Genomic DNA, 57,671 nt, shown 5'->3' on the forward strand with positions numbered 1-57,671 from the left:
GCGGCTCGATCCCACCCGGGCCGGTGTCAGCAGTTGCATGGGCGACATAGGCGTGCACGCGGCGAATCTGGCGGAGTATGTTTCGGGTTTGCAGATCGAGGATATCTGCGCTGACCTCACTGCGTTCGTGGAAGGGCGCACCCTGGATGACGACGGCTCTATTATGCTGCGCTTCGGCGGCGGTGCCAAAGGCCTGCTACATGCCAGCCAGGTGTGCGTGGGCGAGGAGAATGCATTGCGCATCCGTGTATACGGCACGCTGGGCGGCCTCGAGTGGTCGCAACAGGAGCCGAATACCCTGTGGCTCAAATGGCCCGACCGACCCACCCAGATGCTGCGCACCGGGGGAGGCTACCTGGGCGCCATGGCGGCGGCGAATACCCGCACGCCCATGGGGCATCCCGAAGGTTATCTGGAAGCCTTCGCCAATCTCTATGTCGCTTTTGCAGGCCAGATAAACGCCGTTGAGCAGGGCGTTGCTCCGGATGCGCGCAGCGCCGACTGCCCCGGCATCGCCGAAGCCGTGCGTGGCATGGCCTTTATCGAACTCGCTGTGCGGGCCGGAAGCAGTGACATCAAATGGCATCGTCTCGAACACCTTTAACCGAAGGAAACGATCATGAAAGGACCCGCGATTTTTCTCGCCCAGTTTATCGATAGCAAGGCGCCCTTCGACTCGCTGGAAAACATTACCCGATGGGCCGGTGACCTCGGCTATCGGGGCGTCCAGGTGCCGACTTGGGAGTCCAGCCTCATCGATCTCGAAAAGGCTGCCGACAGCAAGGACTACTGTCAGGAGTTGCAGGGTATTTGCCGTGAAAACGGCGTCGAGATCACCGAATTGTCCACGCACCTGCAGGGACAGTTGGTGGCGGTTCACCCGGCCTACGATGAGTTGTTCGATGGCTTTGCCCCTGAAGCCGTGCGCGGCAACGCCAGTGCGCGTCAGGAGTGGGCCGTACAGCAATTGCGCCTTGCCGCCAAAGCCAGCGCGAATCTCGGAATCAATGCCCATGCGACCTTCTCAGGTGCCTTGCTATGGCACACCATGTATCCCTGGCCGCAGCGTCCCGCGGGGTTGGTGGAGACCGGTTTTGCCGAGCTGGGTAAACGCTGGACACCCATTCTCAATGCCTTTGATGAGGCCGGGGTGGACCTGTGCTATGAAATTCACCCGGGCGAAGACCTGCACGACGGCATTACCTTCGAGATGTTCCTGGACGCGACTAACCAACATCCTCGAGCACACATTCTTTACGATCCCAGCCACTTTCTGCTGCAGCAGCTGGATTACCTGCAGTTCATCGAATTTTACCGAGAGCGAATCAAGATGTTTCACGTCAAGGATGCGGAATTCAACCCGAATGGTCGCAGCGGCGTGTATGGCGGCTACCAGGGTTGGAAAGATCGTCCCGGTCGGTTCCGCTCTCTGGGCGATGGCCAGGTAGACTTTTCCGGTATTTTCAGCCAGTTTGCCAAGTACGGTTTCGACGGCTGGGCCGTACTGGAGTGGGAGTGCTGTCTGAAACACCCCGAAGACGGGGCGGCGGAGGGTGTTGAGTTTATCCAGCGCCATATGATTCGCACGACAGATAAAGCCTTCGATGACTTTGCCGGCGCAGGCACCGACGATGCCGCCAATCGGCGTATACTCGGCATCGAATAAACCAGACTAACAATAACAATAGTGGAACATGTGATGACCAATACCGAGATCAACCGCAAGCGTCTCTATTACGTGGGCAATCTATCCATATTCATGATTGGCCTGGGGTTCGCGGTCCGTGCCAATATCGCGCCCAACTTGCAGGCAGACATATACGACCAGATCGACCTGGCCAATTCTGCCGCCATGGTCGGCGAAGCACTCGGGATTACTTTTACCGGCTTTGCATTGACACTGCTGTTTGGTAGCGCCCTGGTCGATCTGGTGGGCATGAAGCGCATGCTACTGCTGTCGGCGCTGGGCTATATTGCCGGCGCACTGGGTCTGCTCGCGGCCACCGTGATGCCGGTAGGCCTAACGGTGGAGATGGTTGTGCTGGCAAGTCTGTTGTTAACCGGGCTGGGCTGGGGCGCAGTGGAGGCAGCCTCAAACCCTATGGTTGCAGCACTGTTCCCTGAGGAAAAAACCCATCGCTTAAACATCCTGCACGCCTGGTGGCCAGCAGGTATTGTTGTTGGCGGGCTGCTGGGCGTGGCGATTAGCGCCGTCGGCATTCCCTGGGAGATCAATATGTTCGTACTGCTAATCCCGGCGGTCGTGCTGACCTGGATGGTGGCCAGCTCACAGTTTCCGGAAACCGAGCGTGTTGCCGCCGGTGTGAGCTATGGCGACATGTTTGCAGAATTGCTCAAGCGCCCACTGTTTTGGGTGTTCTGGGCCTGTATGTTCCTTACCGCAGCAGCTGAGCTTGCTCCTGGGCAGTGGGTCAATATTGCACTGTCCAACATTGTCGGCATGCGGGGCATTCTGTTACTGGTGTATGTGAGCGCACTGATGTTCGTGATGCGCCACTTTGCGGGACCCATTGTCGAGCGTATTTCATCGGTAGGCCTGATGTTTGTGAGCTGCCTTGCCGCCGGCATCGGGCTTTACCTGCTCAGCCTGGCCAACACCCCGGCGCTTGCCTTTGCCGCGGCGACCGTGTGGGGCATTGGTGTGTGCTACATGTGGCCGACCATGCTTGGCATTGTCGGCGAGCGTTTCCCCCGCGGAGGCGCCATGGCGATGGGCCTCATGGGCTTTGCCGGCGGTATGTCGATCCAGTTCGTGTTGCCGCGGATGGGCGGCATTTTCGATGCGGCCAAGGCCGAAGCCGCCGGTGGCGCCGACCAACTCGCCACGCTGTCACCTGAGGCCATGGAAACCGCTGTGAGATACGCTTCGGTAGAATCCTTCCAATCAGTCGCCTGGATTCCGCTGCTGTTACTGCCGGTATTCGGGGTTATCTGGCTCTATGACCGGCAGCGCGGCGGTGATGGTGCCGAGTCCATTCACGGGCAGGGTGACACACATTGAACGTCAAAATAGGAATGAACATGCTGCTCTGGGGTGTGGAGACCACCCCGGCCAGTATTCCCGTTTTTGAGGGCCTGGCCGCAGCGGGCTACGACGGTGTAGAAATACCCATGAGTGGCCACAGCGCAGCGGACCTGAAAACGCTGGCCAGTGCTTGTGATGATCTTAACCTGGCGCGCACCGCATCGGCCTTTGTCGGGCCCGAGACCAACCCCATCTCCCCGGATGCTGCCATTCGAGCAGCGGCGCTGGAAAACATCAAAGCGGCCATTGACGATGCGGCGACCATAGGCGCGGAGATCCTCATCGGCGGCATATACCAGGCCCACAAGTACTTCACGGGACGTGGCGCCACCGAGCAGGAGTGGGACTGGTCGGCAGACTACCTGTGTGCAGCAGGCGAGTACGCCGCTGGCGTCGACCTCAAGCTCGGCCTGGAAGTACTCAATCGCTTTGAGGTTTACCTGATCAATACGGCGGCGGATGGCCACCGCATGGTAGAGCAGGTGGGCCGTGCCAATGTTGGCGTGCACTACGATACCCACCACGCAAACATCGAAGACCCGATACCTTCTGTTGCGCTCAAGTCGATTCAGCATAGCATTAACCATGTTCACCTGAGCGAAAGCCACCGCGGCACGCTGGGTACTGGACAAGTGGATTGGGCCGGGACCTTTGCCGCACTAGAGGATATTCATTATTCAGGGTGGCTGGTGATCGAAGCCTTCGGCACCTCAGACCCTGGCCTGGCAGAGGCTGCAAACGTGTGGCGCAATGCCTATGATAGCCCGGAGCAACTCTATCGGGATGGCATTGCTTTTATTCGCAGGCATCTGGGGTAGGCGCATATGTGGAATCCGAAGCGTTGGGCCATCGCGATTTTGATCGGCCTGTATCTTTACTCGCTGCTGCCGGCCACGGCCGTTCTTTTCTACGAGCTCTATCACCTCACCGGAATCGAACCGGTTTATTGGGGTTACAGTGCTTTCAAGGCAGGCGGTTATTATTTTGGTATCTGGGAGTACCGCGGCCTGGCGTGCCTGGTCGTTACCCTATTGATAGGCCTGTTGCCCGGGATTTTTGCGCGGAGTAAAACAGCATGAATCGACGAGAATTTCTACAATGTGCGGCGGTAATGGTCAGCGGCATGACAGCCAGCCAACTCGGATTGGCACTGTCGGATGCACAGCGCGCTCATCTGGCCACGGCGCCAAATTACAACGCTGGCAAGGCCAGTTACCTGTCAGCGGCGCAGCGGCGGATTCTCGCGGCGGCCTGCGAAACGATCATCCCACGCAGTGACACGCCTGGCGCTATCGACGCGGGTGTGCCCAACTTCATCGAACTGATGGTCTCCGACTGGTTTAACGCGACCGAACGGGCCATCTTCGACGTCGGCATGATTGATCTCGAAACGCGCATTCCACAGCAATACGGCATGGCCTTTGACCAACTCACAGCCCCAGCCCAACGCGACATACTCGAGGCATTGGAGTCAGCTGCCAGCGACCACCCCTGGTATGAATTCGGCAACGTGCAGCGCGACTTCATCAGCGATGCGCCATTTATCTGTCAGTTAAAGGAGCTCACTATCTGGGGTTTCTTTACCTCCGAGCGCGGCGCCAAGGAAGTATTACGCTATAACCCAATGCCCATGCAGTTCGACGGCCATCTCCCGCTGTCACCGAACGACAGTACCTGGGCGGGAGTGGTTGAATCATGAGTGACACCATTAACAGTACGCAATACGACTTTGACGCTATTGTGGTGGGCTCCGGAATTTCAGGTGGCTGGGCCGCCAAGGAACTCACCGAAAAAGGCTTGCGAGTGTTGGTGCTGGACCGCGGCAAGCCAATCAGACACAGTGTCGATTATGTTGGCGAGCACGCGCCGAGCTGGAAATTTCCCTATCAGGCCAAAAAACCCCGGGAGCTTTACGCAGAAGAGTATCCGGTGCAGAGCAGGGTGACGCACTCCTTTAACGAGGCGACCCGCCATTTTTGGAACAACGATAAACAGAACCCCTATGACGACGATCCCGACAAGCCCTTTATGTGGGCCAGGGCAGATGTTGTCGGCGGACGCTCACTGATCTGGGGACGGCAAACGTATCGCTTCAGCTCGCAGGACTTCAAAGCCAATGCCAGCGACGGGCATGGCATACCCTGGCCGGTGGACTACGAGGAGATGGCGCCCTGGTACAGTCATGTCGAGAAGTTCATTGGCGTCAATGGTCGCAAGGAAGGCCTGGCTCAGCTGCCCGATGGCGAATTTCAAAAGCCCATGCCCTGGTACGCGCTGGAGGAAACCATTGGCGAACGGCTGAAGAAGAAAGCACCTGACGTCACGCTCACCAATAGCCGCGTCGCTATTCTGACCGAAGACTTGCCAGGCCGCAGTGCCTGTCACTATTGCGGCCCCTGTCCGCGCGGCTGTTCCACCGGAAGTTACTTCAGTTCCCAAAGTTCGACACTGCCGGCGGCGAAAGCCACAGGTCGGCTCACCGTTATCGCCAATGCCGTCGTGGAACGACTTATCCACGATCCGGCGACGGGCAAAATCAGTGATGTGCAGGTCATCGACACCCAGACCGGCGAGCGCGCAAGCTACAGCGCTCGCCTGTTTTTCCTGTGTGCGTCGACGATAGGGTCTACCCAGATTCTCATGAACTCCAAAAGCGACGCGTTCCCTAATGGCCTCGCCAACAGCAGCGGTGCCCTGGGCAAGTACATGATGGACCACGCCCTGGGTACATCGAGCATGGGCGTCTTTCTCGACAACATGGACAGTTACTACAGTGGTAACCGTCCTACAGGTTTATACATCCCGCGCTTTCGCAACCTTGAGGGTCAGGACGAAGACGCTGATTTTATCCGCGGCTACGGCTACCAGACCTACACGGTGCGCATGGACTGGAGCACCAGTTTCAATCGCAAAGGCTTCGGCGCAGACCTGAAGGATTCGCTGCGCAAGCCCGGCCAGTGGCTGTGGGTACTCTCGTATTTCTCCGAGTGCCTGCCCAGGGAAAGTAACCGCATGTTCCTCAGCCCGAACAAAGTCGATCGATTTGGTATTCCCCAGGTGGCCTTTGACTTCACCTGGAGCGACAACGAGATCAATATGCAGGCCGATGCCGGACGCCAGGCAGATCGCCTGATGAAAGCGGCCGGGGCCGTGCTCACACTACCAGGCGGCACGGACATGAGCATACCCGGCGAGGGCATCCATGAAATGGGCACTGCACGCATGGGCAATGATCCTGCCCAGGCCGTGCTGAACAAATACAATCAGGCACACGACGTACCCAACCTGTTCGTCACCGATGGTTCGTTCATGACCTCGTCGTCTTGCGTGAATCCGTCGCTCACCTACATGGCGTTCACCGCGCGAGCCGCGGATTACGCCGCCCGGCAACTGGCTGAAGGCCTGATCTAACAGGAGAATGCGCATGGCAAAACTGATGAGTTTGAAGGTGCTGCTAGTGCTGGTTTGCCTGCTGGCGCTGGCCGCCTACGGCTTCGGGCGCTACACCGGCATGATCCAGCGCAATGTCTATGAATACGAGCCGCCAGAGTTGCCAGAATACACCCGTCCGGCGGTATTGGTCCTCACCAAGGCCAACGGCTTTGTCCACCGGGACGCCATGCCTGCCGGTGAAAACATGCTACGGGATATCGCGCGCGCACAGGGTTGGGACATTACCCTGACCGACAATGCCGCCACGCACAATGCGCAGGACCTGGCGCGTTTCAAGGCAGTGGTATGGAACAATGTATCCGGCGATGTACTCACCCCGGATCAACGTGCGGCTTTAAAGAGTTACATCGAACACGGCGGCGGCTGGGTAGGCATTCACGCCGCTGGCGGCGACCCTAAGTACAAATGGCAGTGGTACGTGGACACTCTCATTGGCGCTCAGTTCGCAGGACATACCATGCACCCGCAATTTCAGGATGCGGACGTGCTGCGCAGCGAACTGGAAACAGGCATGACTGCACATTTGCCCGACCGTTGGCGGATCGCGCAGGAAGAGTGGTATGCCTTTGACCAGAATCCACGGAATAAGGGCTACGACATTCTGCTGACACTCGACGAAGACTCCTACAGCCAGAAAGGCGAAAGCATCTTCGGCACTGATACCATGCCGGGCGAACATCCCATTACCTGGCGACATTCGGTGGGGCAGGGTAGAGTGTTCTATACGGCGATTGGTCATCAGGCTGTGACCTACCAGATACCTGAATTCCAGGCGCTGATTACCGAAGCCATTCGCTGGGCCGGAACCATGCCCTGAATCAGTCAGAGCTGCGCAGATCAATATTTTAATAACAACCGGAAATTCTATGACGCGTCAATGCCTGCTCATATTGAGCCTGATCTTTCTACTTGCTGCCTGCAGTGATCCGCATATCGCTATCAACGATTGTCAGACAACGGGCGATACGCGCGTGTACTGTGACATTGGTACGCCTGAGGATATTGCCGCGCTGCCTGATGAGCGCCATCTGCTGCTCGCACACTTTGGCCATATGGGAAAAGACTCGGGCGGCATCTCGCTGTTTGATACGGATTCCGAGCGTCTCACACCGCTCATCACTGCAGACACGCACATTAATAACGCGCTACATCGCTGGGGAGACAGCGCATGTCCCGTGCTGGATGCGGCCTCGTTAAGCCCGCACGGCACCCACCTGCACCGCCTGGACAATAACCGCTGGCGCTATCTGGTGGTTAACCATGCCCCCTCGGGTGAGCGAATTGAGCTGTTTGAAGTGCTGGGCAGCGGTGATGCCACCCAGTTGCGCTGGCGCGGCTGCGTACTGCCCCACGCGGAAACATTTGTGAACGATGTAGTAGGCCTTAACACTGGCGATGTCATTTACACGCGCATGTTCAAGACCAGCATGAATATGGCCACCGCCAAAGGCCTGGTGGGCATGAATACTGGCGATCTCTGGCACTGGCGCCCGGAAACAGGCCCGGTCATTATTGCAGGCACCGAAGCTGCACAACCCAACGGAATTGAAATAGCCGCAGATAACCGCCATGTATTCGCCAATATGTACCTAACCGGCGAGGTGTGGAAGGTTGATATCGACACAGGCGAGGTAGTCGACAAAGCGCCGGTTGCCAATGGCGACAACAGCACCTGGGGCCCGGATGGGCGCCTGTGGGTTGCCACCCATACCGACAAACTGTTCAACTTACTGCCATGCTTCCAGCAGCCTTATCAATCCTGTGGCCTGGCCTACACAATTGTGTCGATTAACCCGGATGACATGGCCGACATAAAACCTGTGTACTCGGGCAAAGGCAGTCCCATGGGGGCAGCCACGGTTGCTGTGGCCCAGGCGGGCAGAGTGTATATGGGGTCGTTTGCCGGCGACAGAATGATCTCAGTTCCCCTCAGTGAATTCCGGTGAGCCCGGCGCCCGGTAGCGGTTCAGCGGGCTGCGCAGGGCATCGCTGCCATAGTAGTGGCCACTACCTCTGGGGCTGGCGAACAGTAGTTCGATAATCACTTTTGCACCTGCGGCGGGCGGTTTCATACCGGCTTCCTGCGGGGTGCGAGCACCGAGAAATTCCTTGCCGAGATCTGTCTCAATAAAGCCGGGCGTACAGGCATTGATCACCAGCTCCGGGTGCTGGGTTGCCAACCACAGGGTATAGCTGTTGGCACACGCCTTGGAGAAACCGTAAGGCGAATCACTGCCAAAGCCCATGCGCTGGACCACGTCAGGCTCGAGTTCGCCACACTCCTGGATAAACGCCTGTAGCGACGACCAATCAATCGTCTTGTCAGTGAAAAACGCCTGACGATCCGCCGAGCAGTGGGCAACAAAGTTGGGGCCTGACGCCGAAGTGACATTAACAATTCGACCCTCGGGGCCAAGCAGAGGAGCGAAGGCCTCGCAGACGCGGTGCACGCCATACACGTTAACATCCACAGTTTGGGCGACCGTACCCTGGCCCAGCCCGGCATTGTTGACGATGCCATAAAGCCCCACATCGAGGCGCTGCTGCATCCAGCTATCCCGGGCGCGCTGCACTGATTGATCACCACAGACGTCAAGTTCCAGCAGCGTTATCCGATCTGCCCAGGTGGCGTCCTGCGCCACTAGTGACGCAACCGCTATATGGCCCCGTGCCATATCACGCGACCCGAGCACGACGTATGTATCTACTGCGGCGCGCAAAATTTCGCTGGCCACAGCCAGACCAATGCCCTTGTTGGCACCGGTCACAAGAATGTTTTTCATGCGTGGCGTCCGATATAAAACCAATACCTTAGCATGGCGCAGGCCCACGGGGTTGAATTGTCACCGACACACATTCACACTTTCGCCCCTGATAACTGCGCGCAACATGCGCACCCGGATCACGGAATAAAGCTGCTTATGAACCTCATCGAACAACTGCAACAAATCGTCGGCGCCAATGGCGTACTGGCGGGNGACGATGTGCGCAGCCGCCCTAATCACAGTTGGGGGAGGGGGGAGTGCCCGGCAATGGCGATTGCGCGCCCACGTACAACCGAAGAGGTTTCCCGGGTCATGGCGTTATGCCATGAACAGGATCAACGAGTCGTACCCTGGGGCGGATTAACCGGCCTGGTGGATGGTATTACCTGCGAGGCGGGCGATCTGGTGCTGTCCATGGAACGCATGCAGAGCATCGAACACTGCGACCCTGATGCGGGCACACTGCGCGTGCAGGCCGGTGCCGTATTGGAGTCTGTACAGGATGCCGCAGCCGAGGCCGGCTGGCAGTTTGCCGTCGATCTGGGCGGGCGCGGCTCAGCTCAAGTTGGCGGATTGATTGCCACTAACGCGGGGGGCAATGCCGTGGTGCGCTACGGCATGATGCGCGAGCAGGTATTGGGGCTGGAGGTGGTATTGCCAGACGGCAGAGTCATGAGTTCCCTCAACGAGGTGCTCAAGAACAATGCAGGCTATGACATGAAGCAGTTATTTATCGGCAGCGAGGGCACGCTGGGCATCGTCACTCGCGCGGTGCTACGTCTGCGGCCAGCGGCCAACGCTCGTCAAACTGCCTTCCTGGGCATGAATAGCTTTGACGACGTGGCAGCACTACTCAGGCACCTGCAAAGTCATTTGGAAGGAAAACTCAGTAGTTTCGAAGTGATGTGGGCCAATCACTACCGCTTTATGGTTGAAGAACTGGCCACCCACCAAACGTTTCTACCCATCGATTACCCATATTACGTTCTGGTGGAATCCGAGGGTCAGTTCCAAGATCGCGAGGAGGCGTTGTTTACCTCGGTATTGGGTGAACTGATGGAGGAGGGGACTATCGCCGACGCCGTGATCGCCCAGTCCGGGCAACAGGCAGAGCAATTGTGGGCCATGCGCGACGATGTCGCGTCCTTGATTGAGGCCATGGCGCCGATGGCGGCGTTTGATATCAGTCTACCGCTGCGGGACATGCAGACCTATGTAGCTGCCATGGAGCAGGCGTTAGCCGAGCGGTTACCCGAGACCCGCGTCGTTGTGTTTGGCCATCTTGGCGACGGCAACATCCACTTGGTCGTGGGCAATATCCCCGATCACAAGACGGTGGAAGAGGTTGTCTACGGTGAACTGCGCAACCTGGGCGGCAGTATTTCAGCCGAGCACGGTATCGGTCTGGAGAAACGCGACTACCTAGCGTATTCCAAAGGCGAGATCGAAATCGACCTGATGCGCACTCTAAAACACGCGCTCGATCCCAAGGGCATTCTTAATCCCGGCAAGGTTATTTCAGCGTAAGCTGCCAAGCAGAGATACAGTGGTGCTACGTTTATTTAACATAATAACGTTATTTAGTGCGCATTCGTATCCGGGAGAGTGATTGCAACTACTTGCATGCCAGGCGGTACCAAGCCTCATGACCCATCGGATCGATTGGATCGGGCGTACCACCCGAAAGCACCGGTCACCCATGCGCACCTGATCCACCCAGGCGCCGCCCATATAGGTGCTATCGCCTGACTTGGCATCCTGAGTCGCTGCAACGCGCCGGGGCGCGCCATTCAGGTGTGCGGCCAGCGCAGTATCCATTGCCACGGCACCCGTGTCTGTCAGTTTCTCATTGACCACGTAGTCAGCCTCAATACTGCGGACGATGTCTGCAATCACATCCTGATCAAGATCCAGCGCTACAGATGGCGATTTATCCAAGGGCTGTTTTTGGCCTGAAATCGCATTGGTGGAGGCTGTTGGCGGTACCAGGTCAATTCTAGCGCTTGTGAGATCTATCAGTTCAGAGGGTTCTGTGGGTTCAGCGGGCGCTGGCAGCAGTTCGGGTTGCAGGGTCTGAGTATCAGCAACGCTTGTTTCGAACTGTACTGCCGGTCGCGTTGACGGAGAACGCGGTGGCTCTTTGTTGATGTCTCGTTGAAGCCACCAACCAACCAGCGAACCATGTAACGCCAGCGACAGCAGCAATGCACCGGTAATCAATGGAGTACGGGTAGCAGTGGCTATGACGTGAGTGGCTCGCGCATAGTTAATCGACTAACAGTCGCGGCCGAAGTTCCGCGGGAGCATTCATCCGGATAGCCAATGAACGCCAAAATCGCGCCTCAAACACTTGAATAGCAGTCTCTGTGTATTTCCGCCCATTTATCCACATGTGCGTATAATATATATTATGTTAAATGAAGTATTTGGGCACAAGTCTGTCCACAGCAACGTGTGAAACAGCACTAATTATGAGACTGGTCGCACTTGTGAGATTGGAACGTGGTTAGCTACCCCACTGCTCCTAAGGGATATTCGAGGCAGAATTTCGAGGCTGTGGTAATAGGTCTACCTGACCTGCCTTTGATCAGGTCAAGATTGGATTTGAATTTGGATTTTGACTGATCAGCAGATCGCGTTTGGATCTATGTGGGTCGTAGTTTTGAAGGTTGAACCCAAATCAAATTCTTTGGGGTGTAGCAGCTATAGCCAGATTGATGACGGAATCGGCGGACAGCATTCATTGTCCGTACTAGAGTACTTACAACCGGTGCCTCCCAGTTTACCTCTCGCCGACTTCCGGGTTGAGCACTCGAAGATTAATGTCTAAGCCCCTATTTCTTGGGCCAAGTCCCCTCTCCTGTACCTTCGCATGGATTTTGAAACTTCCGCACGAAACTTGGAAGATTGGGCTCTACGCCTTGGGGGGTTCGGCCAGCGTCTGCTTTCGCCTAAAAATGTGCACTCATTGCCGTGAGTCAAATGTCCGCTTTGGGGCCAGGAGCGGACTTCGCTATCTCATCATTGCTATTGGAGAAAAAAGCTAGAGCGCTGCGACACCTGGCCACTACCATCGCGCGGGGTGAGTCTCGATGTTCTCCGTATAGCCGTCCAGGCATTCAGGATGCTTTTCCAAGTATCCCCTGACCCACGGTTGTAGGACGAAATCAGTGCCTTCTAACCACGATCCAATCTGGCTAGCCCGAACGAGAAATGATTTGTGTACAAGACTCCCCTTTATTCCATCTTCCTCGCAGAACTTACGCGATGTAACTTGATCTTTGATATACGGAAGGAGATAGGCTTTTTCGTCAGGCGTTAGGTTCCGCAGTCTCTCTTGCAGTCTCTTCTCATTTCGCCACCAGACGAAACGCTGACGAACAAAGCCGCAGGAAGCAAAAATCAAGCGAGTCGCCACGGTACACCCGCTAAATAGAAATGCACCGCCCAACAGGCTACGGTACTCGTTCCTAAACTCAGAAATGCCCATTGCCGTAATCCACTGCTCTGGAGAAAAAAGGGCAATGCCACAAGCGAGGGCGATAGCAAACAACGCAGGAGTGGCCTGTTTCGCATAGGTTCCAATTGCAGTAAAAAATTGCTCCATCCATGGGCTCCAGCTGTCGGCATGGTTATGTATGTGATTTAGCTCCCATCATAAAACAAACGAGCGATCAGCTTTCATTTACTCGGGTTTATTTATTGGCGTAAAGCGAGGGGTTCGAGCACTCATCTAGCGCTTCTACTTGTCGGCGAAAGCGGACGTTGGCTGAATCTCCCAACACGGGAGATTTGACCCCATAACACGCTATATCACTGTTTTATTGTCCTTTTCTTTTTCTAGAAGTAGCTTCTTGCAGTTTTGCACGATTGATCCGGAGGGCCTTGCACGGTCCTATCATGCTTAGGTTTCACCACCTGGCGATTGGTAAGGTCTGGTCGTAGGCGAAGCGGCCACGTCCGCCCTCACCTCTCAGGCGACCTCGACACCGAGTTAAGGGGCGAAGACGCCGAGGATCAAAATGTGACTCACATTTTGACCGTAGGCGCTTCGTCCGAACGAGCGTAGCGACTGAATTCAACTGCATGTTATGTGATGCACGAGTCATCCCGGAGTACTAGCTTATCGATAGATATGCAGCTATCGTTTGTTTAGCGTACATTGAAAAATTTCAGTTTCAGACATTTAGGTATATGATCATCCGATGCGACGTCAGTACCTACGACATTTCACCCGAGCACTCAAACCACGCGTTTCGAGATCAACTCATCGCGGGTCATCGCAAAACGTGAGCGACTCTGCAAATAAGCTCATTTCAGAGAACTCAACCTTAGTTTCAAGTCCTACAGAACGATTCCATCTCGAATTGGCCTGCTTGGTACTTGCATCGCACTCATACCTGGTGACACTCTCGCTTCCAGCTGATGAGATCAGAGCAGTTCTTTTGGAAGCGTTGTTACTCCCCAATCAGAAAGCCATCCGATGGGGCACTAAGATCATGCTGGCTCTTTCCCGGGACCCGATGAATTCGCTCGTTAACTACTCATCAAAGAAGATACCTGCAATGTATGGTCGAGTGTTTGCTTTCGAAGAACAACGCATTGGGGAGAATACCTACACGATGCGCGTGACGAAGTGTTTCTATCATGAGTTCTTCAAGGCTCAAGGAGAACCGCACCTAACTCAGTTGTTTTGTGAGTGGGACAGGAATTGGATTGAGCCGATCTCAGTGAGAAAGCACCGCGTTCGATTCACTAGGTTGGAGACAATTGCTTCCGGTGGATCATGCTGTCCTTTCACTTTTCATCGCGTAACCTGAGGAGTTGCTGTGGGTTGTTCCCAGGCGCTTGGAGCCACATGACAGCGAAGTATAGAGACCGGTCTATATAACACCCAGGCCCCGTATCTAGTTCTGGTAAATTGGGAAAGCTCCTTCTAATCAACCTCCTGTGAATTTACTCGGCGTATAGGGCGGTAGCAGATTAATTTAAGCCGGTGCTCAGGTTGGGTCTTTGGGCGATTTCGATTGAACGTAGTCGCGCCCCTCCTCTTCCAGCTTCTTTCTCAGCGCGGCGCGTAGCAGTGCCTTTCCTTCGGCGCTAAGTGCACGAAACATGCGCTCCCACTCCTGTTCAAAATTGGGGTGCTCCAAGGTTTGTGCCGCTGTAATTTGCAGCGTGAAACTAACTGTTTTGCTCTGTGTACCCATGACCATTCCTCACATTAACTTCTTAATGGGGGGCCTCATATAGGGTTAGAAACTTTGAAGCACATAACCCTCTGTATTTAAAAGGGTTGTGGAGGCTAGGGTCTCTTTCGACTAATAACCATATCCATATGAATATATTAGTTTTCAATTTCTTTATAAATCTTTATACCCCCATAAATACCCCCTAATAACGGCGATTGCCCTGGCTTACGGAGGCATAAGGCAGTCGGAATAAATAGAGGCGTAATTGACTAGGAATACACCGGGACTGGTCCTTATCAGTGAGCTAATCGCGAAAGGCATGCTGCGCCGATAACAGCCTGGCACCCCAATATGCAGCACAATCTCGCCCGCACTAAGGTAGTGCCCGGTTCACTACCAATAGTTAATGCAATCTAGATCGCAAACTGCGAAACCAAAACCAAACTCCCCTACCGATAGGAATAAGGTGGCCTTAAACCACTGTTTAATAGGAGTAATTTGAAGCCGGCACCAATCTTGCTCCACTCCGTAGGCATTACAAACTGTGAGGGCCGCGACGTTTTGGCGAGCGGATACCCCGACGTCACACTAATCATTGGCGTTATTCGGTATGGGTGCGCATTTCTGCGCATTAGACCACGTGTTAGGCAGGCTACCTTTCAACCGAGATCGGAAAGGAGACACCATGAAGAGCAAAAACTTAATCCTCTGGATGGCTGCATTGATACTGTCCATCGCGTCCCGAGTCACGGACGCAGCTGGAACTGAAATTGATAGAACTCGATTACCAATACCACAACCTGCGCCTGCACCGGTGACAGCACTACTGCCCGAAGACGTAGAGCTGCCTACACCCTGGGAGGTGCGGGCACCCGAAGGAGCACCGAATGTTGTGATCATTTTGCTTGACGACATCGGCTTTGGAGCGCCCTCACCTTTCGGTGGACCTGTCTCGATGCCGACGCTGCAGCAATTGGCGGATACCGGAATCAGCTACAACCGTTTTCATACGATAGCACTTTGCGCGCCCACTCGGGCTGCGCTGAAATCAGGGCGCAACCACCATAGGGTGAATATGGGCTCGATTCCTGAGATAGCTACCGGTTATGCGGGCAACACTACGGTCGTACCGAACAACGCTGCTCCCATTGCGGAAATTCTGCGACAAAACGGCTATAACACTGGCGCATTCGGAAAGTGGCATGAAACACCAGGGCGTGAAACTACCGCTGCGGGCCCTCAAACACGGTGGCCTACACGTCAGGGTTTTGAAAAATTTTATGGCTTTATTGGCGCTGAAGAGAACATGTATGAGCCCTCTCTGCACGACGGCGTTACGGTCATCGACTTTCCCGACAAGCCCGGGTATCACTTGCTCGAGGACATGACCGATCAAGCGATAAGCTGGGTTCGGCAACAACAGGGTTTACGCCCCGACAAGCCATTCTTTATTTACTACTCATCTGCGGGGTCTCACTCACCTCACCAAGTCGCGTCTGAATGGATTGAGAGATACCGGGGTAAGTTCGATCAGGGATGGGATGTGACTCGTGAGAAGACCCATCGTGACCAGATAGCGCTGGGAGTGGTTCCGAAAGGTACACAGCTTCCTCCCAAGCCGGCTAGCGTGCCTGACTGGAATGATCTCTCTGACGACCAGCGGCAGATATTTGCACGCCAGGCTGAGGTGTTTGCCGCTTTCACTGAGTACGCCGATTATCAAGCGGGGCGATTGCTCGAAGCGATTGATGACCTAGGTGAGCTCGACAATACACTCGTGTTCTACATAAGCGGTGACAATGGAACGAGCTCAGAGGGAAACCAAACTGGTCATTGGAACTGGGGCCACTTTCTCAATGGAGTACCTGAAACCACAGAGGAGCAGTTGGAGTACTTGGATGAATGGGGAGGCCCAACCACGTATGCACACATGGCGGTTGGATGGGCCATCGCTTTCGACGCACCGTTTGCCTTTACAAAGCAGGTAGCAGGTGACTTTGGAGGAACACGAAACGGCACAGTGGTCCACTGGCCCTCTGGAATCAAAGCGAAAGGCGAATTGCGCGAACAATTCACACACGTTATCGATGTTGTGCCCACGATCTTAGAAGCAACCGGTATCCCCGAGCCAGAAATGGTGGATGGAGTGACGCAGATACCCATACAGGGTACCAGCATGATGTATAGCTTCGACAACGCGAATGCTCCCGAAAGGCATACTACGCAATACTTCGAGGTGGTGGGTAACCGAGGGCTTTATCAGGACGGCTGGCTAGCTCGTACCACTGTAAAGCTGCCTTGGGAGTCAGAAAAAATGAACAGCGTGGCTGCCGACGATGGCTGGGAGCTCTACAATACGCTTGCCGACTTCAGCTTGACTAATAACCTCGCGGATGAATATCCGGAAAGATTGGTGAGCATGAAGGCAACTTTCATGAAGGAGGCCGTGGCCAATCAGGTATTGCCTTTAGATGACCGATTGCTAGAGCGCCTGCTACCGTCTGTAGCTGGTAGACCGACGATGATGGGTGAGCGCACTGAACTCGATCTTTACCCGGGTTCATGGGACCTTGTTGAAGATTCAATACTCAGCTTCAAGAATGTTTCTAGTTCGGTGATAGCCGATTTGAGCGTGAGCAAAGATTTGAAGGCAGATGGCGTCATTATCGCGCAGGGTAGTCGATTCGGTGGTTGGTCGTTTTATATCGAGGACGGCTACCCATGCTATACCTACAACAATCTAGGAGACCTGGTTACGGTAAAAAGCAAGCGTCGACTGCCTCCGGGTGACTCTGAGATGCGGCTGGACATCGATTATGATGGCGGCGGCGCCGGCAAGGGCGCATTGATGAAACTATCTGTAAACGGCAAGGTTATGGCAACGGAGCGGCTGGAGAGCACCGTGGCTTCTAGGTTTTCTATTGATGAAGGGACGGACGTTGGTATGGACCGAGGATCACCGGTCATTCAGCGCCAGTTGAATGACCGTCGTTTCAGTGCGTTCAATGGCACCATTAATAAGGTGACGCTGGCAATCTACCCCGATTAGTATGTTACTGAAAGACTCATATTGATTTAACAAATCGCATACATGTGGCGAGGATGTTTAGTTTGCTGTCCATTGACTGATGTATAAGCAATGTCATACAGAATGCTACCCCGGCAGGCGGGGTAGCATGTAAACTCGCAAACCGAGCCCGCGTATGAGTAGATCCTTGCATTCAGATGGTATCTGGAGGTGCTAGCTGAAAACCGATCTTTTTTCCGAGGGGTTAGACAAAATCGAGGCCGGGAAATGCCGCGCAAGTGGAATGAGCTAACAACTCGAGCAGTTGTCCTTTGATGAACTAGAGCTTCATTGGCCAACTGCCTTTGCCTTAATGCAGGCAGCTATAAATCAAACTTTTCGGACCATCAACCTCCGCGCAATTGCCTGTGATCTGCTAGAAGCGAGTGGAATACTCAACGCTATTGAATATAGTCGATCAGGTATACACCTCTTTGCGATGCTGCTCAGGCGCTTTCTTGCAAATCGAGAACCACCACACACTTCTTACCAAAAAGCTCTAGCAAGCGAGTTTATTTGGATCCGAGCTCGGTAGACAGCGGTCCCACGCTGATGGGTTTATCGTGCACTTCTAACCGCTTCTATGAAAACGCTCAATTGGAACTAGCTAACAGACAACCTAGCTCAGAAGCAACATCATAGGTCCCGCAACCATAAGCAGAACGTTACCAAACGCATAGGTTCCAGCATAACCAATGGCAGGAACCGCGCTTTTCGCTTGCGCGGTGACGACACTAAGTGAGGCACCGCTAGTCATCGCGCCGGTTAAGGCACCCATCAGGATGGCAGGATTCAATTTTAGCAGGTGCTTCCCTATGAAGAAGGCTGTGATCACCGGAACAACCGTGATTGTAATACCCGCTACAACCAGCACAGGGCCGGACGACATCAAGGTGTCTATGAAACTCCCCCCTGCCTGCAGCCCTACCCCGGCCATGAACAACAAGAGCCCAAACTCCATAAGCCACCAACTCGTCGCCTCAGGCAAGCGTCCGAAAGTTGGCCTCACACTGCGAACATAGCCGATGATAAGGCCCGATGTGAGCAGCCCTCCTGCGTTGCCTAGACCTATTCCAAGGCCTCCCAGATGAATGGAGAGCATTCCAATAAACACGCCTGCTGAGATCCCAACCGCGAAGGTAAGCATATCGGTTTCATGCACGTCGCTTTCAACATGACCCATAAAAGTTCCGGCCTTCACAAGATTCTTTTTACTTCCGACTACATGTAAAACGTCTCCTTTTTTTAGCTCCAGCGAAGGATTGTGAGGAAGTTCGACGCCTTGCCTAAAAATTTTGCGGACAACTACCCTGAAGGTTTTCGGTATATCCAGTTCAGATAGGTTTTTGCCATAAGCGTCCGCATTGGTCACGACTACAATTCGAGACTCTTGCTCTTCGACGATATCCCACTCCAGTGGCAGTTCCGGCCCGATCTCATGCGCTTTTGTCGCGAATAACTCTCTGGGCCCGGTCAGTTCTACGAGGTCACCAATTTGGAGGCTATCTTTACTATCCATCACGACAATCTCGCCGTCTCTAATCACGGTAGCTACTGGGGTGCGCTCACTGAACCTTTCACGAAGTTGACCTACGCTGAGTTGAGTGAAGTCCTCATTCTCCACTCGATAGCGTCTGGTCGTGATGTTCACTGGTTTTGCAGATACTTTAGTAACTTCATCGAAACGACGGCACTCTAGCTCGAGGTCTATATGCAGGACTCTTGGGAGATACCGGATAATTGTTATTAGCGCGGTCAGGCCGAAGATATAGGTGATTGCATAGGCACTGGCGATATTTTCGACCATACGATCGACAGAATAGCCACTGGGTAAAGCGACACTGCCGTCACGCACAGCATCCTGCGCTGCGGCAAGAGTGGGTGAGCTGGTAAGGCCTCCGGCCAGAAGCCCCGCAGAGACTCCTGGCTCCAGGTGTAACAATCTCGACGCAGTGAGAGCGACGAACGCTGAAGTAATGGCTACTATCAGTGCCAAACAAAAGTACTTCAGCCCGTCTGCTCTCAATGCACTAAAAAAGCGCGGCCCTGCCTGGTATCCCACAGAAAAAATGAAAAGCGCAAAACCCAGTGCCTGAGCATCACCGGACAACCGCAGGCCTTCATGTCCGAATAGGATACCCGCAAACAGCACACCAGCCACTGGACCAAGGGAAAACCCTTTAAAGCTCAATCGGCCAATGACATAACCAATCGCCAGCAAAGAGAACAACAACAGCACGTGCTGCGCTTCCAGTATTTTGATCAGCCAATCAAGCACTCCGATTGCTTCATTCATCCCAAGTCCTCCTGTCGCTTCACTTTTATTGGAGGATAGTATGGTTCTAAACGCTGAGAGAGCAAGGTTCCAGGCGCTGCCCGGCATTATGACAGCGACATGCGCGCGATAGTTAGAGGTGCCCCACATCGCCTTTGCCTTAAGCCCAAGCAATGTAGAAATCGAACCAGAATCTCATTTATGGGCTAGACTCATGAGGACGGTATATGCAAAGGTTATTCCGCCCGATGGGCAACAAGACTTATTAGTCTTTTAATGGATTGCAACGCTACACTGAATTCGGTGTGCCTTGAGTTGTAAGGAGACACGCGAGGAGGCATTGTTATGATGGCGCTACTTTTTGCTCTATTTTTTACATCCGGCATACTCGCCATAAAAGGACGGAGCAAACAGTCACTCACACTCGCCTATCTATCACTTCTAGTGACGGCAGCGTGGTTTTTACACCATGCGCAGGACGAGTTGGCGATTTTACTATGATCAACGCTGTGACTAGCCATAAAATTCGCCAGCTCAATGCTCTGGGGCTGATCGCAATAGGGCTGACCCTTGTTTATGCTTTTTCCGATCAATTGCTGCATGGCGAGCTGCCCTGCCCTCTGTGCCTTCTGCAACGAGTCGCGTTCGCAGCAGTCTGTATAGGCCTTATGCTGAACGTCATAGTCGGACCTAAACCCGCACATTATGGCTTTTCAATTATTGCAGCCGTTGCTGGTGCAGCTTTTGCTTTGCGACAGATCAGTCTTCATGTGATACCCGGCACACCGGGGTACGGGGCACCATTTCTGGGACTTCATTTTTACACCTGGGCATTCGTCCTTTTTACTATCATTGTGATCGGGCTTGCATTATTAAGCAGCCTTCCGGCGCAATATGAAGACTCGCAAGGCCCACTTTCCTGGAAGGAGCTACCTGCTATTTCCAAAACCGCTGTTGCGGCGACACTGCTTCTAATTGCATTAAACGCGATGGCAGCCTTTGCACTATGTGGTCCAGGTGTTTGTCCCGACGATCCTGCCAGCTACTGGTTGGGCGGGGCTGAATAGTAGACCCAAGAAATCAGTAACCGCACGCATCTTGCACCGATCGAGCACATCACTGTGCTCGAGTCGTCATTGAACAACCCTTTTCGAGGCTATAGGTTGTCTTTGGTTCGGAGAGATGGGCCGAGAACTGCTTTGCAGCCTGCGATGAACTCAGCATAGTCCAGCCACATGAATAACAGGACCCTGACTACTAGGAGAGGGTTCGCGTTATTGTTTTCCGAGGATTTTACTGGAAGTAAAGAATGACGATGGTTAAGCAAAAGCCTGCCAGCAAGAACATACCGCATCTGCTTGCAATCTACCTAGGCGCCATGTTTTGGTGTGTCTCTGCCTAATTGGCTAGCGCTGCTCCGGCGCTATCTATTACCAAAGACGCTTCGTCGAACATTGTTACAACTGGATCTCAACTAATCTACCTCCTTGAAATTGCGAACACAGGCACCTCTGCTGCTATCGATGTTGTTGTGCAGGATACTCTCGGCCCAGAAGTTGATTTTGTTGCAGCAACAGGCGATGGCACCTCTGTGACTGACGCTTTTAACAACACCCTCGTAGAGTGGAGCTTTCCCTTCGGACCGGGCCAGACTCTTTCGCTGAGTATCATTACTACGGTTGTAGCACCATTGTTGGCGAATTGGGATAATTCGGCCAATGTCCAAGGACAAGGTATTGGCCCGATCAACTCTTAAACTGTCTCTATCATTAATCTTCAAGCCCCTGACCTTGAAATAAGTAAAGCCGTTAACAGGAGCAATGCCAATGTTGGTGATAGGTTGATCTACACTTTGACCTATAACAACGCTGGTCCGACCCCCGCAACGAATGTTACGTTGATCGATAGCCTCCCCACCGACTTCGAGCCATCATCAATCACTGCAACCGGTGGCGTTACGGTGTCAGGCAGTAAGGTCGAATGGTCGCTGCCAGACCTCGCCCCTGGCCAATCGGGAGCAGTTAGCATTTCTGCGACGGTTGGCCTTGTTCCGGACGGGACAGAGATACAAAATCAAGCTCAACTGAATAGTCAGGAAAGTGTCCAAGCTAGTCTGAGTAATGTTGTTGTAACTACAGTCAGGAGCAATACATCACTTGTCGCGGATGCTTCTTCTCTGCCCAATACCCGCGGCCTGGTGATATAGTGTAATTTACTACCGAAATCGTTAATCAGACGTCCACAGCGGCTGAGAGTGTTGTGATCAGGGCGGACGTACCACAAAACACAAGCTACGTGTCGAACCTCGGTGGAGGTACATTAAGCGCAAACTCCGTGACATGGAATATTGGAACACTGGGCCCTCAACAATCCACCTCTGTGGTGCTTTCGGTAGAGCTTAGCAATAGCCTGAGCAATGGAGACTCGGTCGAGTTTGAAGCAAGCTTTGATTTTAGCAAGGGGCCAGAGGGCGGCGCGGGTCTCATCATATTTGTCTCAGAACAACCGGAATTAAATCTCACAAAAACCGCTTCGAGAAGTTTGGTTGCCGCGGCTGCCGGACAAGAAATTGTCTACACCTTGGATTACTCCAATACAGGCAGCGAGGAGCCCGACGCTCAGCTGATAGACTACCTACCAACACAAACGCAATTAGTCTCAGCAACTGGTAACTACATCTAGACTGGCAACAGAGTTAGCTGGAACCTCGGTAGCCTGCCGTCCAATGTCAATGGATCGGAATCCTTGACTGTTCTAGTACCAAGCCCTGCGAGCGGCAGTATTTTGAAGAACGTGGCAGAACTGGACGCCCAGCTTGGGTTGCCGGTAACTGCCTCTGCAAATGTCACCGTATCAAACCTGCCTCAGCTTAGAGTTGTGAAAACAGCCGATGTCGCTGTTGTTGAGCCAGTTGGTGAGATCACCTATTCAATCGACTTCGAGAATACTGGCGCGCTTCCGGCAGATGGCGTCGTTGTCGCGGACATCCTTCCCACTGGCACACGATTTAGTCTCTGTAGTGATAATTGTGTTCACGGAAAGGGGGCGCAAGTCTGGCAGGTAGGCAGGCTCCCCCCGGGACAGGCTGCGTCAGTTACCGTCAGCGTTGTGGCTGACCCGGGGGCTGCCAACGGTACCGTTATATCCAACAACGCCTCTATTAAGAGCGACAGTTCACCCACTGCATTGTCACCACTTGTAGAAACTGTTGTCCTCATCGATGGAGAAAATCCACGTCCGGCGCGCGTAGACACTCTTGCTTCAGTCTTCATGTTGCTATTGATGGTTTGCACCGGATTCATCGGGGCCCGGGCTGCGAAGCACTCTAACAGCGGAGTCAGGTAGCTCTATTGATAGTTGTCAGCTCGCCCAATATCTCTACTGTTGCAAGCAATGCCGGACTCCGCCAACAACGACATAGTGCAGACTTCAGACGCATGAAAAGGCACTGTTAAGCCGCGCTTCTCGGCTTAATTCATAACCCGTGGGCTAAGGGATCGCACAGGCGGGGTTTTCGCCACTGCGAGTTAGTTTTTGTGGGCTTGAAAGCAACCCCTCAGCCTTTAGGCCCTATCAATGTAACCAGTTGATGGTGAAACACTTATGCACGACGGTGGTGTTGGTTGTCATCCTCTAGCCCCTTGCCTATCTCTTAAACGTCGCCATCTTGCCTGAGCTCATACGCTGCCGCGCCTGCATGTGACGATCCATGTGTGCATGGTTGAAAGTTGCAGCCTGGTGCCCGCCCCCCTGGCTCTGTGGAAATGCCTTAGGTTGTGGTTTAGGCGCAGGTCTTGCAGTCGGCTTCACAGGCGGCATGATATGGTGCCCGTTGCCAGGTTTTACCGCCGGTCGGACGTGATGCCCCGTCTCTGGGTGTACCGCCGGCCTTGTGTGGTGATTGCCATTCGGAAGTGCGGCTGGGCGTGACTGCGGATTCACCAGCTTGTCAGGCAAGGGAGCCCTTCCATTGTCAGGCTTGATGGGCTTATTGCCGTCGACAGGTCTCCATTTATTATTATCGCGCAAATGCCACTGATTCCCATCATGACGCGCAACGCGGCCATTGGGATCAGCATAGAGATTGTTCTTCTTGTTCACCGACTGCCGTGTCTGCTTTAGGTCCTTATGTATTGAGGCCTGATCAACAATCCTGCGCTTATTCGCGTCATTACGGTATAGATTGGTCTTGTGATACGGCTTCGTCTTTTCGGCTTGTGCCAGAGTATGTCGACCAATACTAGTTGTCCGCCCTATATGGATATCACCTGTATTGATAGTGATGTCGTTGTGTCTGTAGCCGCCACCATAGAAACCGCCGCAACAACGGCCGGGGTGATACCCCCGCCCCCAGCCGCCATGCCACATAACGCCCGCGCGGTAAAAGGGCGCGCCCCAACTCACGCCATAGTTCCAGCCAAGCCAGGGGTTGTAGCCAACGTGGAAGCCCCAGGTAGGAGTACGCGGATAATAGACACGCCCGATATACGGCGGGTAATACCAGCCGGTGCCATACACCGGTACGCCGTAATAATTAAAGGACCATAGATACCCCGGGGTATATCCGACGTATACCACCGAAGGTGTCGACTGGTAGATATGTACATGTGTTGTGTTATACACCGGTGCAGATGGCGGAATAGAGGCAATATCCTCGTCAGGCACACTGTCGGCCACCTGCCACGGCCCCCGCGCATCCTTCGCAAAAAACCAAACTCCATTATCGACGGCATAGTAAGTGTCGTTAATACGCAGCACCTGCGCGTCTGTATTCAGTGCATAGGCTACTGACGTGCCTTTAATCGCCTTGAAGTCTGGTCTGCCATCGTAGCTAACGGTCAGAAACGCTTCACTTCGATCAATTGCTGCGGTCTGTGGAATTTGTGCATCTGCGACCGCCTCTTCGGCCTCCGGCGTACCGGCAACTGAGCTGCGCACACCACCAATATCTGACGCCGGCGGGATACGGGCGAAACTATCGGGCAGCTTATCGCCCCGGACGAATACCCAGGGGCCTTTTTCACTAGCTGCCCGGTACCAGCGGCCGGACAGCTGTACGTATACATTGCCTGTATTCAGGTCACGTATCCACGGCGTTTCCGTATTCTGCACGTAGAGCAACTGTCCGCCATCTAGACTGGTCCAACTCGGCGGTCCCGTGCTGACAATAAGTTCGGTCGGTTCGATGGCTGTAACGATGGCAGGCGCGTCCGCCACGCTATTGGTCTCTTCCTGATCTGCATCCTCAATCATCTGAACAAGGTCGCGCGGCGGATTGTCAGTAACCGTCCATGGGCCAAGCGGGTCAATGGACTTATACCAGGCCGAGCCATTAGTCAGGTAGAGGCGCTGGTTTTGGGTATCCCTAACGACCACCATTGCGGTATTCAAAGCGCGCTCATATCGCGTCTTTTCAACCGCTGAAAATCGTGGTTGGCCATCGAACAGCAGCAGAACGGCAAGTTCTTCGCGGAAGATAACCCGGGGGGGCGTATTATCGATCTCATTGAGGCTATCGTGCGCCTTCTGGTTGGCCGCCAGGCTGGCCGTCAGATCTGACAGCTTCATATGCATGGCGGTATCAGAAAACGCTCGTTCAATTGCCTGCGATAAACTTTGTTCCTGAAGGTCCTGGGCGTCTGGCCAGGATGCGCGATCTATATGAATATCGGTGAATGTAGCCTGGTCGAGCGCTCTGTCAGTCGTTACTCTAGCTGTAAACCAGGCCACGCCAAACACAGGCTCGTCAGCGTCGTGAAATTGGATAGATAGAGCTGACCGAGCGATAATAGAATCACGCTCTATCGCCTCTGGCTGCGGCTGATAGATAGTTATCTCACCATCGCGATAATCCACTTCCTGTGGCCACTCGTACGCATGTCCCGCGGCGCACCACAGGAAAAACGACAGCGCGCGGATATAGTTCTTGAGCAAATGGGCAGTTTGGAACAACGGCTTCATCAATATCCTTACCTCGTAAGCTCTTGGCACGCCTCGAAACTATAGTGCAATCTCTTCTAAAAGCGAGTGACACCTGGATGATTAAAGCACATCCAAAAATTTCACTCGGAGGCTACTCTGAGTTCCTGGGTTTCTGATCCTGGTAGTCAACTCATGCATTCCACGAGGAACGATTTAATCTCTCACCTAGAAAATCCCAGCAAGACTTCTCGCATTCAAAATGCTCGACCAAAGACAACCTAGACGACCTTTAAACGCCTTCGTAGCGGGACTATGCTATTAGACGCATGCACGGGCAAACTGGCAACGGTGTTCTATCTTCTTGAGTTATAGTGAAGCGCCCCCCTGTGCACGACAGCCTTCACTTCGACGTCCTTCAAACGCATCGAATCAACATTAAGTGGGTTTTCAGCCAAAATGGTGAAATTAGCCACCTTACCGGTCTCGAGAGAGCCGATCTCAGCTTCCAGATTAAGGGCTCGCGCGGCGTCGATGGTGATCGCGCGCAGTGCATCATATACCGAAATCCGTTGATCCTGAGACATCTTGGTACCCTGCGATGTCGTACGGTTGACTGCGGTCCAGGCAAGTGTCAAGGGTTCTACGGGCGCCATGGAAAAGTCCGAATGAAAAGACAATGGAATTTCTCGTTCCACCAGTAGTTTAAGTGCCACGAGATTCTCTGCGCGCTTATTTCCCAAACCGTGTTCGGCATATTTGTCAGCCAAAGCCCACAAATAGTAGGGGTTCACTGATGCCTCCATACCAATAGCGGCCATCTGATCCGCCATTGCTGCCGTAAAGTAGCCCATATGGTGTAGAGTAAAGCGGTGGTCTGCACGAGGGTTGTCTTTCTGTAGGCGCGAGACATTGTAAATAACCATCTGCTGGCCCAGGTCACCATTTGCATGCACATGAATCTTGTAGCCGTTGTCCCAATACATTTTCACCTGCTCGGCGAACAGCGGAAGCGGGGTCATCCACTCACCCTCGTGGCCGTCGGTATAGCCATCTACCATCTGCATTAACTGAGAATATATAGCCCCATCGGCAAATAGCTTCACCTGCTTAGGAAGGAATCGGATGTTTTTCGTGCGAAAGTCGTCACTGATCGCGAGGCCTTCGATGAACGCCATTGCTTCCTTGTTGCCGCCCTTCATGGCGTACAACTGCGTTCCGCTCGGGATCAGATACACATCATAAGGTGGTTCATTCTCCATCTCTGATTTCAGCAGGGCAAACTCAAGTTCAAAGTTTGAGCTCGGAAAACCCGGCTCTGCGATCGTCGTAATGCCGTTCTTTTGCAGTATCTGAGACATTACCGCCAGTCCCTGAAGATACTTCTCTGGCTGCAACATAGCTGGAGCCATAGTTGGCACCAACGCAAGCCAACCGCCTTCATAGAAATGCCCTTTCTCCCAGTTGACCTGTGGATTGGCAGCAAAGTCCTCCTCTATGATCCCAAGTTGTCCTATCGCAGCGTCGTTCAGGTAGATTTCGTGAAACGATCGATGGATAACTCCGACGGGCTGATCTCCTGCAATTTGATTAAGAGCCTCTCTGGATAACGAGCCATGCCATAACTGGTGAAAACCCCATATGAAGTATATTTCATCAGGCTGGGCATTTTCCGCGATAGATTCTGTAATTCGACGGCGAAAGCCCTCTTGGCCTGTCACCCCTCTTTTAACGCCGGATGGGAGCTTCCAGTCGTAGGGGGCGATGATCTCATTCTGGAGCATTACGGCGGCTAGAGATGGATGTAAATGGGGCTCAATGAAACCGGGCATAAGTGTTGCGCCCGCGAGATCAACGTAAGCCGCATCACTGCCAGCGTGTTTTTTCGCCTCATCTAGCTCACCGATAAAAACGATGCTCCCATTTTTCTCAACGACTGCCGCGGCAACGACAGGCTTATCCCCCGCCATAGTTAGCACATCGCCATTGTGATAGACCGAAGCCGCAGCAAGGCCTTGCTCCTTTGCATTCAACGTCACAGCCATGTCTTGCTGACAGCCTGCTAACAGAAGTAGTAATAATATTATCGCAAATCTCAATGCGGCCTCCCTTCTGGTGATTTGGACGAACTGGAAAAATACTGCAAGCCGGCAAGTGTGCATGAAGCAATTAAACTTTTCGCAAAGGTGCACATTGGGCCTATGCTTGCACTTAACATTGAGTGATTGTCGTCATGGCTATGCTTGTAGTGTGGCAATACCTGCATGTCACAGTTCAAAACTTACAAGCTTTCCCACCCCTTGATGTGACACCTCCCAGGAGTTGAACCCTGGGAGAGCGTCTGAAAGGGCAATGACTGTGGGACCTACATCAGGCATTCACTAACGCAAAACGCCTGTACCGCATTACTGCCGGGGCTTATTGACAAACTGTTCGACAACATTTGACATATCAAAGGTTTTGCCGCCCTGTACGGGTGGATATTCTGCCAAGGTCTGCAAATGCTGTTCCATCAGTTCGCCCATTGGCTGCAGCAACCAAGAGACTTTCTGCAGCAGGTGACCGTATGAATCCGAGTTGCTATAACTCTCATAGGGGTCCATGCGGATATTGAAGACAAGCGGAACGGTTCTGGGAACCACGTTGGCGTAGTAGTCTTCTTTAGTCGAAAAATGAAACTTCCATGGCCCCATCCGAACCGCCGTGAGCTTACTCTCGTAGTAGTGGAAGATGTGGTTGCGATTTGATACGTCTGTCTCACCTAACCAATAGCTCAGATTGTTCACGCCATCGATGTACTGCTTCTTCTCTTTCATCATTTTCTCAGCGACGTCCGGAACGCCGGCTGCGGCAGAGAGTGTGGTGAAAAGATCTTGATGACCCTGAATGCCCGTCAGCTTACTGCCAGCAGCGATTTTGTCGGGCCATCGCACCATCAAAGGAACCCGTACGCCGCCTTCATAGGTTGTCATCTTCTCACCGCGGAAGGGTGTGGTGGCACCATGGGGCCATGACGCGTGCTCTGGACCGTTATCTGTGGAATAGAGGACAATGGTGTTCTCACTCAAACCTTGATCATCCAGCCAGTCGAGGACGATACCCATATCATGATCATGCTGAAGCATGCCGGCGCCGTGGTAATCTGCCTCGCTGGTAATCGTTTCAACTCTCTCCAGCCACTCGTTACCAATCCGGGTGTAGAGGTGCATACGACTGGTGTTCAGCCAGACAAAGAAGGGTTCATCAGCCGCTTTCGCATCTGCCATAAAACGTAATGCCTTGGGTATGACCTCTTCAGCATCGAAATTTTTCATGCGCTCCTGCGTGAGCGGACCGGTATCTTCAATCGTCTGTTTTCCGATCCGGCCAAACCGAGGCTCGACGGTTCGGTCCGTTTTCGTAGTCGCATAGGAGTGGATCACACCCCGCGTGCCGAACTTTGCCTCATAGGTTTCCAGATCGCCGGAATAAGCTTTAGCAAAATTCTGGTAATCGCGCTGCTCAGACTCTTCCTGTGTATTCAAGTGATAAAGGTTACCGAAGAACTCGTCGAATCCATGAACCGTCGGCAGGTGCTCGTTACGATCGCCTAGATGGTTTTTACCAAAATGTCCGGTGCGGTAGCCCTGCGCTTTCATCACCTCCGCCAAAGAAGGAGACTCCTTCTGTAAACCCAGTGCATCACCTGGCTGGCCTACCGTTGTCATGCCTGACCTAATTGGATACTGGCCGGTGATAAAAGCAGCTCGACCGGCCGTGCATGAAGGCTGTGCATAGTGGTCCGTAAACAAAACCCCTTCGGTCGCGATTCTGTCTAGGTTAGGGGTGTTATACCCCATCACGCCATGATTATAGGCGCTGACGTTAGACCAACCGATATCGTCACCCCATATAACGAGAATATTTGGTGGGGCTGCGTAAACCACTGTTGGGAGTATCAACAACGCCATTACCCAACTAACCTTGAGACATTTTTTGAACATGTGTACGTACCTGTAATCATTATTAACCCATGTAGAAATAGCACCAACCTCTCTCTAAATCCAGAAAAATAAATGCTCGGTCACAATAAATAGGCCAACGACCAAAGCTTGACGGGTTTGCCGGAAGAAAACGGGCGCTTAGCCACTTCGCAGGTGTTTCTCTTTGCTGCCGGGCCCGGAGCAGGCCCGCAATAACTATGAAGACGCAATGGGCATTGCGCACATTTTCCATTCCCATAGCCATGGAGCAGCACAATCAACGGCATCGCCCGAGCATCGGCAGGCTCAGGAATAAACATATGAGCATCACGCGCTTGGATACGAATGATATGGCGAGGAGCAGCAAAATCCTGAGTAGTGGCTTCGCTGCCCTGAGCCCGCTCAGCAAAGACGCTGAGCGAGAGCAGTGTAAAGCAGGTGAGGGGGCTGATGGATGCAATGGGACGGCCCCTGAGATGCAACAGCGTTAGGCGGTGGCCCGGTCTATCTCCTCATCGATAGCCTTCGCCGCCCCGCGCGCCATGGCGCCAAAGGCAATCATTGTGAATCCCGATACCAGCAGGCGGATGCCTACCATAAGCCCGACCAGCCACACCGCGGAACTGGGGAACTGGTTATAAACCATGATGCCCAGTATTAGTCCGATAATGCCGTTGAAAATCAACCAGCCGGAACCTGGCTCTGGCCGCCAGCGAATACCCTGGATAATGGCGAATACACCGTCCACCATAAACCAGACGGCGAGGAAGAGCGTGATAGTGGCGAGCCCTGCGCCCGGCTGGGTCATGAGCGCAATGGCGCAGATGCCTGCCAACAGACCAAAAGCAAATCGCAGCACCCCGCTGCCGAATGAATGCGATTGGAACGCAAATACCAGCTGTGCAATCGCCGTCACCAGCAACACCAGGCCAAGGCCGATGGTGATGGCCACACCGGTGGCGAACGGCATGGCGATCGCCAGTATACCCATTAATAATACGGCGATACCCAACCAGGTGGCCGTCCGTGTGCCTGCTTTCGTAACGTCTGTCACTGTGCCCATGAGAAATTCCTCCGTGAGCAACTAATAGACGACATCCAGAGCACTGTCAAAAACCTCGAAGCTGAAGCGATGACCCGTAATCGGTTCTCCGTCGAGATTAATATGGAGGAGTTGCTCTGATTCAAGCGTGAAAGCTTTTGCCTGGCGATACATCACCAGCTTATTGTTCGGGTTCAGCGGCGTCTGGATTTCTGCCAGCGCCCTGGCAGGGTCGGTTAGCGCGCCCTCTGTGAGTAGCATCAGATCCAATAGTCCGTCCGCCGGGTCCGCTGCAGGCGCTACCTCGAAGCCACCGCCGGCGAGCCGACTGTTGCCGACCGCCATTAACAGCATACTGTAGGGAATCGCAGGTTGGTCCGGGAGCAGCAAGGCGCCGGCGTAAGGTTTCATATCCCATAACTTCACCAGACCGTTGAGGGTATAAGCCAGGCCGCCGAGGTGGCGCTTAATATCTTGTGGAGTGGTTGCGGTTACCTCTGCGCCGAACCCGCCACTTGCAACATTGATAAAGTGACGACCGTTAACAGCCCCTATATCCAGTGGCCGGGGCTTCCCTGTGGCGGCCAGATACAAGCAGGCCTCAAGATCGTCACAGGGTAATGCCAGACCATGAGCAAAATCATTGGCAGTGCCCAACGGCAGAATGCCCATACTGACGCTCTGGCCAGTCTTGCGATAATTGACCAGTGCATCTGCGACTGCATTGAGAGTGCCGTCCCCTCCCCCGGCAATAATGCGGCTATAGCCTTCCCGCAAAAGCGCTTTCACGTGCTTGCGCTTATCGCGTTTGTTCCAGGGAATCCGCACCAGCAGGTCTACCCCGCGCCGGCGCACTGCTTTAACAGCGGCCTTTACCTCCGGGCGATTGGCGGATTTGCGATGTAGCAGCAGTACCGGTTGTTGCTTGCGTTTTCTCATCGCAGGACGAGGCCTCTCTTTGCGTAACCGAGGAACATTGTCGTAGTGCGTGTTATGCCGGCTTGCGAATGACCAGCCCCAGCGCCAACACCGAAATGACCACCAGCACCGAAGATGCGCCCACCAGCATTTCTGCCATGGTTATCCCAAATGGCATCATCGGGGTAAACCCACACAGGGTCTTTACCTCAAACATTGCCGGAAACCACGCATCCAGTGCGAACCAGTCGGGGAAGTTGAGAAAAATTTCACAGGTGCCGTCACCGCGCCGGTTCTCAACATCCCACAGGAATTTACAGCGCTCCCAAAGACCGGCCATACACACGATGGCCAGCACGTGGCCGGTAAGGTTAAGCCACTTTCTTGCCGGCATCACACACATCATTATGGCAAGCAAGGTAAACGCTGCCACCCAGATGCGGGTGTGAATACACACCTGGCAGGGAGGATCGCCAATCACATACTGGTAGTAGAGGGCCACAGCCTCCATGAAAATGCCGAGCAATGCCAACGCGGCCCAGTAGCCTTTGCTGGTGAAAAATGCGGCAATCGAGGCCCAGATGCTGCTGGCGGATGTGTTCATAAAATGCTCTCTCTTGAGCGCGCTAGTATAACGGTTAATCCACAATAAATATGAACAGCTTGTGGATGACTCTTGTAGAACCCTAGGAAAACCGGCCACAGGCTGCGTCAGCATTGGCCTAGCGGGACACTGGTCAGATCATGACCATTGCGCCGGCAGCTGCGGCGCAATCGCTTTCGACTGCCCGGGCGCCAGTGCATCGTCGAGTTCAAAGGGGCCAATCGCATAACGATGCAAGGCGAGCACTTCATTGTTAAACCGGCCGAACATGCGCTTGATCTGATGATAGCGCCCTTCGCTTAGGGTCACGTCGGCCTCGTGAGTTCCGTCCGACGCCAAGGGTGTCAGCCGCGCGGGCCGTGTGACTATATCTTCAAAGCCAAAATGCATGCCCTTTGCAAAGGCGGTCACCATGTCCGCTGTGACCGGGTCGCGCAATGTGACCCGGTAGCGCTTGATCACGCCCGAATCGGCGTCACTTAACCAGCGAGAAAAGCGCCCGTCATTAGTCAGGAGCAGCAAGCCCGTCGAATTAAAATCGAGTCGCCCGGCGATATGCAGGTCTGTATCCCTGCCCTCTTCGGGAATGAGATCCAGCACGGTAGTGTGGCGACTGTCACGAGTCGCACTCACTACGCCTGCTGGTTTATTCATCATCAAGTAACGGGGCCGCAGGTTCTGGAGAATGTCACCGTCCACCTCCACCCGGGTGAACGGGCCGATGCGGTGATTGGCATCCGCGGCAATATCGCCGTCGATGCGAACCCGACGCTGGGCGAGAAGATGCTTCACGCTGCGGCGGGGAATCCCTTTGCGCGCACTGATAAATCGATCGAGTCTGGCGTGTTTTGACGGCATGCGCGCTATTATACTGGGATGACACAAGAAACAAGATTACATATCGGCACCACACCCTGGGACTGGTCGGCGGTCAGGGAAGGCCCTGGCATATCCAAACAGGCCCGTACCGCCGAACAATACGGCTTCGATTCGTTCTGGCTTCCCGAGAGCCACTTCAGCGGCGGGCGCAGTGTCCCCGCCCCGCTGCTATTACTGGCCGCAGCAGCGGCAGCCACCTCGCGAATTGAACTGGGCTGTGTCTCCTACCTCTTGCCAATACGCAACGCGGTGCTGGCCGCCGAGGAAATTGCTGTGCTGGACCGATTGAGCGAGGGCCGTCTTATCCTCGGCCTCGGGCGGGGTATTGCGCCTGCGATGTTTGAAGCATTCGGGATTGATTCTGGCGACAAGCGCGCACTGTTTGCCCAGCGCCTCCAGCAGATCCGCGATCTGTGGCAAGCCGATGGTGCGCTCGGGTTGGCTCCCCTGCCCCTGCAGACGCCGGAGCCCAGACTTTGGGCGGCGGCCCTTGGACCCAAAGCCCTGCAACAGATAGCCCTTCTGGGGCTGCCCTATCTGGCATCCCCCCTGGAGTCTTTTGACCTTCTTGCGCAGAATTTGGCTGCGTATCGGCGCAATGCGCCGGCCGAGGCTGTGCGCATCACCCCGATTATGCGCACCGTTTTTATCGCCGAGAGTAGCCGCGCCGGCAAAGCGCTTGAGGAAGGGCTGGCCCGACAACTGCGCGCTGCGGGCAAGTTTGCCGATCAGCAGATAGAAGACGTGGCAATTATCGGGTCAGCGGAATCCGTTCATGCACGGATCGACCTATACCGGGAAGCGCTGGGTATGACACACCTGATCTTGCGCGCCGGCCTCCCAGGTGTGAGCGCCACCGAAGAGCTGGACAGCGCATGCAAGCTGCTAGAGATGTTCAGTCAGCCGAATACGGATGTCGATGCAATACATCGATGATCTCATCGCGCAGCGCCACAGGACTGACAATTTTATCGAACGCCATAGAATCGGCCGGAACCCACGCGCCGGATTGAATATCCTGCATTCTGGCTGACTCATCCGCTGTCGCCTTGGCAGCGGCATCGCCACCAATCGCTGGCACGCCCCCCAGTGATACGGAGGGCAACGCGAGGTTAATCGCCTGTCCGTCCCAGGGGTTCATGCCCATCGCCGAAGAACCAAACCCAAACCCCTTGCGCAGCGTCACGACAATTTTCTGACCCCGGTAGCGACGCTGCGCGGCAAACATCTTACCGGCAGCCTTGAGAATGCCGTCCCGTTCCGATTGCGGTCCGGGCATCGCGCCGGGGTTATCCAGCATGAACACCAGGGGCAGACCAAAGTGGTCAGCAACTTCAATAAAATGGGCAGCTTTCTCTGCCGCCTGCGTGGTAATGGCACCCGCCAGCGCTGCCGGCTGATTGGCGATGACCGTTGTCGGTATACCACCAATCCTGGCAAGAGCCACAACCAGCGAGCTGCCATAACCCGACTGAAGTTCAAACACGGTCTCTCGATCTGCGACGGCGTCTATCACCCGCCGCACGTCATACGCTCTCTGGCCATCAGGGGGGATTATGTCGAGCAATGCATCTGTCGCGCACTTTTCGGCGCCCGGTTGTGCCTGCGGTGCTGTGGTAATTGCACCGGCGACCAGGCCGAGGAAATAGCGCGCCTGGTCGATGGCCTCGTCCTCCGTGGCGGCTACATTGTGAACCACCCCGCTCTGGGTTGCGTGCATCTGCGCGCTGCCCAGCTCCTGTGGCGAACACTCGATACCCAGCGAGGCTGCGACCAGTGGCGGCCCCGCGGTAAACAGCGCAGCGTCCTCGAGCATGATGATGAAATCGGCGAACATACCCGTCAGGGCGCCGTGCCCAGCCGATGGGCCCATGATCATGCTGACCACAGGTACTTTTCCCTTGAGATCAGCCACCAGTTGTAGGTCGTTTGGCGTATTCGGATAGCGCTCGAAGCCGTTACTGGCGCGCTCCCCGGCACCTTCAAGCATGAGCACCAGGGGCAGTGATTGCTGTGCGGCCAGCGTTACCAGACGTGCCCGTTTTGCCGCATTGGCATGCCCGATAGAACCGCCCTTTACCGTAAAGTCCTCAGCCAGGACCACCACTGTCTGGCCGTGTACCGCGCCGGTACCTCCCACCACACCGTCTCCCGCCAACGGCGGTTCGCCATTGGGGTGATTGTCGCCGGCAAGGGCACCTATTTCGTTGAATGAATCCGGGTCGAGAAAACGCGCAACGCGTTCGCGCGCAGTCAGCCGTCCCCTGCCATGCTGCCGGGCAACGCGTTCCTCGCCGCCCATGGCTTCAGCACGCGCCTGGCGCTGGTTAAGATCCTGCAGCAGACTTTGCCACTGTTCCCGGTTGCTACTCATGACAGGCCACCTTGATGACGAAGCCATGATTGTAACCAGAAGTTATCGCTTTGCTCGAGCAGGGCAGCGTGAATACGCTCGTAGAGCACCTTGGCGTCGCCGCTCGTGTGAGGCACCAAGTCGAGCAAATGCAGAGCCTCTATCAGTTCTCCTGCCCCGGCCTTCTCTTCGGCCCGCTGGACCACTGCGCTTATGCCGCCGGCCATCTCGACGAGGTCTGCATGAATGCTGCTCGCTGGCACGGCATAGAGTTCTGTGGTGGAGCGATGGTGGAACCAGCCGGCGTAGTTTTCCCAGATCGCGCGCACACCCCAGGCGACCTTGCCGTAGCCCTGCCCTACCTCCAACTCCGGAGGCAGGCTGATGTCGCACATAAGCGTATGAACATCTTTGCCGGCGTTCATGCCGGCCACGGTCTCGTCGTGCACATGCATAATCGCACCGTATAGGGCGTCGAGCTCATCTGCGATTAATTGTGCACCTCGCACCGGACCGTGGTGCCCATAGCAAATCATCTCGGGTTCTAGATCACGAATGCGCTTCACGGCTTCAGCCACCACCAGTGCATCTCGATAACGATCCCCGCGTATCGTGACCAGGTTAGGAAAGTGTCCGAAGGGGCAGCCGAACAAATTACCCGTAAAGCAGATCTTGTGCTGCGGCAGCCAGACGATGACCGAATCGTTGGTTTCGGCGCCGGGAATGGCTATCACCTCGAACCGGGTATCCCCCACCTCAAAGACATAGGCGTCTTCAACCAGCACATCTGGCTGCGGCGTATCCTGCGCTGGGAAGTCGGTGTAATCCTGTGATTTATAGTACTCAAATGCAGCGGCGAACTTCTGGGTAAAAGCGAACGCAGAGCGCCCGGCACGAAACGGCGCCAGGCGCGCGTCGTAGGCCTGATGCTCTGGGTTGAGTGCGCCGGCTATGACTTTCAAGCCGGGGTGTTGTTCGCGGAAATAGGCCGTGCCACCCACATGATCAACATGTCCCTGGGTGAGCACCAGCGCCTGCACTGGCGACGTAGAAAAGTCGCGAAAATTGGCGCTGATCACCGGTGCTTCCATGCCCATGCCCGTATTGATCTGGACCGCTCCGGCGCTTGTCTCAACCAGGTAGGCATTGGAGAACGCCTCGGACAAAACGATAAAATCATTGATTCGCTCGCCGCCAAATCTGGCCGGGTTTGGCTCAACAGGCCGCTGCTTGTATATCGGGTTACGCATAGTGAACTTACTCGCCGGCCTCAACCTGGATGGGGAATTGTTCAAAGTAGAAAGCGAAGCGTTCACGAAGCGCGGCCGGTGTAACACCGAACTGACCAGCCAGGTCGTAAACAACTTCGCCATGCTTGCCGCGTGGATGCGCCTCAATAAATGCCTGTAGCTCTGCCTTGGCCTGCTCGGTCATGGGTAATCCTGCCCGTGCATAAATGGCTTCCACCATGCCCAGATCATCGGCCATGAACTCGTGGAAGAGCACATCGATACTGCGCTGTGGATCGAGGGCCGGACGATCCTGCATACAGGCCCTCAACAGGTGCTCTACCCGATCCGCCCAATAGTCGAGGATCGCCGGCGGATCGATGGATTCACGCGACATTCTCTGGCCATATGCCAGCATGGTCACCGCGGATTGAATGACCGATACCGGGTCACGATGCGTCACCGCGATCGTGGCATCGGGAAACACCGCCTGCAAAACCGGCAGTTGCTCGAGGTGCTGCGGGCACTTGAGCACCCAGCGGGTGTGGCTGCCATCGTCACCGTCCTGCCAGGTCAATATCTTGAGTACGGTTTTCATATACTCGTAGTGCGGCGTCTGGTCAGAGCGATAGTAATGATCACGCCACTGTGGGCTGTGACACAGCCATTCAAAGTTATAGGACGCGAAGTCGGGCCCCATTAACTCCAACTCCTCATGGATGTGATCGGGGTCCATGGGATGCATCGCCGCCAGATGTGGCACAGTCTGCTGCGTGACGGCCCAGGCGTCGGCACAGCGCTGATAGCGTGGATCGGTGCCGTCAGGCAGAAGCTGCTCACCGGGAACGGGTACCGGCTCATAAGACTCCCACAGCGGCAATGACCTAAACCGGCTGTCGGCAGCCATCAAATTAAGCAAATGTGTCGTCCCCGAGCGGGGCAGACCCGCCACAATAATGGGCTGCTTAATCTGGATATCGTGTATTTCCGGGTGCTTGTTCAACACATCCTGAATGAGCAGCCTGCTGCGGGCGTACAACAGCAATTTATTGCGCAGACTGAGGCGGCCCAGATTGTTGAGGCCGGTGTCAGCCCCCCACTCCGCACAGAGCAGATCCAGTCGAGCGCGAAAATCTGGTTCGCCAAAATCGTTGAGGGCCAGCGCTTCGCTGGCCTCATCAAGGATTGCTGCAGCATCGAGCTCGACATTCAGTGTCCTGCCGTAGTCGTGGATAGATTGCTGCAGATCAGTCAGCTGCGGTGCAGCGAGGTCATCGATATGAATGCTGTTGGTCACGGCACTGGATCTACGCGGAATGATTTTCAAACAATTCCAGGATCACCGGATCGCCATCGCGTTCCAGATAAGAGGCCGCCATGCCCTCTGCAAATCGCTTGTACCAGATTTGATGGTAGCCATGTGTCGCCAACTCCTTTACTTTCGCATCGACATCGACGACGACGAAACGCAGATGATGCAGGCCTTCATGCCCTGCCTCGAGAAACTCCTTGTGCGGTGTCTCACCAGACACCCACTCAATGAGTTCGATTTCCACATCACCGCTGTTACCGAAGGCAATCTTCAGAGAACTGACTTCGGGGCGCCCCCTGTAGTCCCACTCCATATCGGCAGCCTCCATCACGGTAAACTCGCCGAATAAGGGCTGATAGCGCGCTACTGCTTCTTCCAGGTTTTTCACTACAAAGCCGATCTGGTTGACGGGCGGCAGATCAAGTTCCGCTGCGACCGTTGTCTGCATAAGGTTTCTCCTATTAAAGCAGCGGGGATTTAGCGAGAGTAAAAAACTAGAACACTTGTTTTATTAATACAAGTGTTTTAGTTTTTTGTGGCAAGCGTATTTAAACCAGAGGCAAACAGATATGGCAGGCATTCAATACGACTACCGCGGGGCTAGCGTGCTCGTGACCGGCGGGACCAGCGGCATCGGTCTGGCAACAGCGCGGGCTTACGCCGACACAGGTGCCGACGTTACTATAACCGGGCGCAAGCAAAGTGCGGATCAGTACGATGTCGACCTGACCGGGCTGACCTATCGCCAACTTGATGTAAACAGCCGCGAGGATGTCATTGCCTTGGCATCTGACCTCGGCCGCCTGGACATTCTGGTCAACAATGCGGGCGGCGCCCAGGCCGATGAATGGGGGCACAATGGCTTTGAGCAATCCCTGAACGTCAATCTCAATAGTGCTTTCCATTTGAGCCAGGCCTGCAAGTCCTTGTTGGCCGCGAGTGAATTCAGCGGCGGTGCCAGTGTGATCGGGATTGCCTCGATGACCACGTTTTTCGGATTCGAATGGACGCCAGGCTACGGCGCTGCCAAGGCTGGCCTGTCGCAGCTTATGAAAACCCTAGGGCTAAGCTGGGGCCCGGAAGGCATCCGGGCCAATGCGGTAGCCGCAGGCTTTACCCGTACGGGACTCACCGAGCCAGTGTTTCAGCACAACCCGGAGATGGTAGAAGGCATGTTCTCCCGTCAGGGCCTGAAGCGGGCGGGCACGCCAGAAGATATTGCGGGTGCCGTTTTGTTTTTGNCCTCCCCCGCCGCAGCATGGATCACTGGGCAGACGCTGGCCGTCGATGGCGGCTACTCCACCGGCATGGGCTAGGCATGGAAAAACGCGAGCAAAACAATGCACGCACCCGTCAGCGCCTGCTGGAGGCCGCCGTATCCCTTTACGGCAGCCGCAGTATTGACTCGGTGTCACTGCGCGAAATTGCCCTGGCCGGCGGACAGAAAAACCCGAATGCGCTGCAATATCATTTCGGTGATCGCGACGGCCTGTTACAGGCGATTGTGGACTTTCATGCCAGTGGTATTGGCGCGCGCCGCCAAGCTTATTTTGAGCGTGCTGGCAGCGGCGAGTGGGCGCCGGCGGAGGCGGTATCCCGCTGCCTCATTATGCCGATTATTGAGTATGTTGAGGCCAATGCAGCCGGACTGGACTTCGTCAATATTGTCTCGCAGTTGGCGACAAGCAACCACGGCGTCTATGGCCTGGGGAGCCCTGCGGCCGTCAGCTTTCCCCGTCCGGCTGCACTGGCTGAGCTGTTCGACGCAGCCTTCGCAGGGCTGCCGCCCGAACAAATACAGCAGCGTATCTACCTGATTGTTGATACGGCCTTTCATGCCATTGCCAACATTTTCAAGGCCAGCAGGGAGCTACCGGCACAGAGCCCGCTGGCTGATCGCCACGCCTTGTGCGAACAGCTGTTAGCCATGGTTCACGCTTTTATTGTCACGCCCGCTATCTCTGGAGCAGACGCCAAGTGATGAAACGTATTGTCCTGGGTGTACTTGGCGTCATAGTGCTCGCCGCTACCTGGCTGTGGCATACCTGGGATCAGCTCTCACTCCAACCCACGGCCAGTGAGTGGCAGCCACCGGCGGCGGCAGCGGCCGCACAACAGCCCCAGTCGCGTGAATCCTGTCGTAACAACAACCCGCTGCGCCAGCCGTTCTTTGGCGACCTGCATGTGCACACCAGTGTGTCCTTCGACGCCCGTTCGCGCGATATGCTCGGTGATGTAGATAGCGCCTACCGCTTCGCCCGCGGGATGCGCGTGCAACTGGCTCCCTACGATGCAGCGGCAGAGGATGCCCGCTTTGCCCAGCTCCCCACAGCGCTCGATTTCGCTGCTGTTACCGACCATGCAGAGTGGGTGGGAGAAGTCTTTGCCTGCTCGCAACCAGAGCATCCCGCCTACACCAGCGAAGCTTGCCGTGCTTACAGACAACGACCTGAGAGCAATCCGGGCAGCGACGGCCCTACCGTGGGTGGCGAAGACGCCAACCGGTTTCGCAATGTCATGGGCTTTGGGGATCGCAACAAAGCGATTTGTGGCCCGGACAACCAGTATTGCAGGGACGCGCTTAAGCAAGCCTGGGAGATTAATCAGGCGGTGACAGAAGCCCATTACGATCGCAGTGCCGACTGTGAGTTCACTACATTTCACGGTTACGAATACAGTAACTCGGTCTCCATGAGCAAAGTGCACCGCAATATTCTGTTTCGCAATGAGATTGTGCCGGAGTTGCCGGTGTCGTCCCTGGAAGAGCCGGATATTGTGCGCCTTTGGGAAAAAATGGACACCCTGTGCAACCAGACCGACGGCGGATGTGAGGCTATATCCATACCCCACAACCCAAACGTCTCCAGCGGACGCATGTTTTATGTGCCTTACCGGGACGAGCCACGGTCCGAACAGCAGCGCCTCGCCAGCCTGCGTGCCCGCATGGAGCCGGTGGTGGAAATGATGCAAATCAAGGGCGAATCGGAGTGCCGCCCGGGCATGTGGAATGTGGTGGGCGAAGATGAATGGTGTGATTTCGAAAAAATTCGCGGTCTGGATTGGCAGGCACCCGAGGATTGTGAAGACGGTTACTCCGCTGGCGCCATCATCGGGGTCAACTGTCAGTCGCGCCTCGACTTTGCGCGCTATGCGTTGTTGGAAGGTGTTGCAGAGGAGGCGCGCATCGGCGTCAATCCCTACCGGTTCGGCATGGCGGGCAGTACCGACACCCATAACGCACTGCCGGGCGCAGTGTTAGAGCAGGACTATCCCGGATGCTGCGGCGAGGGCGATGCCACCACCCTCTCGCGCCTGAACAATGCGCCCGGTTTTGCCGGCAAGCCGGTGACCTACCGCAATCCCGGTGGCCTGATGGGCGTATGGGCAGAGGAAAACAGTCGTGACTCGCTGTTTGATGCCATGCAGCGGCGTGAGGTTTTTGCCACCAGCGGGCCCCGTATTGTGCCCCGCCTGTTTGCGGGCTGGGACCTGCCGGCATCCATCTGTGACAGTAGCCAGGCTGAGGCAGGCTATGCCGGCGGCGTGCCAATGGGAGCGGTACTGCCCGCGACAGCAAAACAGGACGCCCCCTTGTTTGTCGCCAGTGCCGTCGCCGATCCCCGTAGCTATCCACTGCAGCGACTGCAAGTCATTAAATTGTGGCGCGGCGCCGACGATGCATTTCACCAGGCCGTGTTCGACATTGCCGGTGGTGATAATGACGCCAGCGTCGACCTCGACAGCTGCGCCGCGACTGGCCGCGGCCACGCCGAGTTTTGTGCGACCTGGCGCGATCCGGATTTTGATCCTGCACAGCCAGCCGTGTACTACACGCGTGTGCTGGAAAACCCCAGCTGTCGCTGGAGCTGGCAACAATGCCTGTCGCTGCCAGAAAGAGAGCGCCCCGAGGCCTGTTCTGACCCTGGCCTACCCAAGATCATCCAGGAGCGTGCCTGGACGTCACCCATCTGGTACCAGGGCGCGTCCGACGAGTAGTCACGGGGTCGACATAAACCGCCGGTGGATCCCGGCACGGGTATCGCTGGCTGAACCGTCGAGGTTTGACCTGAGCGCGAATACTCCATACCGTTTAGTACGCTATATGCACACGAGATCCTGGCCATGAACGACGATTTAAAACGGGCGTTTTCTCCCGCAAAACTCGGCAAACTCGAGCTGAAAAACCGTATTCTCAAGGCCGCTACCTACGAGGGGAAATCACCCGACGGTGTGCCGGGCGAACTGCTGCTGGATTTTCACAAGCAGATCGTCAGCGGCGGCACAGCGATGACCACCATTGGCTATTGCACGACCGAAGCCGACGGACGCATCAACGATCAGATGACGTGGATGGACGAGCAATTCAGGCCCCAGTACACCGACCTGATCGCCGAACTGAAGCGAACCGCTCCAGGCGTTGCGGTTTCAGGCCAGATGGCCCATTGCGGCAACTTCTCCAAAAACAGCAAGCTGCAGCGACTCAAGCGCCCCATGGGGCCCTCCCGCCAGCTGAACATGCTCGGCATTTCTGCCGGCATGCCGTTTGCGGGCGCCATGAAAATAGCCGACATCGACTACCTGGTGCAGACCTACTACGACGCTGCGGTGTTTATGAAAAGCGTCGGTTTTGACGCCATCGAGATTCACTTCAGCCACGGCTACGGCCTGTCGCAGTTCATCAGCCCCAGAACCAATCGACGTACCGACGAATACGGCGGCTCCCTGGAAAATCGCATGCGCCTGCCCCTGCGGGCACTGGATGCAGTGCGCCGCGCGGTGGGCGACGATTTTCCCATACTGGGCAAAATGGGCATGACCGACGGTGTTAAAGACGGCCTGCAGTTTGAAGAAGCCCTGGAAGTCGCCACCATGTTCGACAAAGCAGGCATCGATGCGTTGATTTGTTCAGGCGGCACCAGCAGTTTCAATCCCATGGTGTATTTCCGCGGTGCCACCCTGGACAAAGGCATGCTGGAGGTAGAAACCAATCCGATCGCGCGGCTCGGCCTGAAATACTATGGCCCGCGCTTGTTCCGCTACTACCCGTACGAAGAAAACTTTTTCCTTGATAAGGCAAAGCAGATCCGAGACCGGGTCAACTGCCAGATGGTTTACATTGGTGGCTGCACTGAACTCGACAGTGTGGCGACGATCATGCGAGAGGGCTTTGATTTTATCCAGATGGGAAGACCACTGGTGAAGGACCCTGCCTATGTAAACAACGCCATGAGCAACCCGAATTACCGCAATAACTGCAGCCACTGCAACAAGTGCGCCTCACTGATCGAGGCCCCCGGGGGTATTCGCTGTGTGGAAAACGACGCGGTGCAAGTGCAATAGCACGACGGCGGAAGGGGCTGATCGCTACCCGCCACCGGCGGGAAATTATATCTCGATGACGGTACGAATGCCCCGGCCCGATTCCAGATCCGCAAAGCCTTCATTGACCTCGGACAGAGGCCGTCGCGCGGTAATCATGCTCGCCATATCCAAGTCGCCTTTGCCCCACAGGCGCAGCAGGCGTGGAATTTCAAACAGCGAGTTGGCCGAGCCCAGCAGACAGCCGCACAACTTTTTTTCCAGCGCCTGAAACAACACCACATTGGGCAGTGTGAGATTTTCTTCCAGAGCGGGTGAACCGACAATTACAGTGGTGCCGCCCATGCGCGTGAGTAACACGCCCTGCTCCACCAGCGCCGCACTTCCCGCGGCCTCGAACACATAATCAACACCAATGCCGCCCGTCAGCGCATGCACCAGTGCAGCCAGGTCTTCCGCTTGCGGATCTATGACGTGGGTGGCCCCAAAATCCGCAGCTAGTGCCCGTCGCTCCGCCACGGGATCCGAGGCGATAATCACCGATGCTCCGGCAATTCTCGCCCCTTGAAGCGCCGCCATACCGACACCGCCGAGCCCGGTCACGAGACAGGTGGCGCCCGCCTCCACCGCCGCGGTGTTGAGAACAGCTCCCACACCGGTTTGCAGTGCACAGCCAATCACACAGGCGACATCCAGGGGAATGTCGTCGTCAATCCTAACCGCGCCAGTGGCCGGCAGCGTCACGTACTCTGCCAACGCACCAATGCCGCAGCCGCGCAGCACCGCCTGCCCCTGGCGACTCAATCCGCTCTCGCCGTCGGGCAGCAAACCGGACATGATGCTCATGGCATTGGTGCACAGGTGTTGCTGGTCGCGCTGGCAGTAATAGCAGTGGCCACAGGGCGCACAGGGTGTTAGTACCACGTGGTCGCCCGGCGCCAGGTGGGTGACGCCGGCGCCCACGGTTGACACAATGCCCGCCGCCTCGTGCCCGGGAACCATAGGCCCCATCAACGGTGCCTTGCCAGTGACAAACCCGAGATCCGAGCTGCACAAGCCGCAGTATTTGATGTTGACCTGAACCTCGCCTGCACGGGGAGGAATCACCTCGAGATCATCGACGATCTCGATGGGCTGGCGTGCCGCACTGAGTATGGCTGCTTTCAAGGTGAGCTCCTTCAGCCGCTGATCGGCCAGCGTGGGTCGTCGGTGTAGAAAGCAAACCGCTCCGCAATCATCTGGGCGCTAAGCCCATAGTCCTGTAAGCGGTACTCGTGTTTACCGTGCTTGCCCTTGGGGTTATTGTCGACATGGGCTTGCATGGCATTGCGGCCAGCGTCGGACATGTGCAAGCTGAAGCTGTCGTATACCTTCTGCACCACGGCCATATTGTCATCGACAAATTCTTGCTGGGAACAATCGATAAAACACTCGCTGGGCAGTTTGGCACGGCTGGCGAGGCCGCGTTCCAGCGACATCGCGTACCACTCCATAACGCTGCGACCCATCTCGGCCATATCGATATGACTGTAATCGCCCAGGTACATGTCCAGCACGACTTTGTTGAGGCTGTTAATGGAGGGGATGACTTTCTGCGGATCGCGGTGACACCAGATGAAGCGCGCGTCAGGGAACACCTCAAGTATCTGTTCAATGCCAAACATATGGGCCGGCGCCTTTAACAGCCACTGCTGCCCCGGGTTGCGCCAGTTCAGCAGTTGCATCACTTTCTTCTGGAACGCGTACAGGGGTGTCAGGTCCTGTGCCAGCAACCAGCTGCGGTAGGGCTCGAGCATAATTTCAAAGCCCAGCTGCACACCGTGAAACGCATAGGCGTGCAGGAGCACGCACTCTTCTGGCGTATCGGCATCCACATAGTGGATTTTGGCAAACTCTGAGTTGCGTGACTCTTCCAGAGCCTTGGCCAGGTAATCATAGCGAGGGTCTTTATCGCCTGGCGCACTGCCGGGCCAGGGATCCGGAAACTGCACTTCCCACTGCAGGGGCGAGCGATTTTCCGGTGCCACTTCCAGCAGATTGAGCAGCGCTGAAGTACCTGATCGCGGCAATCCGGTGACAAAAATCGGCGCATTGATCTCCTGATCTTGCCAACCTTCCACCGTGTTCAGCGCATGCTCGAGTTTCAGTCGGGTGGCTATCTGGTAAACCACGCGCTCATAACAGCGTTGACGCCCCTCCGGATCGCGCACGTGCTCATCGTAAGTAGCCAGCAGCGCATCGAGCCCCTCGCGGCTGAAGCCATCACCAAGATCGCTGAAGCCAGTTTGTTCATGTGCCGCCGCTATGGCGACTTGTGCCTCAAACAACGGGCCGTTAGTCATACCAGATCTGCCTGCTTCATCACTTTTACGTCCAGCAGCGGATGGTGCTGGGCACCAATCCAGCGCCAACACATAGTGCCGATATTATGTCCAGCTGTTTCCACCCAGTTGGGCACACCGGGGTCGCGATGCGCAATCACCACCCGCACGCTGCCATCGGGCTCGTAGTGGGCAGTGTGCTTATTGAAATGAATCTGGTGATAGCGGTAATCCAGCGACTCCATCCACCAGTTGTCCAACTGGAAATTCCAGGTCTGGCACTCGGGAATCTCAGGCGCGGTAATCACCATGACCTCATCATCCGCCAGTTCCCAGGCGCTGTGAAAATAGAAAATATTGGGATCTCCGCCAATCGACTGGCAGTAGTCCTGATCCGCAGGAGGCAGATCGTTCATTGTTGGCAGGAAACTCTCCGCCCAGTTTTCGAACATGGTCGCTGCACCGTGTACCCACAGGCTGGCCCCCTGCAAACCGCGCACGACTTTTTCGGGCGAAAGCGGCCGGGGACGGTCTTCCTCAGCGCCAATGCGCTCAATCTTGAGATCAGCAGCGACTTCGTTGACGCGGTCCTGGAACGTCTGACGCACGGTAATGGAATTTGAATCCTCGCCCATGGGCAGCCAGTTGCCTGGCTTTTCGGTGCGACTGATAATGATTTCAAAGCTTCCATCGTCAGCTATTTCAAGCTCGCGATGATCGATATGCCCGGTGACTTCCATGGTGCCACCAGAACCATACTTGTTGATGATGGAGCTGATACCGAGGTAGTTGACTGTATTGCGCTTACCGGTGATGCGGTAGTCAAACTCGGAGCGAATAGCGGCGCTTTCATAGCGATTGTCAGGATTATCCGCTCCCAGCTTAATCGTTTCGTGGGCGCCACAGCGCAGCACCGGGAACATGGGATCGGAGAACTCAAGATAGCTCTCCAGGCCACCGCGCAACAGGCGTGTCAGGTAGCGATACCCCTCTGCCTGGTTGAAAGCGTCCCCGGGGGCTTTCTCGCTGCGAATAATTCTGCCCGCTTCTTTCAGGGAGTCACAGAACTCGTCCCAGGCGGATCCATCGAGGATCTTCTGTTCGGCATCTGACATAACTCGCTCCTATGTGTGTAATTATTAGTCTTGGGGCATGTTAGCTAATTCCTGATGCTGGCGCGCGGCAGGAGCTAACGCTAGACTCGATTGGTATAAGAATCTGATCGGGGAGAAATGGGTGTCGCTGTTATGCTGACACCAACAACAATGGCATCCCTTGAACCGCGAGAAAGCACCATGGCCGAAGAAAATCACCTGGCTGTCCAGGCCAACATGAAATCGATCAAGTACGCCTCTGAGGGCAATAAAGAGGGCTGGTTGGCCCTCTATGCAGATGACGCCCTGGTCCAGGATCCCGTAGGCGTATCCCCGATGGACCCGTCCGGTGAAGGGCATCAGGGCAAAGCTGCCATTGAGGCATTCTGGGACAATGTTATCGGACCATCGAATATCGAAATCACAGTCAGCAAACGCTGGTTGAGCGGACCAAACTGCGTCTGCGTGGCCCAGGTCGCGCGCAACGATCTGGGCAATGGCAAATTTTCCGACTGCGATATGCTGGCCGTCTACGTGGTCAATGACGAGGGGCTGATTACCAGTATGAAGGCCCACTGGGACTTCGACGCACTGATAGCGCAGCTCAGCTAAGGCGCGATCGAACCCACCGTTCCCTCACGGCGCGGATCCGCCGCGCCGATCAACGCGCCCTGCTCCAGCAGGATCAGGTGAACACCGGAGTTTTCACCCTGGCGTTCTTCCACCGTATAACCGCGTTGCTTGAGCACGCCGGCCAGTTCCTTACCCTGCTCGAGCGCAACTTCTACCCGCACCCGATTGCCCCGAGCAATGATATTGGGATAGGCCAGCGCCTCTTCCGGCGAGAGGCCCCAGTCAAGAATCGCCACCATGGACTTGAACACATAGGCCGGGATGGAATTCCCCCCCGGTGAGCCGGTAACCATTTTCAACTGGCCCGCGGCGTCAAACACCATAATCGGCGACATCGATGAACGAGGCCGTTTACCGGGGGCTATCGCGTTGGCCTGGGGTGGTGCATCCGGCTCGTAGGCGCGCGCGAAGTCGGTCAGCTGGTTATTGAGCAGAAAACCCGCAGCCCATCGGGAGGAGCCGAAAGGCGCTTCAACCGTCGCCGTCATGGACACCGCATTGCCTTCTCCATCAACGATCGACAAGTGCGTGGTTCCTGCCACTTCATCGGTGGTGTCGGCGCTCCAGGTCAGCGCCAGACCATCGCCATCATAGGCTTGCGGATCACCATGGCTTACAGGGGCATCCGGTGCAAAGCGCTGCCCGGCTCGGGCCTGCAAATAGCCTGCGCTCAGCAGGCCTTGAATCGGCACGTCGACAAAATCAGGGTCGCCGAAAAAATGATCGCGATCGGCGTAGGCCAGACGCTGGGCATCGACAAACGCCGCGAGCTTGTCATCTGTACTGGCGTCGGCCGCCACCAAGTGTTTGTACAGCGCCATCATCATCATGGGCGCCACCGCAGAGGACGGCGGCGTGGCACCGCACAGCGTTAATGTACGAAACGGAATACAGGTGACAGGGCGCTCTCGCGTACTGTAAGCGGCAATATCTTCGAGACTCAGCGTGCCCGGGTTAGGCTCCAGCCGCGCCCCGGCGACCATGTCCTCGGCAATAGCGCCGTGATAAAACGCCTTGCTGCCGTTACGCGCTATCGCTTTGAGGGTTGCAGCATACGCAGGGTTGTCACGCACCTCGCCGGCCTGCAGTGGCTTACCTTCCGGGAAGAAGTATTCGGCGGCGCCGGGATTCTCATCCAGACCCGATACAGGTGCTATCCTCGGCAGAAAGCCAGCCAGGCGCGGCGAAACCTCAAAGCCCTTCTCTGCCAGCTTGATAGCCGGCTCGAACAGCGTTTCCCAGGGCAGGTTGCCATGCTTGCGATGCGTATCTTCGTAAAGCTTGATCGCTCCCGGTACGCCTACGGCCTGCCCGCTTTGCCAGGCATCGAGAAATCCGAGGGCTTTGCCATTGCGCATAAACATGTCGACACTCACGCCGGCAGGCGCGATTTCCCGGCCGTCATGAAACAGCGTTTCACCGCTATCGCGCTCATAANCCACCATGAACGCCCCACCGCCAATACCCGAGCTTTGCGGTTCGACCAGTCCGAGTACGGCGTGCGCGGCTATCGCCGCATCGACCGCATGACCACCCTCTTCGAGCATCTGCATGGCGGCGGCCGTTGCATGCGGGTTGGCGGTCGTCGCCATGGCACCGTAGGCCCAGGGGGCAGGCTTGATTTCATCCGTGTGACGGGAACCGGAACAAGCACTGGTGGTGAAAACCACGAGCGCACCGACCACTGCGATGAGCTTTTGCATGACTATCCTTGCTGAAACAGGCGAGGCCCACAGTTATACACGCAAGCGCCGGCTAATGAAATACAGCAGAGCCCACGCGGCAGCGTCCCGGCTAGGTTTTGCGATGCTATACTCGCGCCCAATCAATTTTACGAAAGAACCGAGCCTTACATGGGAAACATTGTCTGGATGGCCTCCTATCCCAAATCGGGAAATACCTGGGTGCGCGCCTTCTTGCACAACTATATTCACGATGGGGAAGTCCCGTCGGATATCAACCAGCTAAACGATTTCTTTGCCAATGAATCCAATGTGAGCTGGTATCAGCCCCTGAGCAAGGAGCCCCTGGAAAACCTCGATCGGCAGGCCATTTGCCGCATGCGCCCTCTCGTGCAGAAACGCATAGCCAGCCGACGCGCCGGTACCAGCATGGTGAAGACCCATAACTTTCTCGGCGCTTACGAAGGCCTGCCCTTGCACGACATGAGCCTAACCAGCGGCGCCATCGCCATTGTGCGAAACCCACTGGATGTGGTCTCTTCACTGGCAGATCACTTCGGCCTCAACCTTGATGAAGCCGTTGGATTCATGGGCGCCGATACTACCGGCACACCGACAGATGAGAACAATGTCGCCAGCGTACTCGCCTCCTGGTCTACCCACGTCGACAGTTGGACCCGCGATACAAGTGGCGCGACCTGCGTGCTGCGTTACGGGGATTTGCTGCAAAAACCGCTTAAGCACTTTGGTGCCCTCACCCGCTTTCTGGGCTTGCCCCAGGACCGCGGGCGTCTACAACGCGCCATAGACCACTCCAACTTCGCGACGCTCAAACGTCTTGAGGAGCGCGAAGGTTTTGTTGAGCGCAGCCCCAACTCGCAGCGCTTTTTCCGCAGCGGCCGCCAGAATCAGTGGCGGGACCTGCTCACACCGCACCAAGTGCAGCAGTTGGTCGATGACCACCGGGCCATGATGGCCAGGTTCGACTATATTCCCCCGACCTATCGATAGAGACTCGACGCAATGAATCAGGAATTCACGATCAGCTCGCGCTTTAATGGACCGCCGGCCTCCGGCAATGGCGGCTATAGCTGCGGTGTCATTGCCGCACATGTCGAAGGACCGGCCAGGGTTCGCCTTATGGTCCCCCCNCCCCTCGATACGCCGCTGCAGGTTGTCACCGGCGATGACGGCGGCGTGCAACTCCTCGCCGGCGATACGCTGGTGGGCGCTGGCAGCCCGTGCACCATGGATTCGAACATACCGCCCGCGCCATCACTGTCCGAGGCTGAGGAGGCAAGCAAGGGCTATCCCTGTTATCACGAGCATGTGTTCGGTACCTGCTTTGTGTGTGGGCCCCATCGCCCTGCTCACGATGGACTGGAACTGTTTCCCGGCCCCGTCCACAACTGGCAGTTAATCGCCTGCCCCTGGCAGGTGCGCGACGATTTATGCGATGCGAGCGGTCATGTCCGCGAGGAAATTCTGTGGAGCGCGCTGGACTGCCCGGGCTACTTTGCGGCCATGGGCGGCGAACTGCGCCACGCCGTTCTCGGCCAGCTCGACGGCGAAATCCGTCAGCCTGTCAGCGGTTCTGAAACGCTGGTCGTCTACGCCTGGCCACTGGGTCACGAGGGCCGCAAGCACTACGCGGGAACCGCGATTGCATTGCAGGATGGCACTGTTGTCGCACAAAGCCGGTCCATCTGGATTGAACTGAAGTCCAGCTAACTGCAGTTACGTTTCGCTGTGATACGGACACACCGGCACTGTGCCGTGCCACACCGGCAGCGACATGTCCTCAGGCTCCTCGTTCGGTCCACCGCTGCGCGACTTNCCCGCACCCTCGACAATCTCTAACTCTATTAACGCCGTGGCCTTGCGTTCCTGATCGCTGGGCGGTCTTACCTTGTCCCAGCGCCCCGCCTCAAACTGGTTAATGCACACAGAAAAAGCGCGGTCAAAGTCCTGTGGATCGATGACACGCCTGCCGCGACAATAAACAACCGCAGAGCGATAGTTGGCGCTGTGGTGATAGGCGGATTTGGCCAACACCCACTCCTGGCACTCGGCAAAGGAAATGCACACCTCCCCGCCGGCCTCCAGCAGGCGCTGCAGTCGGCTCTTATTGATTGTGTGGAAGTACAGTGCATCGTCCACGCGCCACACCGTCATGGGAATGACGTGCAACTGGTCTTCCCAGGTGAAGCCGATGTGGCCTAGTTTGAGATCATCAATCAACCGGTAGATCGCCGCCTTTTCATAGGTCGCCCGCTGCCTGGCCCGTTTAACCGTGGCTCGTTGACCGTGCGCCAATTGTTGTTCCATGCGTCGCCTCTGACGTGGAGAGTTGAACCGCCATGCTATAGAATATTGGCACCTCAAAAAGATCCAATTTGTATATATTGATGGGGCCAATATGCAAATCCCAGCACTGAGTGATCTCGCGCTAACTGCAGACCAACCTCTGCAGCGCCAGCTCTACCAGGCCTTCAGCCTCCGTATCAGGGATGGATTGTGGAGCGAGGGCCAGCGGCTGCCAGCTTCTCGCCAAATCGCCAGCGACCTGGGCGTCAGTCGCAATACCGTAACCGGCGCACTGTCCCAACTGATCGCCGAGGGCTTTCTGGTGGCACGTCCCGGCAGTGGCACGTTTGTGGCAGCTGGCTTCGAACGGCATCAACCCGAAGCCGTCAATTGGCAACAACAGCCACAACTACCAGGGCTTTCCCACTACGGCACCGCCCTGGCTGCAAAAGCTATGCCCGAAGTGCATGTCCAGCTGCCCTTTACCCTGGGAATCCCTGACCTGCGCGCTTTTCCTCTGTCTGTCTGGAACCGTGTTCAGCGACAGCAACAGGATCGATTGCACCTGTTGGGCTATGACGGGTATCAGGGCTATGCACCACTGCGCGAAGCATTGGCGGACTATCTCAGGGTATCCAGGCAGGTTCAGTGTCACGCGGACCAGATTGTCATTACCCAGGGGGCTCAGCAGGCGATTAGTCTGTGCGCCCAGGTACTGCTCGACCCAGGCGACCCGGTGCTGGTTGAAAATCCGGGCTATGTCGGCGCGCGCAGAGCCCTGCAGGCCCACGCAGCGGCACTGACACCGGTGGACGTGGATCATCGAGGGTTACAGCCCGCACAGCTGCCTGCGGCCAGCGCGGCGAAAATCATGTACATCACCCCGACTCACCACTATCCACTGGGCGGCATTATGAGTGCCCCGGACCGACTGGAGCTGCTCGACTGGGCGGCACGCACCGGTACGTGGCTGATCGAAGACGACTACGATTCCGAATTCCATTTCCACGGCCACCCGATAGCGGCGCTCCAGGGTATGGCTGCGCAAACACCTGTACTGTACCTGGGCAGCTTCAGTAAAACGCTGTTCCCTGCCCTGCGTCTCGGGTACCTGGTACTACCAGAACCGCTCGTAGGATCCTTTCTGCATGCTAAGCGCCACATGGATGGCGAATCGCCGCTATTACAGCAAGCCACTGTCGCCCAGTTTGTGCAGGAGGGGCATTTCCAACGCCACCTGCGTCGCATGCGCGTTCGCTACCGGGAAAAATGGGAACACCTGTCAGCGTTGATAGCCAGCGAGCTTGACGGTCTGGCGACGCCAGTTGCCGAAAGTGCCGGCATGCATCTGGTGCTGCGCATTCCCGGCGTGAATGACGACGCCCTCGTTCGCGACCTTACTGACGCAGGCTTCGGCGGCACAGCCCTGAGCAGCTACTACGTTGGCCAGGACCGCCCAACAGGCCTGGCCCTGGGTTTTGCCAACACTGATGAACGACAGCGTATTGCCGGTGTTTGTCGGCTCCGTGAACTGATTCTATCGCACCGTAAAAGCTGAACTTTTTGCCGCAGGGTCTATCATAGTTAAAGCTTTAATCGAGGTAGGCACCTGCCCACAGGGCGGGTACACTGCACCTCAATAACACGAGTTGGTACAAACATTTTGAGTACAATGCGCACCATTGCGGCCCTGAGCCGTAACACGCTTCTCGGCCTTGCACTGATTGCACCGGCCACACCCTCGCTTGCCCTGATCGACTACAGCGACGCCCAGCGGGAAACCATCGTCGAACTGGTCGAGCAGCTGGAAGACCGACACTATGCCAAGCTGAAGTATGATGACGAGCTGTCATCCCAGCATCTGGACGCCTACATCAACAGCCTCGATGGCAGCAAAATGTTCTTCACCGCTGCCGACATCGATGAATTTGAGCAGTACCGCAGCGTCATGGACGACCAGTTGCCCGAGGGCAACCTGACTGCCGGCTACGCCATTTTCAATCGCTTCCACGAGCGCCTCGAAACCCGCCTTGAGGCGGTTCTGAGTAATTTGCCCGCCACGGTGGCCGCCATGGACTTCAATATCGACGAGGCCTACATGCTCGATACCGACGACCGCCCCTGGGCCGACAGCCAGGACGTCCTCGACGATCGCTGGCGCAAGCACATCAAGAACCAGGTGCTCGGCCTGCGTCTGGCGGACAAACCCACCGAGGAAATCCCCGAAACCCTGGATCGCCGCTACCGCAACCAACTCAAGCGCGTCCAGCAGTACAACAGCCAGGACGTGTTCCAGATTTACGCCAACGCCCTGACCGAGCTTTACGACCCACACACCAATTATTTCTCGCCGCGCCGGTCCGAGAACTTCAACATCAACATGAGCCTTTCTCTGGAAGGTATCGGTGCCGTATTGCAGGTGGAAGACGAGTACACCAAAGTCTCCCGCCTTGTGCCCAAGGGCCCCGCTGACAAGCAGGGCGAGCTCCAGGCCTCCGATCGAATTGTCGGTGTCGGCCAGGGCGACGACGGTGACATCGAAGATGTGATCGGCTGGCGTCTGGATGAAGTAGTCGAACTGATTCGCGGTCCCAAGGACACCACCGTGCGCCTGCAGGTGATTCCGGCCAAGTCCAAGTCCACCGATGAACGCAAGACCATTACCATTGTGCGCAACAAGGTGAAGCTGGAGGAACAGTCGGCCCAGAAGACGATTCTCGAAGTGCCCAATGGCGATGAAATCCTGAAAGTCGGCGTTATCGACATCCCTGCTTTCTACATCGACTTTGAAGCCATGCGCCGCGGTGACAAGGACTACAAGAGCACCACCCGCGACGTTAAGAAATTGCTGCAGGAACTGCAGGAAGAAGGCATCGACGGCCTGGTCATGGATTTGCGCAACAACGGCGGCGGCTCACTGCAAGAGGCCAATGAACTGACCGGCCTGTTCATTGAATACGGCCCCACGGTGCAGATTCGCCACTCTTCCCGTCGTGTATGGCGCGACGGCAAGCGCCTGCGCAGCGAATACTACGATGGCCCCCTGGTGGTACTGATTAACCGCCTGAGTGCTTCCGCATCGGAAATTTTTTCCGGCGCCATTCAGGATTACGAGCGCGGCATTATTGTGGGCGACCGTTCCTTCGGCAAAGGCACTGTGCAAACGCTCACCCCACTGACCGAGGGGCAGCTGAAAATCACCGAGAGCAAGTTCTACCGTATTTCAGGCGACTCTACCCAGCACCGCGGCGTCGTACCGGACATTACCTTTCCGTCCGTATACGACCCTGAGCAGATCGGCGAAAGCTCCCTGGACCACGCCCTGAACTGGGACCAGATAANCGGCGTGCGCCACCGCCGCTACGACGACCTCACTTCGGTATTGCCACGGATTACCACGTTGTTCAAAGAACGCTCAGTGACTAACCCTGACTTTGTCTTCCTGGAAGACCAGATCGCTCTCGCCGCCCAGACCCGGGAGCTCAAGGAACTGCCCCTGAACGAAGCGGCCCGTATCGCACTGCGCGAAAGCCAGGAAGAGAAAGCCCTGGCTATCGAGAACAAGCGCCGGGTTGCCCTAGGTGAAGAGCCTCTGACGTCACTTGACGAGGAAGAGGAAACGGATGAGGACGCGGGCGATGAAACGGCTGAGTCTGAAGTTGCCGATGCTGAAAGCGATGAAGCGACTAACGAGGAGGACGATAACGACGTCCTCCTCACCGAAGCGGGCAATGTGCTTGTGGATGCCCTCGTACTTAAGCAGCAGCGCTATGCAGCGCATTCTCCGCCTGCTGAAGAGTAAGCCCGCTGTGCGGTTGGTTTCTTTAGCTGGCCGCGCCTCTCTAGGCTGGTGCTTCAGATTGGTTCGTTATCGCTAGCCGCCCCACCGCGGCGCTTTATTGTTCGTCACGGCCACCTGCCCCGCTTCGGCGGCTACGGCCGTGTGGCACCTCGGAGTGGGATTGCTACGCAGCCCTCAAACAATCCCCACGGAAAGCCCTTCGCCGCCTCCCGCTACGCAGAAGGCATGGCCTGATTGTGCCGCGCAATAAAACCCGACGGCGGCGCTCTGATCAGTCCATCATTAAAATTTCTTGCGCCCTAGTGGCCCATTGGAACAGCTGAACAAAGGCCTGCGGTTGGGAGTGAGGCTTCGGAAATCGTGCGAAGCCATGAATGGCACAGCCCGAAACGCCCACGGACGGCCTGCTGTGGTTTCGGAAGCCTCACTCCCAATCACTGGCCGCATAGCCAGCTGAAACCAGAATCATTCGAGCAAGGAAAAGGAATAATCGCCGCTAACCACCATGCCATTAGCGTCAGCAAGTTCCACAAGCCGATACCAGGCATTTCTGGAGAACAACGCCGTGAGCCCATGCCACAGCGTAACACCCGCCACATTGTCTCTCAGCGGCTCCAGGAACAACGTATGCGCCTCACCAACGGTGAGACTCCGCCCGGTATTCAAGGTGAGCTCGAGTGTGTTGTTCGAAGAAGTGATGTCGGTAACGATAAGAGGATGCAATTCCACCTGCAGCCGCCACTTCTCGGCCGGCGTAACCAGGTAGTAGTCGCCGTCTTCTTCGCGACGCAGAATGCTGGCAAACAGCTTGAGAAGAGATTCACGCCGGATCGGGTCGCCCTCGTGCAGCCAGGTGCCGTCGGCGAGAATGGTAATGTCGATATCGCCAGACAGCGGCGGATGCCACAGGTGCAGAGGCGGCGCATCGAAGTTGCGCTTGGAGGCGAGCTGCTGCTCTATCTTGTCCGGCGGGTCAGACATGGCAACAGCCTCAGCGAGTCAGTCGCAGTCGCCAATCAGGCGAACGTTGATCACGCCTTCCAGCGCGCGCATTTTTTCCAACACCTCATCTGAGGCATGGCACTCAATGTCGATGAGGTTGTAGGCAATGTCTTCGCGGCTCTTGTTGAGCATGTCGATGACGTTGATATTCTCATCAGCAAGAATGGACAGCACGCTGCCGAGGATTCTCGGGACGTTTTCGTTGGTTAGCGACAGACGGCAACCGGTGACACGCTCCAGGATCAGGTTGGGGAAATTCACCGAGTTGCGGATATTGCCGTTCTCGAGGAAATCCCGCAGCTGGTTGGCCGCCATAATCGCGCAATTGTCTTCTGCCTCTTCGGTGCTGGCACCAATGTGCGGCATAAGAATGACATCGTCGCGACCGATCAGGCCCGGTGACGGGAAATCGGCGATGTACTTGCGCAGCGGGCCGCTCTCCAGCGCCGCGAGCAAGGCGTCTTCGTCAACAATTTCCTGGCGAGCAAAATTCAACAGGCAGGCGCCTTCACGCATGGCCGCCAAGAGCTCTGCGTTTACCAGACCGCGTGTGGAATCGAGTACCGGCAAATGCAGAGAAATGTAATCACACTTGGCAAACAGCGCCGACAGTGTATCTGCGCGCTGTACCTGGCTGGACAGGCGCCAGGCGGCCTCTACCGACAGCGCAGGGTCGTAGCCGATCACGTCCATGCCCATAGTGAGCGCCATCTCGGCCACCATGGAGCCAATAGCACCGAGGCCCACAACGCCCAGGGTCTTGCCGACCAGCTCACTGCCCTTGAATTCCTTCTTATGGGCCTCGAGTGTCTTGTTCAGTTCCGCCTTGTCTGTCATGTTGGCCAGGGTTGCGACATAGTCGATACCTTCGACGATGCCACGCGAGCCCAGCAACAGGCCTACCGCGACCAGTTCTTTCACGGCATTGGCATTGGCGCCTGGTGCATTGAACACGGGGATGCCGCGCTTGCTGCAGTCAGCCACAGGCACGTTGTTAGTGCCGGCACCGGCGCGACCGATGGCGAGCACTGAATCCGGGATGTCCTCGGACTTCAACTTGTGGGAGCGCAGTAGAATCGCATCGGGATGCGCGAACTCGCTGGCAACTTCGTAGTCTTCCCGCGGCAGTCTTTCCAGGCCCTTAACCGAGATCGCGTTAAGGGTAAGAATTTGCTTGGCCATGGTTATCCTTAGATTACGGTTATGTCAGCGCTGGCGCGCTTACCCTGTTGGTATTCAGCGTCCAGCAGCTGCCCTGCTTCGCCATTCATCTGCTGACGCAACGCCGTTTGTTCGGCCTGCGGCATGCGGCCGAGATCACCTTCATTAACACGGTCAAGTTCATAGACCAGCGCATTACCGGTCACACTTAATACGTAGTCAATGCTGCTTTGGCCTTCAGCGGGCGCGGCAAGGCCGAACGCGCTACTCAGCACTTCCTGGGGGACGACAAGGTTGCGCCGATGGGCACCCAGCTCTACCTGCCACTCATAAC

51 protein-coding genes (2 of these 51 running past the window's edge) are annotated in these 57,671 nt (G+C 55.9%); 27 read left to right on the top strand and 24 right to left on the bottom strand.

Annotated elements, in window-relative coordinates; genetic code table 11:
- The 9 genes in view from A3709_RS20485 to A3709_RS20525 are tightly spaced (at most 49 nt apart) and all read left to right on the top strand, a layout consistent with a single transcriptional unit that may run on beyond the window.
- Positions 1-604 carry the 3' portion of a Gfo/Idh/MocA family protein gene (locus tag A3709_RS20485; protein ID WP_066059127.1) on the top strand. Its footprint begins 554 nt before the window's first position, so only the last 604 of its 1,158 coding nucleotides appear in the window; its start codon lies off the left edge, out of view; it ends in the stop codon at positions 602-604.
- Between the two features lie 15 nt (positions 605-619).
- A complete protein-coding gene (locus tag A3709_RS20490; RefSeq protein WP_066059129.1) occupies positions 620-1,666 on the top strand; it encodes a sugar phosphate isomerase/epimerase in 1,047 nt (348 codons plus the stop codon).
- A gap of 33 nt (positions 1,667-1,699) precedes the next feature.
- Complete coding sequence (locus A3709_RS20495; protein WP_066059131.1) at positions 1,700-3,022, top strand: sugar MFS transporter; 1,323 nt, start codon at positions 1,700-1,702, stop codon at positions 3,020-3,022.
- Entirely contained in the window at positions 3,019-3,864 is an 846-nt protein-coding gene (locus tag A3709_RS20500) for a sugar phosphate isomerase/epimerase (protein ID WP_156507879.1), read from the top strand. Before A3709_RS20495 ends, A3709_RS20500 begins: the two co-directional genes overlap by 4 nt.
- A gap of 6 nt (positions 3,865-3,870) precedes the next feature.
- A complete protein-coding gene (locus tag A3709_RS20505; RefSeq protein WP_066059138.1) occupies positions 3,871-4,125 on the top strand; it encodes a hypothetical protein in 255 nt (84 codons plus the stop codon).
- Positions 4,122-4,745, top strand: coding sequence for a gluconate 2-dehydrogenase subunit 3 family protein (locus tag A3709_RS20510; RefSeq protein WP_082850264.1), 624 nt, complete (start codon positions 4,122-4,124; stop codon positions 4,743-4,745). Before A3709_RS20505 ends, A3709_RS20510 begins: the two co-directional genes overlap by 4 nt.
- Positions 4,742-6,457 carry a GMC oxidoreductase gene (locus tag A3709_RS20515; RefSeq protein ID WP_066059144.1) on the top strand — a complete coding sequence of 572 codons (1,716 nt, stop codon included), beginning with the start codon at positions 4,742-4,744 and terminating at the stop codon, positions 6,455-6,457. The genes A3709_RS20510 and A3709_RS20515 overlap by 4 nt, the downstream gene beginning before the upstream one ends.
- Positions 6,458-6,470: 13 nt before the next feature.
- Positions 6,471-7,316 carry a ThuA domain-containing protein gene (locus A3709_RS20520; protein ID WP_066059147.1) on the top strand — a complete coding sequence of 282 codons (846 nt, stop codon included), beginning with the start codon at positions 6,471-6,473 and terminating at the stop codon, positions 7,314-7,316.
- A 49-nt stretch (positions 7,317-7,365) separates the two neighbouring features.
- Positions 7,366-8,445, top strand: a complete 1,080-nt coding sequence (locus tag A3709_RS20525) for an SMP-30/gluconolactonase/LRE family protein (protein WP_066059151.1) — start codon at positions 7,366-7,368, stop codon at positions 8,443-8,445.
- Here the strand turns inward: A3709_RS20525 and A3709_RS20530 are convergent.
- Positions 8,419-9,282 (bottom strand): SDR family NAD(P)-dependent oxidoreductase, encoded by an 864-nt coding sequence (locus A3709_RS20530; protein ID WP_066059154.1) that lies wholly within the window; start codon positions 9,280-9,282, stop codon positions 8,419-8,421. The two genes, A3709_RS20525 and A3709_RS20530, sit on opposite strands and share 27 nt — an antisense overlap.
- 138 nt (positions 9,283-9,420) lie before the next feature.
- Between A3709_RS20530 and A3709_RS20535 the strand changes: the two genes are divergently transcribed.
- Positions 9,421-10,791, top strand: coding sequence for an FAD-binding oxidoreductase (locus tag A3709_RS20535; protein WP_066059156.1), 1,371 nt, complete (start codon positions 9,421-9,423; stop codon positions 10,789-10,791).
- Here the strand turns inward: A3709_RS20535 and A3709_RS24740 are convergent.
- The gene (locus tag A3709_RS24740) at positions 10,783-11,202 is read right to left on the bottom strand and encodes a hypothetical protein (RefSeq protein WP_231871263.1); all 420 of its coding nucleotides are present in this window, start codon (positions 11,200-11,202) and stop codon (positions 10,783-10,785) included. The genes A3709_RS20535 and A3709_RS24740 overlap by 9 nt on opposite strands.
- 1,129 nt (positions 11,203-12,331) lie before the next feature.
- Positions 12,332-12,871 carry a superinfection exclusion B family protein gene (locus A3709_RS20545; protein ID WP_066059163.1) on the bottom strand — a complete coding sequence of 180 codons (540 nt, stop codon included), beginning with the start codon at positions 12,869-12,871 and terminating at the stop codon, positions 12,332-12,334.
- 916 nt (positions 12,872-13,787) lie between these two features.
- On the opposite strand from A3709_RS20545, the gene A3709_RS25105 reads away from it, so the two are divergent.
- Positions 13,788-14,084, top strand: coding sequence for an L-2-amino-thiazoline-4-carboxylic acid hydrolase (locus tag A3709_RS25105; RefSeq protein WP_369795169.1), 297 nt, complete (start codon positions 13,788-13,790; stop codon positions 14,082-14,084).
- 180 nt (positions 14,085-14,264) lie between these two features.
- Here the strand turns inward: A3709_RS25105 and A3709_RS20555 are convergent, their stop codons facing one another.
- The gene (locus A3709_RS20555; RefSeq protein WP_066059169.1) at positions 14,265-14,474 is read right to left on the bottom strand and encodes a hypothetical protein; all 210 of its coding nucleotides are present in this window, start codon (positions 14,472-14,474) and stop codon (positions 14,265-14,267) included.
- Positions 14,475-15,141: 667 nt separating this feature from the next.
- Here A3709_RS20555 and A3709_RS20560 point away from each other — a divergent pair.
- Entirely contained in the window at positions 15,142-17,505 is a 2,364-nt protein-coding gene (locus A3709_RS20560) for an arylsulfatase (protein WP_066059172.1), read from the top strand.
- Positions 17,506-18,142: 637 nt separating this feature from the next.
- Here the strand turns inward: A3709_RS20560 and A3709_RS20565 are convergent.
- Entirely contained in the window at positions 18,143-19,819 is a 1,677-nt protein-coding gene (locus A3709_RS20565) for an aspartate:alanine exchanger family transporter (protein WP_197484322.1), read from the bottom strand.
- A gap of 327 nt (positions 19,820-20,146) precedes the next feature.
- Here A3709_RS20565 and A3709_RS25110 point away from each other — a divergent pair, with 327 nt between their 5' ends.
- The 6 genes from A3709_RS25110 to A3709_RS20580 all read left to right on the top strand — a co-directional run bounded on the left by A3709_RS25110 (position 20,147) and on the right by A3709_RS20580 (position 23,143).
- Positions 20,147-20,299: a DUF5993 family protein gene (locus A3709_RS25110; protein ID WP_369795170.1), complete on the top strand. Its 153-nt coding sequence runs from the start codon at positions 20,147-20,149 to the stop codon at positions 20,297-20,299.
- Complete coding sequence (locus tag A3709_RS20570; RefSeq protein WP_197484323.1) at positions 20,296-20,865, top strand: disulfide bond formation protein B; 570 nt, start codon at positions 20,296-20,298, stop codon at positions 20,863-20,865. Before A3709_RS25110 ends, A3709_RS20570 begins: the two co-directional genes overlap by 4 nt.
- A 335-nt stretch (positions 20,866-21,200) precedes the next feature.
- Complete coding sequence (locus tag A3709_RS22855) at positions 21,201-21,554, top strand: DUF11 domain-containing protein (RefSeq protein ID WP_082850267.1); 354 nt, start codon at positions 21,201-21,203, stop codon at positions 21,552-21,554.
- Positions 21,555-21,593: 39 nt separating this feature from the next.
- Positions 21,594-22,004 (top strand): hypothetical protein, encoded by a 411-nt coding sequence (locus A3709_RS25115; RefSeq protein WP_369795171.1) that lies wholly within the window; start codon positions 21,594-21,596, stop codon positions 22,002-22,004.
- Positions 22,005-22,021: 17 nt separating this feature from the next.
- Entirely contained in the window at positions 22,022-22,480 is a 459-nt protein-coding gene (locus A3709_RS20575; protein WP_082850269.1) for a DUF11 domain-containing protein, read from the top strand.
- 63 nt (positions 22,481-22,543) lie between these two features.
- On the top strand, positions 22,544-23,143 hold the full coding sequence (locus A3709_RS20580) for a DUF11 domain-containing protein (protein WP_197484325.1): 600 nt from the start codon (positions 22,544-22,546) through the stop codon (positions 23,141-23,143).
- A gap of 300 nt (positions 23,144-23,443) precedes the next feature.
- Here the strand turns inward: A3709_RS20580 and A3709_RS20585 are convergent, their stop codons facing one another.
- The 7 genes from A3709_RS20585 to A3709_RS20620 all read right to left on the bottom strand — a co-directional run bounded on the left by A3709_RS20585 (position 23,444) and on the right by A3709_RS20620 (position 33,101).
- Positions 23,444-25,759: a proline-rich domain-containing protein gene (locus A3709_RS20585; protein WP_066059184.1), complete on the bottom strand. Its 2,316-nt coding sequence runs from the start codon at positions 25,757-25,759 to the stop codon at positions 23,444-23,446.
- 314 nt (positions 25,760-26,073) lie between these two features.
- Entirely contained in the window at positions 26,074-27,762 is a 1,689-nt protein-coding gene (locus tag A3709_RS20590) for an amidohydrolase (protein ID WP_197484326.1), read from the bottom strand.
- A 360-nt stretch (positions 27,763-28,122) separates the two neighbouring features.
- The gene (locus tag A3709_RS20595; protein ID WP_066059357.1) at positions 28,123-29,667 is read right to left on the bottom strand and encodes an arylsulfatase; all 1,545 of its coding nucleotides are present in this window, start codon (positions 29,665-29,667) and stop codon (positions 28,123-28,125) included.
- Between the two features lie 499 nt (positions 29,668-30,166).
- Positions 30,167-30,742 (bottom strand): HdeD family acid-resistance protein, encoded by a 576-nt coding sequence (locus A3709_RS20605; RefSeq protein ID WP_082850272.1) that lies wholly within the window; start codon positions 30,740-30,742, stop codon positions 30,167-30,169.
- Between the two features lie 21 nt (positions 30,743-30,763).
- On the bottom strand, positions 30,764-31,660 hold the full coding sequence (locus A3709_RS20610) for a YegS/Rv2252/BmrU family lipid kinase (protein ID WP_066059190.1): 897 nt from the start codon (positions 31,658-31,660) through the stop codon (positions 30,764-30,766).
- A 52-nt stretch (positions 31,661-31,712) separates the two neighbouring features.
- A complete protein-coding gene (locus A3709_RS20615; RefSeq protein ID WP_066059194.1) occupies positions 31,713-32,243 on the bottom strand; it encodes a disulfide bond formation protein B in 531 nt (176 codons plus the stop codon).
- A gap of 138 nt (positions 32,244-32,381) precedes the next feature.
- Positions 32,382-33,101: a pseudouridine synthase gene (locus tag A3709_RS20620; protein ID WP_066059202.1), complete on the bottom strand. Its 720-nt coding sequence runs from the start codon at positions 33,099-33,101 to the stop codon at positions 32,382-32,384.
- A gap of 18 nt (positions 33,102-33,119) precedes the next feature.
- Here A3709_RS20620 and A3709_RS20625 point away from each other — a divergent pair, with 18 nt between their 5' ends.
- Complete coding sequence (locus A3709_RS20625; protein ID WP_066059204.1) at positions 33,120-34,058, top strand: LLM class flavin-dependent oxidoreductase; 939 nt, start codon at positions 33,120-33,122, stop codon at positions 34,056-34,058.
- Here A3709_RS20625 and A3709_RS20630 read toward each other — a convergent pair.
- From A3709_RS20630 to A3709_RS20645, 4 genes are read right to left on the bottom strand one after another with little or no spacing between them, the layout of a single operon-like run.
- Positions 34,018-35,496, bottom strand: coding sequence for an acyl-CoA carboxylase subunit beta (locus A3709_RS20630; RefSeq protein ID WP_066059207.1), 1,479 nt, complete (start codon positions 35,494-35,496; stop codon positions 34,018-34,020). The genes A3709_RS20625 and A3709_RS20630 overlap by 41 nt on opposite strands.
- Positions 35,493-36,725, bottom strand: a complete 1,233-nt coding sequence (locus A3709_RS20635; protein ID WP_066059210.1) for an MBL fold metallo-hydrolase — start codon at positions 36,723-36,725, stop codon at positions 35,493-35,495. Before A3709_RS20635 ends, A3709_RS20630 begins: the two co-directional genes overlap by 4 nt.
- Positions 36,726-36,732: 7 nt before the next feature.
- On the bottom strand, positions 36,733-38,001 hold the full coding sequence (locus tag A3709_RS20640) for a sulfotransferase (RefSeq protein ID WP_066059212.1): 1,269 nt from the start codon (positions 37,999-38,001) through the stop codon (positions 36,733-36,735).
- A gap of 10 nt (positions 38,002-38,011) precedes the next feature.
- Positions 38,012-38,464 carry a VOC family protein gene (locus A3709_RS20645; protein ID WP_066059215.1) on the bottom strand — a complete coding sequence of 151 codons (453 nt, stop codon included), beginning with the start codon at positions 38,462-38,464 and terminating at the stop codon, positions 38,012-38,014.
- 121 nt (positions 38,465-38,585) lie between these two features.
- Here A3709_RS20645 and A3709_RS20650 point away from each other — a divergent pair, with 121 nt between their 5' ends.
- The 4 genes from A3709_RS20650 to A3709_RS20665 all read left to right on the top strand — a co-directional run bounded on the left by A3709_RS20650 (position 38,586) and on the right by A3709_RS20665 (position 43,356).
- A complete protein-coding gene (locus A3709_RS20650) occupies positions 38,586-39,332 on the top strand; it encodes an SDR family NAD(P)-dependent oxidoreductase (protein WP_066059218.1) in 747 nt (248 codons plus the stop codon).
- Between the two features lie 2 nt (positions 39,333-39,334).
- Positions 39,335-39,997 (top strand): TetR/AcrR family transcriptional regulator, encoded by a 663-nt coding sequence (locus A3709_RS20655; protein WP_066059221.1) that lies wholly within the window; start codon positions 39,335-39,337, stop codon positions 39,995-39,997.
- Positions 39,997-42,012 carry a DUF3604 domain-containing protein gene (locus tag A3709_RS20660; RefSeq protein ID WP_066059227.1) on the top strand — a complete coding sequence of 672 codons (2,016 nt, stop codon included), beginning with the start codon at positions 39,997-39,999 and terminating at the stop codon, positions 42,010-42,012. The genes A3709_RS20655 and A3709_RS20660 overlap by 1 nt, the downstream gene beginning before the upstream one ends.
- A gap of 126 nt (positions 42,013-42,138) precedes the next feature.
- Entirely contained in the window at positions 42,139-43,356 is a 1,218-nt protein-coding gene (locus A3709_RS20665) for an NADH:flavin oxidoreductase (RefSeq protein WP_066059230.1), read from the top strand.
- Positions 43,357-43,401: 45 nt separating this feature from the next.
- Here the strand turns inward: A3709_RS20665 and A3709_RS20670 are convergent, their stop codons facing one another.
- Genes A3709_RS20670 through A3709_RS20680 form a run of 3 tightly spaced genes read right to left on the bottom strand, consistent with a single transcriptional unit; the run spans position 43,402 to position 46,771 of the window.
- Entirely contained in the window at positions 43,402-44,502 is a 1,101-nt protein-coding gene (locus A3709_RS20670) for a Zn-dependent alcohol dehydrogenase (protein ID WP_066059233.1), read from the bottom strand.
- Between the two features lie 11 nt (positions 44,503-44,513).
- Positions 44,514-45,677, bottom strand: a complete 1,164-nt coding sequence (locus tag A3709_RS20675; RefSeq protein ID WP_066059236.1) for a sulfotransferase — start codon at positions 45,675-45,677, stop codon at positions 44,514-44,516.
- Positions 45,674-46,771 (bottom strand): DUF1214 domain-containing protein, encoded by a 1,098-nt coding sequence (locus A3709_RS20680; protein ID WP_066059239.1) that lies wholly within the window; start codon positions 46,769-46,771, stop codon positions 45,674-45,676. The genes A3709_RS20675 and A3709_RS20680 overlap by 4 nt, the downstream gene beginning before the upstream one ends.
- A 180-nt stretch (positions 46,772-46,951) precedes the next feature.
- On the opposite strand from A3709_RS20680, the gene A3709_RS20685 reads away from it, so the two are divergent.
- Positions 46,952-47,362, top strand: a complete 411-nt coding sequence (locus A3709_RS20685; RefSeq protein ID WP_066059363.1) for a nuclear transport factor 2 family protein — start codon at positions 46,952-46,954, stop codon at positions 47,360-47,362.
- Here the strand turns inward: A3709_RS20685 and A3709_RS20690 are convergent.
- Entirely contained in the window at positions 47,359-49,086 is a 1,728-nt protein-coding gene (locus tag A3709_RS20690) for a gamma-glutamyltransferase family protein (RefSeq protein ID WP_066059244.1), read from the bottom strand. The genes A3709_RS20685 and A3709_RS20690 overlap by 4 nt on opposite strands.
- 150 nt (positions 49,087-49,236) lie before the next feature.
- On the opposite strand from A3709_RS20690, the gene A3709_RS20695 reads away from it, so the two are divergent.
- Complete coding sequence (locus A3709_RS20695; protein ID WP_066059247.1) at positions 49,237-50,076, top strand: sulfotransferase domain-containing protein; 840 nt, start codon at positions 49,237-49,239, stop codon at positions 50,074-50,076.
- 726 nt (positions 50,077-50,802) lie between these two features.
- Here the strand turns inward: A3709_RS20695 and A3709_RS20705 are convergent.
- A complete protein-coding gene (locus A3709_RS20705; RefSeq protein ID WP_066059253.1) occupies positions 50,803-51,393 on the bottom strand; it encodes a pyridoxamine 5'-phosphate oxidase family protein in 591 nt (196 codons plus the stop codon).
- Positions 51,394-51,484: 91 nt separating this feature from the next.
- Here A3709_RS20705 and A3709_RS20710 point away from each other — a divergent pair, with 91 nt between their 5' ends.
- Both A3709_RS20710 and A3709_RS20715 read left to right on the top strand, forming a co-directional pair.
- Positions 51,485-52,930, top strand: coding sequence for a PLP-dependent aminotransferase family protein (locus A3709_RS20710; RefSeq protein WP_066059366.1), 1,446 nt, complete (start codon positions 51,485-51,487; stop codon positions 52,928-52,930).
- 114 nt (positions 52,931-53,044) lie between these two features.
- Positions 53,045-55,174 carry a carboxy terminal-processing peptidase gene (locus A3709_RS20715; RefSeq protein ID WP_066059256.1) on the top strand — a complete coding sequence of 710 codons (2,130 nt, stop codon included), beginning with the start codon at positions 53,045-53,047 and terminating at the stop codon, positions 55,172-55,174.
- Between the two features lie 465 nt (positions 55,175-55,639).
- Here A3709_RS20715 and A3709_RS20720 read toward each other — a convergent pair whose 3' ends face one another.
- The 3 genes in view from A3709_RS20720 to A3709_RS20730 are tightly spaced (at most 18 nt apart) and all read right to left on the bottom strand, a layout consistent with a single transcriptional unit that may run on beyond the window.
- Positions 55,640-56,155, bottom strand: a complete 516-nt coding sequence (locus tag A3709_RS20720) for a DUF1285 domain-containing protein (RefSeq protein WP_066059261.1) — start codon at positions 56,153-56,155, stop codon at positions 55,640-55,642.
- An 18-nt stretch (positions 56,156-56,173) separates the two neighbouring features.
- Positions 56,174-57,358: a phosphoglycerate dehydrogenase gene (locus A3709_RS20725; protein ID WP_066059264.1), complete on the bottom strand. Its 1,185-nt coding sequence runs from the start codon at positions 57,356-57,358 to the stop codon at positions 56,174-56,176.
- 8 nt (positions 57,359-57,366) lie between these two features.
- A protein-coding gene (locus A3709_RS20730; RefSeq protein WP_066059267.1) for a SurA N-terminal domain-containing protein crosses the window boundary here: on the bottom strand, positions 57,367-57,671 show its 3' end. It continues 1,576 nt past the right edge of the window; the window shows 305 of its 1,881 coding nt (coding positions 1,577-1,881); its start codon lies off the right edge, out of view; its stop codon occupies positions 57,367-57,369.

It is taken from the genome of Halioglobus sp. HI00S01 (assembly GCF_001635445.1).
GTDB classification, from domain to species: Bacteria; Pseudomonadota; Gammaproteobacteria; order Pseudomonadales; family Halieaceae; genus Halioglobus; species Halioglobus japonicus.

Coding starts and splice junctions, on each gene's coding strand:
- A3709_RS20585 (WP_066059184.1), bottom strand. CDS start 25,759: ATGAAGCCGTTGTTCCAAACTGCCCATTTGCTCAAGAACTATATCCGC.
- A3709_RS25110 (WP_369795170.1), top strand. CDS start 20,147: ATGGCGCTACTTTTTGCTCTATTTTTTACATCCGGCATACTCGCCATA.
- A3709_RS20685 (WP_066059363.1), top strand. CDS start 46,952: ATGGCCGAAGAAAATCACCTGGCTGTCCAGGCCAACATGAAATCGATC.
- A3709_RS20560 (WP_066059172.1), top strand. CDS start 15,142: ATGAAGAGCAAAAACTTAATCCTCTGGATGGCTGCATTGATACTGTCC.
- A3709_RS20680 (WP_066059239.1), bottom strand. CDS start 46,771: ATGTCAGATGCCGAACAGAAGATCCTCGATGGATCCGCCTGGGACGAG.
- A3709_RS20635 (WP_066059210.1), bottom strand. CDS start 36,725: ATGCGTAACCCGATATACAAGCAGCGGCCTGTTGAGCCAAACCCGGCC.
- A3709_RS20545 (WP_066059163.1), bottom strand. CDS start 12,871: ATGGAGCAATTTTTTACTGCAATTGGAACCTATGCGAAACAGGCCACT.
- A3709_RS20720 (WP_066059261.1), bottom strand. CDS start 56,155: ATGTCTGACCCGCCGGACAAGATAGAGCAGCAGCTCGCCTCCAAGCGC.
- A3709_RS20505 (WP_066059138.1), top strand. CDS start 3,871: ATGTGGAATCCGAAGCGTTGGGCCATCGCGATTTTGATCGGCCTGTAT.
- A3709_RS20665 (WP_066059230.1), top strand. CDS start 42,139: ATGAACGACGATTTAAAACGGGCGTTTTCTCCCGCAAAACTCGGCAAA.
- A3709_RS20630 (WP_066059207.1), bottom strand. CDS start 35,496: ATGAGTAGCAACCGGGAACAGTGGCAAAGTCTGCTGCAGGATCTTAAC.
- A3709_RS20555 (WP_066059169.1), bottom strand. CDS start 14,474: ATGGGTACACAGAGCAAAACAGTTAGTTTCACGCTGCAAATTACAGCG.
- A3709_RS20565 (WP_197484322.1), bottom strand. CDS start 19,819: ATGAATGAAGCAATCGGAGTGCTTGATTGGCTGATCAAAATACTGGAA.
- A3709_RS20510 (WP_082850264.1), top strand. CDS start 4,122: ATGAATCGACGAGAATTTCTACAATGTGCGGCGGTAATGGTCAGCGGC.
- A3709_RS20660 (WP_066059227.1), top strand. CDS start 39,997: ATGAAACGTATTGTCCTGGGTGTACTTGGCGTCATAGTGCTCGCCGCT.
- A3709_RS20675 (WP_066059236.1), bottom strand. CDS start 45,677: ATGACTAACGGCCCGTTGTTTGAGGCACAAGTCGCCATAGCGGCGGCA.
- A3709_RS20525 (WP_066059151.1), top strand. CDS start 7,366: ATGACGCGTCAATGCCTGCTCATATTGAGCCTGATCTTTCTACTTGCT.
- A3709_RS20710 (WP_066059366.1), top strand. CDS start 51,485: ATGCAAATCCCAGCACTGAGTGATCTCGCGCTAACTGCAGACCAACCT.
- A3709_RS20515 (WP_066059144.1), top strand. CDS start 4,742: ATGAGTGACACCATTAACAGTACGCAATACGACTTTGACGCTATTGTG.
- A3709_RS20655 (WP_066059221.1), top strand. CDS start 39,335: ATGGAAAAACGCGAGCAAAACAATGCACGCACCCGTCAGCGCCTGCTG.
- A3709_RS25105 (WP_369795169.1), top strand. CDS start 13,788: ATGAATTCGCTCGTTAACTACTCATCAAAGAAGATACCTGCAATGTAT.
- A3709_RS20620 (WP_066059202.1), bottom strand. CDS start 33,101: ATGCCGTCAAAACACGCCAGACTCGATCGATTTATCAGTGCGCGCAAA.
- A3709_RS20490 (WP_066059129.1), top strand. CDS start 620: ATGAAAGGACCCGCGATTTTTCTCGCCCAGTTTATCGATAGCAAGGCG.
- A3709_RS20605 (WP_082850272.1), bottom strand. CDS start 30,742: ATGGGCACAGTGACAGACGTTACGAAAGCAGGCACACGGACGGCCACC.
- A3709_RS20570 (WP_197484323.1), top strand. CDS start 20,296: ATGATCAACGCTGTGACTAGCCATAAAATTCGCCAGCTCAATGCTCTG.
- A3709_RS20595 (WP_066059357.1), bottom strand. CDS start 29,667: ATGGCGTTGTTGATACTCCCAACAGTGGTTTACGCAGCCCCACCAAAT.
- A3709_RS20725 (WP_066059264.1), bottom strand. CDS start 57,358: ATGGCCAAGCAAATTCTTACCCTTAACGCGATCTCGGTTAAGGGCCTG.
- A3709_RS20610 (WP_066059190.1), bottom strand. CDS start 31,660: ATGAGAAAACGCAAGCAACAACCGGTACTGCTGCTACATCGCAAATCC.
- A3709_RS20615 (WP_066059194.1), bottom strand. CDS start 32,243: ATGAACACATCCGCCAGCAGCATCTGGGCCTCGATTGCCGCATTTTTC.
- A3709_RS20645 (WP_066059215.1), bottom strand. CDS start 38,464: ATGCAGACAACGGTCGCAGCGGAACTTGATCTGCCGCCCGTCAACCAG.
- A3709_RS20695 (WP_066059247.1), top strand. CDS start 49,237: ATGGGAAACATTGTCTGGATGGCCTCCTATCCCAAATCGGGAAATACC.
- A3709_RS20495 (WP_066059131.1), top strand. CDS start 1,700: ATGACCAATACCGAGATCAACCGCAAGCGTCTCTATTACGTGGGCAAT.
- A3709_RS20530 (WP_066059154.1), bottom strand. CDS start 9,282: ATGAAAAACATTCTTGTGACCGGTGCCAACAAGGGCATTGGTCTGGCT.
- A3709_RS20590 (WP_197484326.1), bottom strand. CDS start 27,762: ATGGCTGTGACGTTGAATGCAAAGGAGCAAGGCCTTGCTGCGGCTTCG.
- A3709_RS20520 (WP_066059147.1), top strand. CDS start 6,471: ATGGCAAAACTGATGAGTTTGAAGGTGCTGCTAGTGCTGGTTTGCCTG.
- A3709_RS20625 (WP_066059204.1), top strand. CDS start 33,120: ATGACACAAGAAACAAGATTACATATCGGCACCACACCCTGGGACTGG.